The organism is Pseudomonas entomophila L48 (assembly GCF_000026105.1).
Taxonomy (GTDB): Bacteria; Pseudomonadota; Gammaproteobacteria; order Pseudomonadales; family Pseudomonadaceae; genus Aquipseudomonas; species Aquipseudomonas entomophila.
The window spans coordinates 5,390,433-5,447,753 of the sequence record NC_008027.1; the positions used below are offsets into that span (position 1 = coordinate 5,390,433).

The following is a 57,321-nucleotide window of genomic DNA, read 5'->3' on the forward strand; positions in this document are numbered from 1 at the left end:
GCGGCCTTGTGTCGCGAAAGGGCTGCACAGCAGCCCCCAGGGCCCGATAGACCGACACATATTTCTCAGGAGTACGAAATGGGCATTTTTGACTGGAAACACTGGATCGTCCTGCTGGTCGTCGTGGTGCTGGTGTTCGGCACCAAGAAACTGAAGAACTTCGGCAGCGACCTGGGCGAGTCGATCAAGGGCTTTCGCAAGGCCATGAACGAAGAAGAGAACAAGCCCGCCGAGCAGACCCCGCCACCGGTCCAACCGGTGCCGCCGGTACAGAACACCGCGCAGCAGGCCCAGGGCCACACTATCGAGGGCCAGGCCCAGCCGGTCCAAGAGCCGCAGCGGAAAGACTGACCCATGTTCGGCATCAGTTTCAGCGAGCTGCTGCTCGTCGGCCTGGTCGCCCTTCTGGTGCTCGGCCCCGAGCGCCTGCCGGGTGCCGCGCGCACTGCCGGGTTGTGGATCGGCCGGCTGAAGCGCAGCTTCAACGCCATCAAGATGGAAGTCGAGCGCGAGATCGGCGCCGACGACATCCGCCGCCAGCTGCACAACGAGCACATCCTGCAGATGGAACAGGAAGCCAAGCGCATCCTCAACCCTCTGGTGCCGCCCGCGCAGCCGCCAGCCACTCCTGAGACGCCCGTCACGCCTGCCACCACGGCCGCCCCCGCGCAGCCCGCCGCAGCGCCTTCCTCCGAGCCGCCACAACCGCCACGAGCCCCATGAGCGAAAATCCGGAACATGACCAGCCGATGCCGCTGGTCTCGCACCTGACCGAACTGCGCACCCGCCTGTTGCGCTGCGTCGCCGCCATCTTCCTGATCTTCGCCGGGCTGTTCTCCTTCGCCCAGCAGATCTACACCCTGGTCTCGGCGCCGCTGCGCGCCCACTTGCCGGCCAACGCGACGATGATCGCCACCGACGTGGCCTCGCCGTTCCTGACGCCGTTCAAGCTGACCATGATCGTCTCGATGTTCCTGGCGATCCCGTTCATCCTGCAGCAGATCTGGGGCTTCATCGCCCCAGGCCTGTACCGCCACGAAAAGCGCATTGCCATCCCGCTGCTGGTGTCGAGCATCCTGCTGTTCTACGCCGGCATGGCCTTCGCCTACTTCCTGGTGTTCCCGCTGATGTTCAGCTTCTTCGCCGCCGCCACGCCGGAAGGCGTGTCGATGATGACGGACATCGCCAGCTACCTCGACTTCGTCATGACCCTGTTCTTCGCCTTCGGCGTCGCCTTCGAGATCCCGGTGGCGGTGGTGCTGCTGGTGTGGATCGGCGTGGTCGACGTGCAGTACCTGAAGAAGATCCGCCCGTACGTGATCATCGGCTGTTTCGTGGTCGGCATGATCCTCACGCCGCCGGACATCTTCTCCCAGACCCTGCTAGCGGTGCCCATGTGGATGCTGTTCGAGGTCGGCGTGCTGTGCGGCGGCCTGATCCGCAAGCGCAGCCACGAACGCGACGAAGCCCCCAACGACCACAACGACCAACCGCCTGCGACCCAACCGTGAACCTGCTGCTTCTCGAAGAGGCCGACTTCGTGTCGGCCGACCGCGTCATCCTGGCTGACCGCCGCTTCACCCACATGCAGGAGATCCACCGCGTGGCGGTGGGCGACAGCCTGCGCGTCGGCCGTATCGGCGGCCTGATGGGCAAGGCCGAGGTGATCCGCCTCGAAGGCCATGAGGCTGAATTGCGAGTGGCTTTCGACCAGGCGCCGCCGGCCAAGCTGCCACTGACCCTGGTACTGGCAGTACCCCGCCCGAAGATGCTGCGCCGGCTGTTCCAGACGGTCGCCACCCTGGGTGTGCCGCGGCTGATCCTGGTCAACAGCTACAAGGTCGAGAAGAGCTTCTGGCAGACGCCGTTCCTGCAACCCGAGGCCATTCGCGAGAACCTCATCCTCGGCCTGGAACAGGCCCGTGACACCGTGCTGCCGGAAGTGATCATCGAGAAGCGCTTCAAGCCCTTCGTCGAGGACCGCCTGCCCGCCATCGCCGAAGGCACCCTGGGCCTGGTCGGCCACCCCGGCCCCTACCCGGCCTGCCCGCGCGCAGTGGAAGGCCCGGTCACCCTGGCGATCGGCCCGGAAGGCGGCTGGATCCCCTACGAAGTCGAGTTGCTGGGCAAGGCTGGCTTGGCCCCTGTGCAGCTGGGCGATCGCATCCTGCGCGTAGAAACGGCGGTCACCGCCCTGCTCTCGCGGATTTTCTGACGCGCCAGTCAAGTTTTCACCATCAAGTTTCCCCGCCCCCCGCCGATGGCCTGTGCAAGAGAACAATAATCCGCACTGCCACGCGCCGGGGAGTCGTCTATGTACCGTTGGTTTGCCCAGTCACTGGGGAATGTAAGCGTCAATCGCAAGTTGGGGGTCAGCTTCGGCCTGGTGCTGCTGCTCACCCTGGGCATCACCTTCACCGGGTGGATGGGCATCGACAGCGTGACCAGCCGGGGTGACAAGCTCGGCAACATCTCGGTGATCCACCAGTACACCCAGGACCTGCGCCTCGCCCGCCAGGACTACGAACGCAACCGTGATGACGCCGCCGTCGGCGCGCTGGAGAAGGCCCTGGCCAACCTCGAGCGCCAGGTGCAGTTCATGCTCGGGCAGATCGAGCTGCCCGGCGACCGCCAGCGCCTGGATCAGCAACAGGACGCCATCCGCCAGTACCAGCAGGCCTTCGCAGAGCTCAAGCAGGCCGGCCAGCGCCGCGAAGCCAGCCGCGGCATGCTCGGCGACAGCGCCGACAAAGCCGCCGATCTGATCGGCAAGGTGCAGCAGCGCCTGCTGCAGGGCGGCGATATCAGCCAGTACCAGCAGGTGGTGCAAGTCAGCGCCCTGCTGCAGCAGGCCCGCTTCCAGGTGCGTGGCTACACCTACAGCGGCAAGGCCGAGTTCCAGCAGACCGCACTCAACGCCATCGACCAGGCCCTGCCGGTGCTCAAGGCATTGCCGGCCAAGCTGCCCGCCGAGTTCGCCGCCAGCCTCGATGACGCCGCCACCGCGCTGGCCGCCTACCGTGACGCGGTCAACCAGTTCGGCACCGCCCAGGCCGCCAGCGAACAGGCGTTGCAGCGTATGTCTGCACAGGGCCAGGTGCTGTTGAGCACCAGCCAGGATATGACCGTCTCGCAGACCCAGGTCCGCGACCAGGGCACCCAGCAGGCCAAGTCCATGCTCGCCGGCGCCACCGTCCTGGCCTTGTTGCTGGGCGTCCTCGCCGCCTTCGCCATCACCCGGCAGATCATCGTGCCGCTGCGTCAGACCCTGGCCGCCGCCGAGCGCGTGGCCAACGGCGACCTGCGCCAGGACACCCTGGTCGCCCGCCGCGACGAGCTGGGCCAGTTGCAGGCCAGCATGCAGCGCATGACCCAGGGCCTGCGCGAACTGATCGGCGGTATCGGTGACGGCGTCACCCAGATCGCCAGCGCCGCCGAGGAGCTGTCGGCGGTGACCGAGCAGACCAGCAGCGGGGTCAACAACCAGAAGGTCGAGACCGACCAGGTGGCCACCGCCATGAACGAGATGGCGGCCACCGTGCAGGAAGTGGCGCGCAACGCCGAGCAGGCTTCGGAAGCAGCGCTGATGGCCGACCAGCAGGCCCGCGAAGGTGACAAGGTGGTCGGCGAGGCCATCGCCCAGATCGAGCGCCTGGCCAGCGAGGTGCAGAACTCCAGCGAGGCGATGAACCAGCTCAAGAGCGAAAGCGACAAGATCGGCAGCGTGCTCGATGTGATCAAGTCGGTGGCCCAGCAGACCAACCTGCTGGCGCTCAACGCGGCCATCGAAGCCGCCCGCGCAGGCGAAGCCGGGCGTGGTTTTGCCGTGGTCGCCGACGAAGTGCGCAGCCTCGCCCAGCGCACCCAGCAGTCCACCGAGGAGATCGAGGAACTGATCGCCGGCCTGCAGAGCGGCACCCAGCGCGTGGCCAGCGTAATGGACAGCAGCCGCGAGTTGACCGACAGCAGTGTCGAGCTGACCCGCCGCGCCGGCAGCTCGCTGGACACCATCACCCGCACCGTGTCTTCGATTCAGTCGATGAACCAGCAAATCGCCACCGCCGCCGAGCAGCAGAGCGCAGTGGCAGAAGAGATCAACCGCAGCGTGATGAACGTGCGCGACATCTCCGACCAGACCTCGGCCGCCAGCGAAGAGACCGCCAGTTCCAGCGTCGAGCTGGCGCGACTGGGCACCCACCTGCAAGGGTTGGTGGGTCGATTCAAGCTTTGATGGCCAATCCCCTGTAGGAGCGGCTTCAGCCGCGATCACCCGCGAAGCGGGTGCCAGATTCCGCGGTGCTTGCATCGCGGCTGAAGCCGCTCCTACAGAACCCATCCCACTCTTCACGATTTTTCTTATCTACCGCTAGGAATTTTCCCACCAAAATCTCAGGTCCAGTCCCACGCACTCCCGGCCGATGAGTCCCCTGAACCCATTCGCCGGAGACTCACCATGCTCGGACCTTTCAACCGCCTGCTCGGCCACCTCAGCGTGCGCCTCAAGCTGACCCTGGGCTTTGCCGTGGTCCTGCTGCTCACCTCATTGACCACCTTGACCGGCTGGCTCGCCCTCGACGGTGCCATTGACCGCTCGCAAAAGCTCACCCAGATCGCCCAGCTCAACGACTACAGTAAGGACCTGCGCGCCGAGCGCATCACCTTCCGGGTGCTTGGCGACGACGAGAGCCGCGCCCAGCTCACCCAGACGCTCAGCCAGGTCGAAAGCCTGCTGGCCAGCATGCGCCCGCGCTACAGTGCCCCGGAAGATGTGCGCCTGCTGACTGACAAGGGCCAAATCGTCGGCCGTTACCGAAGCGACTTCGACAAGCTCCAGCACGCCGTGCAAACCCGACAACAGCGGCGCGACGCGTTGCAAAGCCAAACCGGTGAACTGGAAAACGCTATCAGCGACCTGCAAGGCCAGCTCGTGAAGCGTCTGAACCAGAGCACCGCCCAGGGGGAAGCCCTCAATTTCATCGAAGCCCTTGAACGGCAGGTGGAAATCGCCAGCCAGCAGGCCTCTGTTCCGGCCTATTACAGCGAACCGCTGCAAGCCTTCGAACAGGTAGGCCAGAACGCCGCAACCAGAGCCGAGACCACCCTCGAGCAACTGCGCCAGTGGTTGCCGCGCGTGGATCTCGACAGCGCCCTGCCCGCCCCTGTAGCCAGCAACCTGGGCCGCTTTCGCGAACAGCTCAGCCAGTATGCCCAGGCAGCGATCATCGTCGAACAGCTGCAGAACGACATGGAGCAGCTGGGCAACCAGATCACCACCAGCAGCCAGGCACTGAGCAATCACCAGATCGAGCAGCGCGACGAGCAGGCCCTGGCCGCCCGCAGCCTGATGACCAGCGTTGCCCTGCTGGCCCTGCTGATCGGCGCCCTGGCCGCCTGGGTGATCAGCCAGCAGATCACCGTGCCGCTGAAACAGGCCCTGCGTCAGGCCGAACGTATCGCCCAAGGCGACCTTAGCCAAGTCGAAGAGGTACAGCGCCGTGACGAGCTGGGGCAACTGCAAGGCAGCATGCGCGCCATGACCTTGAGCCTGCGTGAGCTGCTGGGCGGTATCGACAACGGTGTGGCCAGGCTGTCCCAGGCCGTAGACGATCTGGCGACGGTCAGCGAACAGACCCAGCTCAGGGTCGGCCAGCAGAAAGAGGAAACCGACCAGGTGGCCACGGCGATGAACCAGATGAGCGCCACGGTCCAGGAAGTGGCGCAGAACGCCGAGCAGGCCTCGCGGGCGGCGACTGCGGCCGATGAGCAGGCGCAACGCGGCGACCAGGTGGTGGCCCAGGCAGTCGGGCGCATCGAGCAACTGGCCGGGCAGATGGAACACTGCCAGGCCGCCATGGGCCACCTGGCGGGTGAAAGCCAGCGGATCGGCTCGATCCTCGATGTGATCAAATCGGTGTCCGCGCAGACCAACCTGCTGGCGCTCAATGCCGCCATCGAGGCGGCGCGGGCCGGCGAGGCCGGACGCGGCTTCGCCGTGGTCGCCGACGAGGTGCGCGGCCTGGCCCAGCGCACCCAGCAGTCCACCGAGGAGATCGAGCAATTGATCGACAACCTGCACAGCGGCACCGACCAGGTAATGGGGCTGCTGGACGACAGCAGGCAGCTCACCGAGCAGAGCGTCGAACTCAGCCGCCAGGCGGGCGATGCACTGGGGCAGATCACCGAAACCGTATCGACCATCCAGGGCATGAACCAGCAGATCGCCACCGCCAGCGAACAGCAGAGCGTGGTTGCCGAGCAGATCAATCGCAGCGTGATGAATGTGCGGGATGTGTCCGATCAGACCCATGAAGCCAGTGAGCAGACGGCGGCTTCAAGCGGGGAGTTGGAACAGCTGGGGCGGGCGTTGCGGGGGATGGTGGGGCGGTTCAGCCTTTGAGGCCGGTTCGCCGGCAAGCCGGCTCCTACAAATTGCCTGTAGGAGCCGGTTTGCCGGCGAACAGGTGCTACAGCACCTGACGCAGGAACGCCTGCGCCCGCGGATCCTTCGGCGCGGCGAAGAACTCCCGCGGCGCCGAGTCTTCCAGCAGCTTGCCATGGTCGAAGAACAGCACCCGGTCGGCCACTTCTCGGGCAAAGCCCATTTCGTGGGTGACACAGACCATGGTCATGCCTTCCTGGGCCAGGGTCTTCATCACGTCAAGCACCTCGCCGACCATTTCCGGGTCAAGCGCCGAGGTCGGCTCGTCGAACAGCATCACCTTCGGGTCCATCGCCAGGGCGCGGGCGATGGCCACCCGCTGCTGCTGGCCACCCGAGAGCCGCGACGGGTACTCGTTGGCCTTCTGGGCGATGCCGACCTTCTCCAGCAGCGCCCGTGCCTTGGCCTCGCGCTCGGCCTTGCCGCGCTTGCGCACCACCTTCTGCGCCAGGCACAGGTTCTCCAGCACGGTCATGTGCGGGAACAGGTTGAAGTGCTGGAATACCATGCCGACTTCACGGCGATAGGCGTTGATATCGGTCTTCGGGTCGTCCAATTGCAGGCCGTCGATGGCCACATGGCCGTCGTCGAAATGCTCCAGGCCGTTCAGGCAGCGCAGGAAGGTCGACTTGCCCGAGCCCGAAGGCCCGAGCACCACCACCACCTCGCCCTTGGCGACGCGGGTGGTGACGTTGTCTACCGCGCGCACCACCATGCCGCGGGTGTCGAAGACTTTCAGCAGGTCACGAACTTCAATCACTTTGCGCAAGCCTCCGCTCGAGCCGGCTGGCGATGTGCGACAGCGGCAGGTTGATCAGCAGGTACAGGCCGGCCACGCAGAACCAGATCTCGAAGGTCGAGAACGACGTGGTGATGGCCTCGCGGCCGCTCTTGGTCAGCTCGGTGATGGCGATCACCGACACCAGCGAGGTGTCCTTCACCAGGCTGATGAACTGCCCGGCCAGCGGTGGCAGCACGCGCTTGAAGGCCTGGGGCAGGATCACATGGCGCATCGACTGGCTGCCGTTCAGGCCCAGCGAGCGCGCCGCTTCGTTCTGGCCCTTGGCGATCGACTGCACGCCGGCGCGGACGATCTCGGCCACGTAGGCGCCGGTGAACAGTGCCAGGGCCGCGACCCCGGCGAATTCACGGGACAGGTTGAGCACGGTGCCGATGAAGAAGTAGAAGATGAAGATCTGCACCAACAGCGGCGTGCCACGTACCAGTTCGACATAGACCGTGGACAGGTCGCGCAGGGTCGGGTTGTTCGACAGCCGGCACAGGCCAGCGAACAGGCCGATCACCAGGCCCAGGGCGCCGGAGATCACCGAGATCCACAGCGTGGTCCACAGGCCCCAGGCCAAGGGGCCAGCAGCCCAATGGCGAGTCACGCCGATGGCGTCGCCTTCGGCGACATCATCGCCACGGGCCAGCAGCAGGCTGTCGCTGGCCACTTCGATGACCTGGGTGTCACCGCCTTCATCTTTCAGGGTGACCCGGGCGTTGTCGCCGGACACCACGATTTCCTCGATCGTGCCTGGGTTGGCGGCACGCTGGGTTTCCTCGGCCTTGTAGGCGAAGTATTGCGGAACGCGGTTCCAGCGCCACTCGTAGGAAATCATCGAGGTGGCCAGGTACAGGCTGAACGCCAGGCCCACCAGGACCAGCGCGGTCAACCCATGCCAGGGCCACTGGGCTTTCTTGTGTTTGATCACTTGGGGTACTTCCGCAAAAAAAGAAACGCGCTGGGTGGAGCTTTGGCGGTGGCCTGCGAAGTGTGCGCTGTACTTGCTGGCCTCATCGCGGGTAAACCCGCTCCTACAGGGCTTGGCGACACCTGTGGGAGCGGTTTTACCCGCGAAGAGGCCAGCGAAAACATCCGCTGTCCTCGACCTGCCACCCTCAGCGCCACCTGCGCGTCAGGGTCAGAGCCTGGGCTTGTGGCCCGGGCCTTATTCCATTTCCTTCAGCCAGTCCTTGTTCTTGAACCACTTGTCGTGGATACGATCGTAGGTCCCGTCATGCTTGATCTGGTGCAGGAAGTTGTTGATGAAGTTGATGCTGTCGTAGTCGCCTTTCTTCAGGCCGAAGGCCAGCGGCTCGTAGGTGAAGGGTTCCTCCAGGAACGCCAGCTTGCCGGCACCGGCCTTCTCCACGGCCACCACGTTGTACGGCGCGTCGTAGACGAAGGCGTCGGCCTTGCCGTTGACCACGTCCATCACCGCTTCCTGCTCGTTGTCATAGCCGTGGTACTTGGCCTTGCCGATCAGCTTCTTGGAGACCATCTCGCCGGTGGTGCCCAGTTTGGAGGTGATGCGGTACTTCTCGTTGTTCAGGTCCTTGTACGACTTGATCTCGCCCACCAGCTCCTTGCGGATCAGCAGGGTCTGGCCGACGACGATGAAGGGTTCGCTGAAGTTCAGGCGCAGGTTGCGCTCCTGGGTGAGGGTCATGCCGCTGCCGATGAAGTCGAACTTGTCGGTCAGCAGGGCCGGGATGATGCCGTCGTAGGCGGTGGAGACTGTCTCCAGCTTGACGCCCATGGACTTGGCCATCGCCTTGAGAATGTCGACTTCGAAGCCGATGATCTCACCGCGCTTGTTGGTCATCTCGAACGGCATGTAGGTCGGGTCCATGCCCACACGCAGGGTGCCGCGCTTGACCGCATCGTCGATGGCGCCCGCCTGGGCGGCGGTTACCGCGATGAGGGCGGTCGCACCGACCAGCAGCCGCGACAGGTATTTCTTCATCATCACCAAGTCCCCTAGCAAGAAGTACACGATTTGTTCTTGTAAGCATGGCCTGACAGACCGATGCGTAATGTCGGGTGGGATGCTAACGCATGCGTGGGCTGGGACCTAGAGCCGGGGGGGACTTTGTTGGCCAAAAAAACAATAAGAAGGCGGGGGGTGTTGCCCCTGTTCGCCGGCAAGCCGGCTCCTACGAGGTCGAGGGTGAACCTGTAGGAGCCGGCTTGCCGGCGAATGGGGTGGATCAGACTCAAGCCAGGGCTGGCTGAGCCACGTTCTCCGGATGCAGCGGCAACAACGGCGAGTGCGGATCGTTGTCGATGGACGCACGCCACACATCGATCCAGGCTGTGTTGTGCTCGGCCCAGACCTGCTCGTGCAGGCGCGACAGCGCCACCGGGTCGCTCAGCAGGGCCAGACGGGTGTTGCCGTCCAGGCCTTTCGGGCCGACTTCCAGTGCCTTGGCAACGCGCTCCGCGCGCAGCGCTTCGATCGGTGCCGCCTGGCCATGACGCGCAGTGGCCATGGCACAGGCCAGGGCGTTCTGGCGCGGGTCGACCACGGCACGCACGAAGCCGTCATGCAGCGCATGCCAGCGGTTCTCGTGGGTGTACTGGTCGGTGGCCAGCAGCTCGGGCGGCGTGGCGTACTCCTCGGGAATCAGGAACAGCTTCTCGTCCCTGGCCGCCAGGCCCAGGCGCACGCGGCTGGAAATCACCGAAACGGGGATCGACAGCACCAGCGAACCGACGATCGGTGCCAGCCACCACAGGAAACTCGGGTTCAGCCAGGCCACCAGGCTCGCCCAGGCAATGCCCAGCAATGTCTGCGGACCATGGCGGCGCACCGCTTCGCTCCACGGGGTGGAGTCGTCGTCACGCTGCGGCGAGTTCCAGGTCGCCGCCCAGCCGAGGAACGCGGCCAGCACGAAGCGGGTGTGGAAGATCATCCGCACCGGCGCCAGCAGCATGGAGAACAGCATCTCCAGCAACATCGACAGGGTGACCTTGACGCGCCCGCCAAACTCGGTGGCGCCCTTGGCCCAGATCAGGATGACGCTGAGCAACTTGGGCAGGAACAGCAGCACGATGGTGGTGGAGAACAGCGCGATGGCCTTCTCCGGGTGCCACTGCGGCCACAGCGGGTAGAGCTGGAACGGCTCGATGAAGTACTGCGGCTCCATCAGCGTGTTGGTCGCCAGCAGCGCCGTCGACAGCACCAGGAACAGGAACCACAGCGGCGCCGACAGGTACGACATCACCCCGGTGAGGAACACGGCGCGGTGTACCGGGTGCATGCCCTTGACCAGGAACAGGCGGAAGTTCATCAGGTTGCCGTGGCACCAGCGACGGTCACGCTTGAGTTCGTCGAGCAGGTTGGGTGGCAGCTCTTCATAGCTGCCCGGCAGGTCGTAGGCGATCCACACGCCCCAGCCGGCACGGCGCATCAGCGCGGCTTCGACGAAGTCGTGGGAGAGGATCGCACCGGCAAAGGCGCCCTTGCCCGGCAACGGCGCCAGGGCGCAGTGCTCGATGAACGGCTTCATGCGGATGATCGCGTTGTGGCCCCAGTAGTGCGACTCGCCCAGCTGCCAGAAGTGCAGGCCGGCGGTGAACAGCGGGCCGTACACGCGGGTGGCGAACTGCTGCAGGCGCGCATACAGGGTGTCCATGCCCGAGGCCTTCGGCCCGGTCTGGATGATGCCGGCGTCCGGGTTGGCCTCCATCAGGCGCACCAGGCTGCTCAGGCACTCGCCGCTCATGACGCTGTCGGCGTCGAGCACGACCATGTACTTGTACTCGCCACCCCAGCGACGGCAGAAGTCGTCGAGGTTGCCGCTCTTGCGCTTCACGCGGCGGCGGCGGCGGCGGTAGAAGATGCGGCCGAAGCCTTTCGCCTCGCGGCACACGTCCAGCCATGCCTGCTGTTCGGCAACGGCGATGTCGGTGTCGTTGGTGTCGCTGAGCACGAAGAAGTCGAAACGGTCGAGGTTGCCGCTGGCGGCCACCGACTCGAACGTCGCGCGCAGGCCGGCGAACACGCGCGGCACGTCTTCGTTGCAGATCGGCATCACCAGCGCGGTGCGCGCTTCGGGGGCGATCGGCTCGTTGCCGGCGCTGCTGCCGGAAATCTTGTACTTGTCACGCCCGGTGAGCAGCTCGAGGAAGCCCATCAACGCGGTCCAGAAGCCCGCCGACACCCAGCAGAAGAGGATGCCGAAGAGCACCAGGATGGAGGTCTGCAAGGCATAGGGCCAGACCTGCACCACCGTGTCCCAGAGCGGCTGGTGGACGATTTCGTCGAAGTCGACGAACGACCAGCCCTGGTACGGCAGGATGCCCTTCATGTACCAGCCGGCGACGAGGGTCTGGCCGATCATCAGGGTGAGCAGGATGTAGCGGCGGATCGAACCGACCGTGCGCCAGCGCGCCGGCGGCAGCTCGCGCTTGGGCGGCTGCGGGGCGTTGGTGCGGCCGGTCATGCGCCGCCACATGCGGATCAGCACGTTGGTGCGCCACGGTTCGGGGACGACCTTGGTGCGCTTGATCGGCGGGGCGATCTTCAGGCACAGCCGCCCGCTGGCATCGACACCGAGCATCTCGGCTTCTTCCAGCTCGGCGGCGCTGCCGACGGTGAGACGGGGGCCCACCGAGGCCTGGGCGGCCTCGGTGGTGCTGGCGGCCGGTTGGGCCGCCAGGTGTTGGTGCAGCTCGCTGAACGAGGTGCAGCGGGCGAGTTCCGCACGCTGCTCGTCGCTCAGGGGGAGGTGGGCCAGGTACTCGCTCAGCGATTCCGGCCTTGCGCTTGAGTTACTCATCGGCAGGCAACTGATAGCTCCAGGTCTCGGTCAGCACTTTTTCGGTGGTGGCCGGGGTCCCGTTGGTGGATGCCGCGTCGGCGGCGGGTTGCTCGGCAGGCTGCTCGGCCTTGGCTTTTTCAGCCTTGGCGTGGGCATGCTTGGCCGCGGCCTTGTCCTGCTTGCTGTCCTTGGCGGGTTTCGGCGCCTCCACCGGTACGTCACGCAGCAACGCGGCACGCATCTCGGTGGCTTTCTTCGGGTCCTGCACCTTCAGGCGCAGGGTCAGGCGCCAGCCCTTGGTTTCCGGGTTGTAGCGCAGGTTGTTCTCGACCACTTCGGCGTTGTCGCCGACGCTGACCTGGCTGCGCACGGCGGTGTCCGCCGGCAGGGTGGCCAGGTTCGGGCCGATGAAGTCGACCAGGAAGGCGACGGTGCCATCGGCCTGACGGATCAGGTTGGACTGCTTGACGTCGCCGGTGGAACGCAGGGTCTGCTTGACCCAGCCCAGCTCAGGCGAGTGCAGCTGATCTTCCTTGATGGTCCAGCGCAGGCGGTAGTCGTACTCGAACGGCTTGCCCACTTCAGGCAGCTTTTCCGGGCTCCAGAACGCCACGATATTGTCGTTGGTCTCGTCGGCGGTCGGGATCTCGACCAGATCGACGGTACCCTTGCCCCAGTCGCCCTTCGGTTCGATCCAGGTGCTCGGACGCTTTTCGTATTCGTCGTCGAGGTCTTCGTAGTCGCTGAAGTCGCGCTGGCGCTGCAGCAGGCCAAAACCACGCGGGTTCTCCACGCTGAAGTTGCTCACGGCCAGGTGTTTCGGGTTGTTCAGCGGGCGCCACAGCCACTCGCCATTGCCGGCATGGATCGACAGGCCTTCGGAATCGTGCAGGGCCGGGCGGTAGTTCATGACTTTCGACGGCTGGTTGGGGCCGAACAGGTACATGCTGGTCAGCGGTGCGATACCCAGGCGGCTGACGTTGTCACGCAGGTAGACGCGCGACTTGACGTCGACCAAGGTGTCCTCGCCCGGACGTAGAGTGAGCTTGTAGGCGCCGGTGGAACGCGGCGAATCCAGCAGGGCGTAGATCACCAGGTGCTTGTCTTTCGGCTTGGGCTTCTCGATCCAGAACTCGCGGAAGCGCGGGAACTCTTCACCGGAAGGCAGCGCGGTGTCGATGGCCAGGCCACGGGCCGACAGGCCGTAGCGGTGGCCCTTGCCGACCACGCGGAAGTAGCTGGCGCCAAGCAGGGTCATGATCTCGTCCTGCTTGTCGGCCTTGTTGATGGGGTAGAGCACGCGGAAACCGGCGTAGCCGAGGTTCTTGGTGGCATCGGCGTCATGCGGCACGTCGCCAAACTCGAAGCGGCTCGGGTCGTACTTTATCTCTTCGACCTTGTTGGCGGTGATCTCGTTGATGGTCACCGGCGTATCGAAGTGCATGCCCTGGTGGTAGAACGAGAGCTTGAACGGCGTCTTGTCCTTGGCCCACTCGGCCTTTTCCTGCAGGAAGCGGATCTTCTGGTAGTCGGCGTACTTCATGTCGCGGAACACCGGAGGCAGGTTGCTCTTCGGTGCCTCGTACTTCTGGCCGGCCAGATCCTTTGCCTTGGCTGCAACATCGTCAAGATTGAATGCCCACAGCTGGCCCGCGCTCAACAGGCCGACCAGCGCCACGCCGGCCAGCATGGCCTTGCGCAGCCGGGTACCGGGGATTCTAGGTGCAATACAGGGGCTTACAATCACGAGCAATCCTCGCCGAAAACAGATCATGAAACCAACGGCCAGCGACCAATGCCGGGTTGGCGAGCACTGTTCGGACCCCGTGAGGGCGTAATGATTCCCCAAACGGATCCTGACAATGCTCGAGTCAAAGTGAAACGAACCTGCGAACGCAGGTTCATGCAGCGCGCGATTATCCAGCAGGACGCGTTACAACGCATCAGGCTGGACAAACTATTTATCGTACAAAACCCCTTGTTTTTCGACAAACAAAGGGTTTTTTGACCTCATATTTGTAACATAAATGTTACCGGGCCATCATTGACCAGATGCACCTGCATGTCTGCACCGAAGCGACCGCTGGCCACATCCGGGTGCTGGCCCTGCGCTCGCTGCAGCAGATAGTCGAACAGCTCGGCGCCGAGGGCCGGCGGTGCTGCCGTCGAGAAGCTCGGGCGCATGCCATTGCGGGTGTCGGCGGCCAGGGTGAACTGCGACACCAGCAGCAGGCCACCGCCGATGTCCTTGAGCGAGCGGTTCATCTTGCCCTGCTCGTCGCTGAACACCCGGTAGTTCAGCAGCTTGTGCAACAGTTTGTCGGCATGCTCGGGCGTATCTTCAGGCTCGACCGCCACCAGCGCCAGCAACCCGTTGTCGATGGCGCCGACGATCTCCCCCGCCACTTCCACCCGCGCGCCGCGTACGCGCTGGATCAACCCCTTCATGCTTCTTCCAGAGGCAGGTCGAGCAGGCGCCGAGCCATCTGGTCGGCAGCGCGCACCAGGGCGTCGGTGATGCCGGGCTCGGAGGCGGCGTGGCCAGCGTCGCGGATGACCTTCAATTCACTGTTCGGCCAGGCCTGATGCAGTTCCCAGGCGTTGTCCAGCGGGCAGATCACGTCGTAGCGACCATGCACGATCACTGCGGGCAGGTGGGCGATCTTCGGCATGTCGCGGATCAGCTGATCCTGCTCCAGGAAGGCGTTGTTGGTGAAGTAGTGGCATTCGATGCGGGCGATCGACAGGGCGCGTTGCGGCTCGGAGAAGCGGTCGACCACCAGCGGGTTCGGGCGCAGGGTGGCGGTACGGCCCTCCCACGTGGACCAGGCCTTGGCGGCGTGCATCTGGGCAATCTGGTCGTTGCCGGTCAGGCGCTTGTGGAAGGCCTTGACCAGGTCACCGCGCTCTTCCGGCGGGATCGGCGCGATGTAGTCCTGCCAGTAGTCGGGGAACAGGCGGCTGGCGCCTTCCTGGTAGAACCAGCTGATTTCCTGCGGGCGGCACAGGAAGATGCCACGCAGGATCAGGCCATGCACGCGCTCGGGGTGGGTCTGGGCGTAGGCCAGGGCCAGGGTGGAGCCCCACGAGCCACCGAACAGCACCCATTTTTCGATGCCCAGGTGCTCGCGAATGCGCTCCAGGTCCTCGACCAGGTGCCAGGTGGTGTTGTTCTCCAGGCTCGCGTGGGGCGTGGAGCGGCCACAACCGCGCTGGTCGAAGGTGATGATGCGGTACAGATTGGGGTCGAAGTAGCAACGGCTTTGCGCGTCGCAGCCGGCGCCCGGGCCGCCGTGGATGAACACCACGGGCAGACCTTCCGGCGAGCCGCTTTCATCGACATACAGCACATGCGGCGCTTCCACGGCCAGATCGTGCCGGGCGTAGGGTTTGATCTGCGGGTAGAGGGTCTGCATTGCGCACTCCGTGTGAGGTTTTTATCTGCCGTTGGGCATCATAAACCTGAATCGCGCGAAGAGCATGTGTCCGTGTGAATCGTCGGGGTTTTGGGCTTGCTGGCGATGGGAAGCACGGGTGGAGGGCATGGTTTGAGATTGCATCAGGGCTGGCAGGTGTGCGACGAGGACTCTTCAGCGCCCTCGAGATCGAGCGCCGCCCGCGCGGCGCATCGCGGATGAATCCGCTCCTACGTTTGTTTCGGGCCAGTTATGCCTGAAAGAACACCGGGACCGCCTTGTTTGTACGGCGCGCGTTTTTTCGGCTGGTGCTACCGCCGCCCCGCCCGACTCAAACCATGCGCCAAAGCTGGCAACCATGGCCTTGCAGGTGCGGCACGTTGCAACCGATGTAGGAGCGGATTCATCCGCGATGCGCCGCGCGGGCGGCGCTCGATCTCATAGGCGCCACAAACCCTGCGGCGAACACCTGTAAGCCCTGACGCGGCCGAACGCCCTACCCTCGCGAACCACCCCGGTACCGCTCCTCGCCCCACGCCAGCACAGTCTCCAACAAGCGCTTGAGCACCACCTGCGTTGGCTGTGCCAAATCTTCGCGATAGCCGAACGGCTCCACCTCATTCATGTAGGTGCACTGCCCCAGCTCCAGTTGCACCGCATGGATCTGGTTGGCCGGATCACCGTAATGACGGGTGATATGCCCACCCTTGAAACGCCCGTTGAGCACATGGCTGTAAGCCGGGAACTCGGCGCAAACACCCAGCAACCGCTCGGCCAGCTGCGGATCGCAACTTGCACCATTGAAAGTGCCCAGGTTGAAGTCCGGCAGCTTGCCGTCGAACAGGTGCGGGATCAGCGAGCGGATCGAGTGGGCATCCCACAACAACGCATAGCCGAACTCGTCGCGCAGGCGGTCCAGTTCACGACGAATCGTGTCGTGGTATGGCCGCCAGATCCCCTCCAGGTACGTTGCCCGTTCGTCGGCGGTCGGCACCTGGCCATCCTTGAACAACGGCTCGCCGTCAAACAAGGTCGCCGGGTACAAACCAGTGGTGGCGCCGACATAGAGCGGCTTGTCGTCATCCGGCCGGTTGAGATCGATGACGAACCGCGAGTACTCCGCCGCCACCACACTGGCACCCAGTTCACGGGCAAAGTCGTAAAGGCGCGGAATGTGCCAGTCGGTGTCCGGCAGGCTGCGTGCCGGCTCGACCAGCCCGTCGCGCACGGCGGCAGTCAGGTTCAACCCAGCGTGAGGCATGCTGATCAGCAGGGGCAGGCGGCCCTGGTGGAAAATCAAAACCTTGTCCATGTCGCCTCGCTCAATTGGATATTTCGTGGCCCAGGCGCACCACGCGCTTGGGCAGGTCGCCGCCGAGCCAGTAGCTGAGGTCGGCCGGGCGCTCGATCCGCCAGGCGACGAAGTCCGCCACCTTGCCCACTTCCAGCGAACCATGGCTGTGGCCCAGCCCCAGCGCGGTGGCGGCGTGCAGGGTGACACCCGCCAGGGCCTCTTCCGGGGTCATGCGGAAGCAGGTGCAGCCCATGTTCAGCATCAGGCGCAGCGACAGCCCTGGCGAGGTGCCGGGGTTGAGGTCGCTGGCCAGGGCAATCTTCACCCCATGGCGGCGCAAGGCATCCATCGGCGGCAGCTGGGTTTCACGCAGGAAGTAGAACGCACCCGGCAGCAGCACGGCGACCGTGCCGGCCTTGGCCATGGCGATGGCGTCCTCTTCGGTCATGAACTCCAGGTGGTCGGCCGACAGCGCCTGGTAGCGTGCCGCCAGGCTCGAACCGTGCAGCGACGACAACTGCTCGGCGTGCAGCTTGACCGGCAGCCCCAGCCCGCGCGCCTTGATGAACAGGCGCTCGACCTGGGCTGGCGAGAACGCCAGGTGTTCGCAGAAGGCATCCACCGCGTCCACCAGGCCCTCGGCGGCCAGTGCCGGGAGCATCTGCTCGCAGATATGGTCGATGTAGTCGTCCGCCCTGCCCGTGTATTCCGGTGGCAGGGCGTGGGCGGCCAGGCAGGTGCTGCGCACGGTCACTGGCAACTCCTCGCCCAGGCGCCGGGCAACGCGCAGCATCTTGCGTTCGTTCTCCAGATCCAGGCCGTAGCCGGACTTGATCTCGATCGTGGTCACGCCGTCGCGCATCAGCGCCTGGACCCGCTGGCGGGCACTGGCCAGCAGCGCGTCTTCGCTGGCCGCGCGGGTGGCCCGCACGGTGCTGGCGATGCCGCCACCCTGGGCGGCGATCTCGGCATAGCTGACGCCCTGCAGGCGCTGCTCGAACTCGCCGCTGCGATTGCCACCGAACACCGCGTGGGTGTGGCAGTCGATCAGCCCGGGCGTGACCCAGGCGCCGCCCAGGTCGACGACACGGTCGGCCGTGACCGGCGGCACGTCACCGCGGGGGCCGATCCACTCGATCAGCCCGGCGCTGGTGACGATCGCCGCGTCCTCGATGACCGAGTAACGGCCCTCGGTCATGGTCGCTGCGTGGCAGTGCTGCCAGAGGGTTCTCATCAGGATCTCCTTGTAAGCTTCAACGGTGCGCCTCGACAGGCTCCCGGGCCGGCTCGCCACGGCCCGCGCGCGGCTTGCACCACAGCAGGTAGGACGCCACCAGGAATACCACCCAGATCACGCCGACGATCAACGCTGCCTGGGTGTCGGGGAAGTAGCCGAGCACACCGAAGATGAACACCATGAAGGCGATGGCCATGGCCGGGCCATAGGGCCAGAACGGTACCGGGAACTTGAGTTGGGCAACCTCTTCGCGGCTCATGCTGCGGCGCATGGCCACCTGGGTAACCAGGATCATCAGCCACACCCACACCGTAGCGAAGGTGGCGATGGAGGCGATCAGCAGGAACACGTTCTCCGGGATCAGGTAGTTGAGCAGCACGCCGACCAGCAGCGCCGCGCCCATCACCACCACCGTCATCCACGGCACGCCGTGTTTCGACAGCTTGCCAAAGCCACGCGGCGCCTGGCCGTGCTGGGCCAGGCCGTACATCATGCGGCCGGCACCGAAGATGTCGCTGTTGATCGCCGAGATGGCCGCCGAAATCACCACGATATTGAGCACGGCCGCGGCGGAGCCGATGCCCAGGTTGCTGAAGATCTGCACGAACGGGCTGCCCTGGCTGCCGATCTGTGGCCAGGGGTACAGGCACATCAGCACGAACAGGGTGAGCACATAGAACAGCAGGATGCGCAGCGGCACGGCGTTGATCGCCTTGGGGATCACGCGCTGCGGGTCTTTCGCTTCACCGGCGGTGACGCCGATGATCTCGATGCCGCCGAAGGCGAACATCACCACCGCGAACGAAGCGATCAAGCCACTGAGACCATTGGGCATGAAGCCGCCATGCTCGAACAGGTTGCTTACCCCGACCGCGTGCCCGGTATTCACCTGGCTGAAGCCGAAGGCCATGATGCCGAGGCCGGCGAGGATCATCGCGACGATGGCGCCGACCTTGAGTAGCGACAGCCAGAACTCCATCTCACCGAACACCCGCACGTTGCACAGGTTCAGGCCGCCGATCAGGAAGACGATGCCCAGCACCCAGATCCAGCGGGCGACCTCGGGGAACCAGAAGCCCATGTAGATACCGAAGGCCGTCACGTCGGCGATGGCGACGATGACCATCTCGAAGGCGTAGGTCCAGCCGAGGATGAAGCCGGCCAAGGGGCCGAGGTAGGTGCTGGCGTAGTGGCCGAAGGAGCCGGCCACCGGGTTGTGCACGGCCATCTCGCCGAGGGCGCGCATCACCATGAATACTGCCGCACCACCGATCAGGTAGGCCAGCAGCACGGCCGGGCCGGCCATCTGGATGGCCGAGGCGGAGCCGTAGAACAGCCCGGTACCGATTGCCGAACCGAGCGCCATGAAACGGATATGCCGGGCCGATAGCCCGCGCTTGAGACCTTGAGCTTGTTGCATGTCACGTCCTTATTGTTGTTCTGGTCGTGAGTATGAGGGCCGTTCGCCGGCAAGCCGGCTCCTACAGAGAACCCCGTAGGAGCCGGCTTGCCGGCGAATGCGGTATCACAGGCTAGGCAGGACCCCAGCCGGAAGCAGGCCAGTCAAGGTGCCGTTGGCCAGCAGCGTGGAGGCCGCCTCGATGTCCGGCGCGAAGAAACGGTCGCGGTCATAGTGCGGCACTTCGCGGCGCAGCGCCTGGCGCGCCTGCTCCAGCTTGGCCGAAGTCTTCAGCCCCTTGCGCAGGTCCAGGCCCTGGCAAGCGCCCAGCCATTCGATGGCCAGCACGCCCCGGGTGTTCTCGGCCATTTCCCACAGACGCTTGCCGGCGGCCGGGGCCATCGACACGTGGTCTTCCTGGTTGGCCGAGGTCGGCAGGCTGTCGACACTGTGCGGGTGCGACAGCGCCTTGTTCTCGCTGGCCAGGGCGGCGGCGGTGACCTGGGCGATCATGAAGCCGGAGTTGACCCCACCGTTCTCCACCAGGAACGGTGGCAGCTGGGACATGTGCTTGTCCATCATCAGCGAGATGCGGCGTTCGCTCAGCGAGCCGATCTCGGCAATGGCCAGCGCGATGTTGTCAGCGGCCATGGCCACGGGTTCGGCGTGGAAGTTGCCACCGGAAATCACGTCACCCTCGGCGGCGAACACCAGCGGGTTGTCCGATACGGCGTTGGCTTCGATGCCCAGCACCTCGGCGGCCTGGCGGATCTGGGTCAGGCAGGCGCCCATGACCTGTGGCTGGCAGCGCAGGGAGTACGGATCCTGGACCTTGTCGCAGTTCTTGTGCGACAGCGACACTTCGCTGGAGTCACCCAGCAGGTCGCGGAAGCAGGCGGCGGTGTCGATCTGGCCGCGCTGGCCACGCACTTCGTGGATACGCGCATCGAACGGCGAGCGCGAACCCAGCGCCGCCTCGACGCTCAGGCCGCCACAGGCGATGGCCGCGGCGTACAGGTCTTCGGCCTGGAACAGGCCACGCAGGGCGTAGGCGGTGGATGCCTGGGTGCCGTTGAGCAGGGCCAGGCCCTCTTTGGCGGCCAGGGTCAGTGGCTCCAGGCCGGCAACGGCCAGGGCTTCGGTGGCCGACAGCCATTGGCCCTTGTAGCGAGCCTTGCCCTCGCCCAGCAGCACCAGCGACATGTGTGCCAGCGGCGCCAGGTCGCCGGAGGCGCCGACCGAGCCTTTGAGCGGGATGTGCGGGTAGACTTCGGCGTTGACCAGGGCGATCAGCGCGTCGATCACTTTGCGACGGATGCCGGAGAAGCCACGGCTGAGGCTGTTGATCTTGAGCACCATGATCAGGCGCACCAGGCTGTCGTCCAGCGGCGCGCCGATACCGGCGGCGTGGGACAGCACCAGTGAGCGTTGCAGGTTCTCGAGGTCATGGCTGGCGATGCGGGTCGAGGCCAGCAGGCCGAAACCGGTGTTGATGCCGTAGGCGGTACGGTCTTCGGCGATGATCTGCTCGACGCAGGCAACGCTGGCGTCGATGGCGGGCGCGGCGCTGGCATCCAGCTGCAGGCGCACAGGCGCGGCATGGATGGCACGCAGTTGGGCCAGGGTCAGGGTGCCGGGCTTGAGGGTCAGTTCGGTCACGTTGCTACTCCAATCGCGTGGGGCCTATCAAGGCCCCTTCTTGTTGTTCAAGTATCACCCCTGCGGGGGGCGATCCAAAGCGCGGCGATCAGCCGGTGATCATTGGCAGGTCCAGGCCCTGCTCCTTGGCGCAGTCGATAGCGATCTGGTAACCGGCATCGGCGTGGCGCATCACGCCGGTCCCTGGGTCGTTGGTCAGTACGCGGGCGATGCGCTCGGCGGCTTCGTCGGTACCGTCACAGACGATGACCATGCCCGAGTGCTGGGAGAAGCCCATGCCCACGCCACCGCCGTGGTGCAGCGAAACCCAGGTGGCGCCGCCCGCGGTGTTGAGCAGGGCGTTGAGCAGCGGCCAGTCGGAGACCGCGTCGGAGCCGTCGCGCATGGCTTCGGTTTCGCGGTTGGGGCTGGACACCGAGCCCGAGTCCAGGTGGTCACGGCCGATCACGACCGGCGCCGACAGCTCGCCGCTGCGCACCATTTCGTTGAACGCCAGGCCCAGCTTGGCGCGCAGGCCCAGGCCGACCCAGCAGATACGCGCCGGCAGGCCCTGGAAGCTGATGCGCTCGCGGGCCATGTCCAGCCAGCGGTGCAGGTGGGCGTCGTCCGGGATCAGTTCCTTGACCTTGGCGTCGGTCTTGTAGATGTCTTCTGCGTCGCCCGACAGCGCGGCCCAGCGGAACGGGCCGACACCGCGGCAGAACAGCGGGCGGATGTACGCCGGCACGAAGCCCGGGAAGTCGAAGGCGTTGGCCACGCCCTCTTCCTTGGCCATCTGGCGGATGTTGTTGCCGTAGTCGAAGGTCGGGATGCCCTGCTTCTGGAAGTCGAGCATGGCTTTGACGTGCACGGCCATCGATTGCTTGGCGGCCTTGACCACGGCAGCCGGGTCGGTCTGGGCGCGGTCACGGTACTGCTCCCAGGTCCAGCCGGCCGGCAGGTAGCCGTTGAGCGGGTCGTGGGCGCTGGTCTGGTCGGTGACCATATCCGGGCGCACGCCACGCTTGACCAGCTCCGGCAGGATCTCGGCGGCGTTGCCGTGCAGGGCGATGGAGATGGCCTTGCCTTCGGCAGTGTACTTGGCGATGCGCGCCAGGGCGTCGTCCAGGTCAGTGGCCTGTTCGTCGACGTAGCGGGTTTCCAGGCGGAAATCGATGCGGCTCTGCTGGCACTCGATGTTCAGCGAGCAGGCGCCAGCGAGGGTCGCGGCCAGAGGCTGGGCACCGCCCATGCCACCCAGGCCCGCGGTCAGTACCCACTTGCCTTTCAGGCTGCCGTTGTAGTGCTGGCGGCCGGCCTCGACGAAGGTTTCGTAGGTGCCCTGGACGATGCCCTGGCTGCCGATGTAGATCCAGCTGCCGGCGGTCATCTGGCCGTACATGGCCAGGCCCTTGGCGTCCAGCTCGTTGAAGTGTTCCCAGTTGGCCCAGTGCGGCACCAGGTTGGAGTTGGCGATCAGCACGCGCGGGGCGTTGCTGTGGGTCTTGAACACGCCGACCGGCTTGCCCGACTGCACCAGCAGGGTTTCGTCATCTTCCAGGCGGGTCAGGGTCTCGACGATCTTGTCGTAGCACTCCCAGTTGCGCGCGGCGCGGCCGATGCCGCCGTACACCACCAGCTCTTTGGGGTTCTCGGCGACCTGCGGGTCGAGGTTGTTCATCAGCATGCGCAGCGGGGCTTCGGTCAGCCAGCTCTTGGCGGTCAGCTTGTTGCCACGCGGGGCGCGGATTTCTACGTCACGGTATTTGTTGTTGTCAGTCACGGGAAAGGTCCTCTGCGGTCATCCGACGGCATGTGTGTGTCGTGGTGACTATACAAACACATCTTTACTTGTATGTACAAGCATAGGCAACCAAAAAAGGCCGACCGTTCCTCGGATGAAAACGAAAAGGGGCCGCTGCGCGACCCTTTCGCGGCACAAGGCCGCTCCTACAGGATTGCGCATGACCTGTAGGAGCGGCCTTGTGCCGCGAAAGGGCTGCGCAGCAGCCCCATTTCAAAGATTACGAATTCAGCGAGCCATCAGCTCGATCAGGCAGAACCGCCCCTGCACGTCCAGTTCCAGCAACCCTTCGTTGCCATCGATCCGCAGGCAGTCATACCGCCCAAGCTCCTGCGTGCCCTGCCCGGCCAGCGCCACCTCGACATGATTGCCGGCGGCGAACAGCAACACCGTCGACGCCGAACTGAACAACCGGCTGCTGCCATCCAGCCACTGCAAGCGCGCCCGATACCGCTGCGGCGCATAGATCAGGTTGAAATCACGGATCGCCCCGCCCAGCAGCTTGCAGCTGACCTGGCTCTCGCCACTGAAGGCGAACGCATCGAACGGCAGCAGCGGCCGACTGGCCTGGCCATCGACCAGCAGGCGCATGCCATCGCCCTGCAGCACGGTGATGATCCGCTGGTACCCGGCGAAGGTGGAAAAACCACCGGACTCCTCGATGTCGGCAATCGACAGCCGCCAGCCGAAACCGTCCAGGCTGTCGCCAGCGTCACGGGTGATCTCTTCGGTGAAACCACCACCGTTCTTCCAGGGCATGCGCGGGTAGTCGTGGGCGCGCAACAGCTGCAGCTGGCTCATTTGCTGAATCGTCCTTCAAGGCGATGACGGGAACCGGGGTGGATCAGGCGCGCGGCGGTCACCGGCTGGCGGCCCGACCAGGTGCGGCGGCGGATCAGCAGGCAGGGCTCGCCCCGCTCGATCTGCAACAGCTTGCATTCTTCAGGCTCGGCGAGGATGGCCTCGACCACGTGCTCGCCTTCGGTGAGCGGCGCGACCTGCGACAGGTAGGCGTAGGGCGTCTGCCGGGTGAAGTCCTGCTTGAGGTAGTCCGGGGCGATGGCCGCGTTGACGTAGCGGTCCTCGATCTGCACCGGCACGCCGTTCTCGTAATGCACGATCAGCGAGTGGAACACCCGCTGGCCTTCGCGCATGTCCAGGGCCAGGGCGCGCTCGGAGCCGGCGGCTTCCTCGGCGAGCTTGATCACCTGGCAGCTATGCTGGTGGCCACGGCCGGCGATCTCGTCGGCGATGTTGTTGACCTCGAACAGCGCCGAGCGGGTCTTGGGCTCGGCGACGAAGGTGCCGACGCCCTGCATGCGCACCAGCAGGCCCTCGGCGGTCAGCTCGCGCAGTGCGCGGTTGATGGTCATGCGGCTGAAACCCAGCTCGTTGACCAGCTCGCTCTCGGAAGGCACCCGATGATGAGGCGGCCAGCTGCCGCTCTCGATCTGCTGGATGATCATCTGTTTCACCCGGGCGTAGAGCGGCGCCGGCCCTTCGCCCATCTGGGCAACCAGCGCGGAGACAGGAAGTGTCGGCACGGCGTTGAGTCCTTGTACGGTTGGAGTGAACGGTAGCTTGCCGGAGTTTACCCGGCAGGCAAACGGCTGTATATGTATATACAAGTTGAACAATAACAGGATTTCACCGATGCCAGCCTATTTCGCCGAACGCGCCCTGCTCCCCACGGGCTGGGCCCGCAATGTCCGCCTGGAGGTCGCCGCCGATGGCCGGCTGGCCGCGATCATGGCCGATGCCGACGCCGAGGGCGCCGAGCGCCTGGCCGGCCCGTTGCTGCCGGGCATGCCCAACCTGCACTCGCACGCGTTCCAACGGGCCATGGCGGGGCTGGCGGAAGTGGCCGGCAACCCCAACGACAGTTTCTGGACCTGGCGCGACCTCATGTATCGCCTGGTCGGGCGCATCACCCCGGAGCAGTTGCAGGTCATCGCCCGCCAGCTCTATATCGAGATGCTCAAGGCCGGCTACACCTCGGTGGCGGAATTCCACTACGTACACCATGACCAGGCCGGCCAGCGCTACGCCGACCCGGCCGAGCTGTCACGGCGCATCAGCGCCGCCGCGGCGGCCAGCGGCATCGGCCTGACCTTGCTGCCGGTGCTTTACAGCCATTCGGGCTTTGGCGGGCAGGCGCCCAATGAGGGGCAGCGCCGCTTCATCAACTCGACCGAACAGTACCTGCAACTGCAGCACCAGCTTGCCCCGCTGCTGGCGCAACAGCCGGCGCAGCAACTGGGTTTGTGCTTCCACTCCTTGCGCGCCGTCACCCCAGGGCAGATCGCCGATGTGCTGGGTGCCAGCGACAAGGCTTGCCCGATCCATATCCACATCGCCGAGCAGCAGAAGGAAGTCGACGACTGCCTGGCCTGGAGCGGCCTTCGCCCACTGCAATGGCTGTACGAGCATGTCGAGGTGGATGAGCGCTGGTGCCTGGTGCATGCCACCCATGCCGAAGCCGACGAAGTCGCCGCCATGGCCCGCAGTGGTGCGGTGGCCGGGCTGTGCCTGACCACCGAGGCCAACCTCGGCGATGGCATCTTCCCGGCCGTGGATTTCCTGGCCCAGAACGGGCGGATGGGGATCGGCTCGGACAGCCACGTGTCGCTGAGCGTGGTCGAGGAACTGCGCTGGTTGGAATACGGCCAGCGCCTGCGCGACCAACGGCGCAACCGGCTGTATCGCGCGGACCAGCCGATGGTCGGGCGGACCTTGTACGACGCCGCGCTGGTGGGCGGCGCGCAGGCGCTGGGGCAGCCGATCGGTGAACTGGCGGTGGGCAAGCGAGCGGACTGGCTGGTGCTGGATGGGCAAGACCCGTACCTGGCGGTGGCCGATGGCGATGCCATCCTCAATCGCTGGCTGTTCGCCGGTGGCGACCGTCAGGTGCGCGATGTGATGGTCAACGGCCAGTGGGTGGTGCGCCAGGGGCGGCATGAGCAGGAAGAGGCGAGCGCGGTGGCGTTTGTCGAGGTACTGCGTCAGTTGCTGGCCTGAAGCGCCGGCGCTGTGGGAGCGGCCTTGTGTCGCGAAAGGGCCGCAAAGCGGCCCCAGCAACATCTGCATCGACATCGACATCCCGGGGGCGCTGTGCGCCCCTTTCGCGACACAAGGCCGTTCCCACAGGGGGCGTGGCTATCTCTAAATATTGAGCCGTCTCAATGCCGGGCGACGATATCCTTGTCCGGCGTGCGCCAGATCAACCGGCTGGTGTCGAAGCCCTGCTGCCGCGCCCTGGCAAGCAGGTTCTCCCGCTCCCAGGCCGGCAGCGAAGGCGTGCGCGAAAGTATCCACAGGTACTTGCGGTCCGGGCTGCCGACGATCGCCGTGCGATAGCGATCATCCACGTAGAGGATCCAGTAGGCGCCCTTGGCCACGCCAGGCACCAGCCGGGTGAACCAGTTATCGAACTCCACCCACAGCTTGTCGGTGTGCCCCGGCTGCTGCGGCGTAGCATGCCCTTCTGCGCGCAGCCACTCATCGCCCATCGTGCGGCAACGGTTGAGCACGCCCACGCTGCCGTCCGGCTTGAGGTTGTAGTGGGCCTCGGACTGGGCGCAGCCGTCCTGGTACTTCATCGGCAGGCGCGCCAGCTCGAACCATTTGCCCTGGTAACGCTTCAGATCGACCGCACCTGCGGTCTTCGGTGCCAGCGGGTCGGTGGCCGAGGTGGCGCAGCCACCGAGCAGCATCACCAGGCAAACCCCCAACAGCAGGTGCAGGCGCCTCATTTGAGCCCCTGACCGGAATACATCAGGACCTTGTCGGCAGCGTACTGCACGCTGATGAAGCTCTTCTCGTCACCCCAGGTGCAACTGCTCATGCCCAGCGCGCCGGAACACTCTTTCGGTGTGCCGAGCAGCTGCTCGACCTCAGCCTTGTTCATGCCGGCCTTGAGCTTGGAATAGTTTTCCTGGTTGATCTTGCTGCAAGCGGTCAGGACGACGCACAAGGACAACAGGGCGAGGGAACGCAACGACATGAAGGGACACTCCTGGAGATAGGTACACAGGTACGAGGGCCTGCAGGGAGCTTAGAAGGGAAAATGGCTGCTCGGTTCCCTGCCCGTCGAGGTTTCGTTGTGCGCCGTTGGTCGCCTGGTGCGCAAACGATTAATGTTTTATCCCGGCGTACCGACACAGAGCCGTGGTGTGGCCTTTTGCCGCACCCGCCCCTCCTTCGTGCCCGTGCGCAGACTTCAATAAAATGACCAAGAACCTCAAGTTCAGCCACAAGATCCTGCTGGCCGCCGCCCTGGTGGTCGCTGTTGCCTTCACCTGCTTCGTCCTGTTCAACGACTACCGACAGCGCCAGTCGCTACGCAGCGACACCGAGTCGACGTTGCAGTCACTGGGCAACCTCACCGCCGGCAACATCCGCACCTGGCTCGACAGCCGTATCCAGCTGGTGAACTCGGTGGCCCAGCAGGTTGCCGTCGACGGCCCGGGCAAGAGCAGCCTCGACCGCATCCTGGCGCTGCCGGTGTATGGCAGCAACTTCATCCTCACCTACTTCGGCGGCCAGGACGGCAGCATGCAGTCGGTGCCGGTGGGCAACCGTGCCGCCGACTACGATCCGCGCGTGCGCGGCTGGTACAAGGCGGCCAGCGCGGCGGGCCAGACCATCGTCACCGAGCCGTACATCTCGGTCTCGGCGGGCAAGCTGGTGATCACCCTCGCCACCCCGGTGCAGCAAGGCGGGCGCATGATCGGCGTCAGCGGCGTCGATACCGACCTGCAGACCATCAGCAACCTGATCAACACCCTGGACTTCGGCGGCCGCGGGCATGCCTTCATCGTCAACGGCGAAGGCAAGGTGCTCATCCACCCCAAAGCCGAACTGGCGCTCAAGGCACTGGCCGATGTCTACCCTGGCAGCGACCTGCGCATTGGCAGCGGCCTGAAAGAGGTCGAGGTCGACGGCCGCAAGCAATTCATCAGCTTCACCCATGTCGACGGTGTGCCGTCGGCTGACTGGTACGTGGCACTGGTGCTCGACCAGGACGCGGCCTTCGCCATGCTCGGCGAGCTGCGCACCTCGGCGGTGGTGGCGACGCTGATCGCGGTGGTGGTGATCATCGCCCTGCTGGGCCTGCTGATCCGCGTGCTGATGGAACCGCTGCACATCATGGGCCGTGCCATGCGCGACATCGCCGAGGGCGAAGGCGACCTGACCCGACGCCTGAACATCCATGCCCAGGACGAGTTCGGCAGCCTGGCGCAGTCGTTCAACCGTTTCGTCGAGCGAATCCACGAATCGATCCGTGAAGTGGCCTCGGCCACCGGCCAGGTGAATGCAGTGGCCGGCCAGGTGGTCAACGCCTCCAACGCCTCGATCCACAACGCCGACCAGCAATCGAGCCGCACCAGCAGCGTGGCCGCGGCGATCAACCAGCTGGGCGCCGCCGCCCAGGAAATCGCCCAGAACGCCGCCCTCGCCTCGCAGCACTCCAGCGCCGCCCGTGGCCTGGCCGAGGAAGGCCAGCAGGTGGTCGGCGAGACCATCGACGTGATGAACCAGCTGTCGGCGCGCATCAGCGATGCCAGCGGGAATATCGAGACCCTGAACAACCACACCGCGAACATCGGCCAGATTCTCGATGTGATCAGCGGCATCTCGCAGCAGACCAACCTGCTGGCGCTCAACGCCGCGATCGAGGCCGCCCGCGCCGGTGAGGCCGGCCGTGGCTTCGCCGTGGTGGCGGATGAGGTGCGCAACCTGGCCCACCGCACCCAGGATTCGGCGCAGCAGGTACAGCGCCTGATCGAGGAGCTGCAGGCCGGCGCCCAGGTGGCGGTCAGCACCATGAACCAGAGCCAGGCGCACAGCGACCGCAGCGTGGGCATCGCCAACCAGGCCGGCGAGCGCCTGGGCAGCGTCACCCAGCGCATCGGCGAGATCGACGGCATGAACCAGTCGGTGGCCACCGCCACCGAAGAGCAGACAGCCGTGGTCGAGTCGATCAATGTCGACATCAACGAGATCAATACGTTGAACCAGGAAGGGGTGCACAACCTGCAGAGCACCTTGCGTGCCTGCACCGACCTGGAACATCAGGTCGAGCGGTTGAAGCATCTGGTGGGCAGCTTCAGGATCTGATTTGAAAGCCCCGGGGGCCGCTCTGCGGTCCTTTCGCGACACAAGGCCGCTCCCACAGGGGAATGCTTATCTCTGTGGGAGCGGCCTTGTGTCGCGAAAGGCCTGCGCAGCAGGCCCGGCTATTCAGAACCTGGACCCAGGCTCCAGCAAGAAGTCCATCTCCTCACTGGTACTCGGCCGCCCCAGCACCAGGTTGCGGTGCGGGAAGCGCCCGAACCGGGCAATCACCCGCTGGTGCTGTTCGGCATAGTCGAGGAAGCCTTCGAACAACCGGCGGTTGGCCTCGGGTTGCTCAGCCAGCAGCGCCTGATAGCGCTCGACGCACAGGTTCTGCCAGTCCAGCACCTCGGCATGCTCCAGCACCAGCAACACGAACACCCGCTGGATGGGGAGCAGCTGGTGGTCCCAACCCTTCTGCAGGCCTTGCATGGCCACCACCTGCGCCCGTCGGTCACCTTCGAAGGCGAGCGGCGTGTCGCGGTGGAGCATGCGCGGCAGCTGATCGAGCAGCAGGATCAGGCCCAGCCAGCCCTGCGGGCTCTGCTGCCACTCATCGAGGCCACCCGCCAGGGCCTGCGCGCACAAGTCGCCGAAGCGCTCGCGCGCCTCGTCGTCGTGGTGCTTGCCGAACCACAGCGTGCTCTTCTCGTCAGCCACGGCCTGGGGACTGGCGCCCCAACCGAACCACCATTCCAGCAACGGCTGCCAAGGTGCGAGCATGACTTACTCCTTGTGGTAGGCGGTGACGCGCTCGACCTCTTCCTTCGAGCCGAGGATGACCGACACGCGCTGGTGCAGGCTCTCCGGCTTGATGTCGAGGATGCGATCGTAACCGTTGGTGGAGGCGCCGCCAGCCTGCTCGATGATGAAGGACATCGGGTTGGCCTCGTACATCAGGCGCAGCTTGCCCGGCTTGCTCGGTTCACGGGCGTCGCGCGGGTACATGAACAGGCCGCCACGGGTCAGGATGCGGTGCACGTCCGCCACCATCGAGGCGATCCAGCGCATGTTGTAGTTCTTCTTCAGCGGACCGGTCTCACCCGCCAGCAGCTCGCCCACGTAGCGCTGTACCGGAGCTTCCCAATGACGCTGGTTGGACATGTTGATGGCGAATTCGGCGGTGGTTTCCGGTACGCGGATGTTTTCGTGGGTGAGCACGAAGCTGCCCAGTTCACGGTCCAGGGTGAAGCCCTTGACGCCGTTGCCCAGGGTCAGGATCAGCATGGTCTGCGGGCCGTAGATGGCGTAGCCGGCGGCGACCTGCTCGGTGCCTGGCTGCAGGAAGGCTGCTTCGTTGAGGCTTTCGTTCTGGCTCAGGTACTGGTTAGGGCAACGCAGTACCGAGAAGATGGTACCGACCGAGACGTTGACGTCGATGTTCGACGAACCGTCCAGCGGGTCGAAGACCAGCAGGTACGCGCCTTTGGGGTACTTGCCGGGGATCTGGTAGGCGTTGTCCATCTCTTCGGACGCCATGCCGGCCAGGTGGCCGCCCCACTCGTTGGCTTCGAGCAGGATGTCGTTGGAGATCACGTCGAGCTTCTTCTGCACTTCGCCCTGCACGTTTTCGGTGCCCATGCTGCCCAGCACGCCGCCCAGGGCGCCCTTGGACACGTGGTGGCTGATCTCCTTGCACGCACGCGCCACCACTTCGATCAGGAAGCGCAGATCGGCAGGGGTATTGTTGCTGCGGGTCTGCTCAATCAGATAGCGACTCAGGGTAACGCGGGACATGTATGGCTCCGAAATGGAAAGGGGGAGAAAAACCCCCGCAGTTTACAGGGAGAGTGCAGCGCTAGCGAGCAAAGAGACTCGTCGGGCGGGGTTGAGTTCAGCCAGAGGCCGGTCAGTGGTCGGCTTGGGCCTTGTGTAGTGGCGGTTCGCCGGCTCAATCCAACGCCTTCCAGATCTCGGTCGCATACTCGCGAATGGTCCGGTCCGACGAGAACCAGCCCATCCGCGCCGTATTCAGCACCGCCATGCGCCACCAGTCCTGTGGCGCATGCCACAACTCCTCGACCCGGCGCTGGGCATCCCAGTAGGCGTCGAAGTCGGCGCACACCAGGAAGCGGTCATAGGCGATCAGCCCGTCGATCAAACCGGCATAGCGCGCCGGATCGTCCGGCGAGAACACCCCGCTGCGGATCGCCTGCAGCACATCCCCCAGCCGGCGCGAGGCGGCGATCGCCGCGGCGGCGCCGAAATCGCCGCTGCGCTTGCGTGCCTCCACCTGCTGGGCGGTCAGGCCGAAGATGAACATGTTCTCCGCGCCCACCTGCTCGCACATCTCAACGTTGGCGCCATCGAGGGTGCCGATGGTCAGCGCGCCATTAAGGCCGAACTTCATGTTGCTGGTGCCGGACGCCTCGTAGCCGGCGGTGGAAATCTGCTCGGACAGGTCCGCCGCCGGGATGATGCTTTCGGCCAGGCTGACGTTGTAGTTGGGCAGGAACACCACCTTGAGCAAGCCGCGCACGGTCGGGTCGTTGTTGACCACCCGGGCGATGTCGTTGGCCAGCTTGATGATCAGCTTGGCCTGGTGATAACTGGCCGCGGCCTTGCCGGCAAAGATTTTCACCCGCGGCACCCAGTCGATGCCGGGGTCGTTGCGGATGGCCTGGTACAGCGCCACGGTGTGCAGCAGGTTGAGCAACTGGCGCTTGTACTCGTGGATTCGCTTGACCTGCACGTCGAACAACGCCTCGGGGTTGACCGTCACCCCAAGACGATCCTGGATGATGCTGGCCAGCGCGCGCTTGCTGTGCAGGCGCTGGGCGGCGAACTGCGTGCGGAAGGTGGCCTTGTCGGCGAACGGCACCAGCGCCTTGAGCCTGCCTTCCGGGTCGTCCAGCACCTGCGGGCCCAGCGCTTCGATCAGCATGGCGGTAAGCGGCGGGTTGGCCTGGTACAGCCAACGGCGGAAGGTGATGCCGTTGGTCTTGTTGTTGATCCGCTGCGGGTAGAGCTTGTGCAGTTCGGCGAACACCGTGCTCTTCATCAGCTTGCTGTGCAGCGCCGACACACCGTTGACGCTGTGCGAACCCAGGAAGGCCAGGTTGCCCATGCGCACCCGCCGGCCATTGTCCTCCTCGATCAGCGACACCGCGCGCAGCACGTCGAAGTCGTGCAGGCCTTTGGCCCGCAGCGAATCGATGTGATAAGCGTTGATCAGGTAGATGATCTGCATGTGCCGCGGCAGCATGCGCTCCATCAACGCCACCGGCCAGGTTTCCAGGGCCTCGGGCAGCAGAGTGTGGTTGGTGTAGGCCAGGGTGCCGACAGTCAGCTCCCAGGCCTTGTCCCAGGGAATCTCATGCTGGTCGACCAGCAGCCGCATCAGCTCTGCAACGGCGATCGACGGGTGCGTGTCATTGAGCTGGATCGCGGCGGCATCCGGCAGGCTCAGCAGGGTTTCGTGCATGTTCAGGTGACGGCGCAGCAGATCCTGCAACGAGGCAGAGACGAAGAAATACTCCTGGCGCAGGCGCAGTTCCTGACCGGCCTCGGTACTGTCGGCCGGATACAGCACCCGCGAGATGCTTTCGGCCCGGGCCACTTCAGCCACCGCCCCCAGGTGATCGCCGGCGTTGAATCGCTCCAGGTGCAGCTCTTCCAGGGCCCGCGCACGCCACAGGCGCAGGGTGTTGACGCTGGCCCCACGCCAGCCGACCACCGGCGTGTCGTAGGCCACCGCCCGCACCGTCTCGCCTGGCCACCAGACCTGGCGTTGCTGGCCGCCCGCCTCAGTCACGGTCTCGACACTGCCACCAAAGCTGATCGGGTAGATCACCTCGGCCCGCTCGAACTCCCAGGGGTTGCCGAAATCCAGCCAGTTCTCGGTCTGCTCCTGCTGCCAGCCATCGACCACCGCCTGGCGGAACAGGCCGTGCTCGTAGCGGATCCCATAGCCGTGGGCAGCGATGCCCAGGGTCGACATGCTCTCCATGAAGCACGCCGCCAACCGACCCAGGCCGCCGTTGCCCAGCGCCGCGTCGGGCTCGAGCAGGCGGATGCGCTCAAGGTCCACGTCCAGCCCTTGCAGGGCCTCGCGGGCAATCTCCAGGTAGCCGAGGTTGCTCAGGCTGTCGTACAGCAAGCGGCCAATGAGAAATTCGAGGGAGAGGTAGTAGACGCGCTTCTGGCTGCGTCGGTAGGCCCGCCGGGTGTGGTCCATCCAGTGATCGACCATGTGATCGCGGGCCGCCAGGGCGATGGCTTCGAACCAGTCGTGGTCGAAGGCGTGCTCCGGGTCCTTGCCGACCGCGTAGGTCAGCTTGGCCAGCACGGCGGCGCGAAAGGCCGCCACCTCTGCACTATGGTCCTTTTCGTCACGGGCTTCGGTTTCCTGGGACATGGGGCATCCTCGGGCAAATGGGCGAAAGCGCAGGGAGAGTGTTCAGCCTAGACGCTCTGACACGGAGCGACAGCGACGGTTCGCGGTTTTCATCGACCGCAGGCAAACCCGGCAAAAGGTTGTTCACAAATTGAACAACTCCGGTATGATCGCGCGCCCCAAAACCGTGATTCCCTAGCAAGAATAAAACCGTAACCATGAAACCGACCCTGATCGCCGCCGCCGAAGTCGACCGCCTGGAGACCTGGCAGCGCTATGCCAGCCACATGTGCGGCGGCTGCCACTCGACCTGCTGCACCCTGCCGGTGGAGGTGAAGATCAAGGATCTGATCCGCATTGGCGTGGTGGACGAGTTCGAGAAAGACGAGCCACCGAAGAACATCGCCAAGCGCCTGCAGAAGGACGGCATCATCGAGCGCTTCAACCAGAAGTCGGGGATCTTCACCCTGACCCGGATGAGCAACGACGACTGCCTCTATCTGGACCGCAAGAGCCGCCTGTGCACCATTTATGACAAGCGCCCGGACACCTGCCGCAATCACCCGAAGATCGGGCCGCGGCCAGGCTACTGCGCATACAAGCCGAAGGTGGCCAGCCGCTGAGGCCGGCCTCGGCTCAACGCTTGGCGATGATGTACACCGCATGGACGATCCCTGGGATATAGCCCAGCAGGGTCAGCAGGATGTTCAGCCAGAACGCCCCACCGAACCCGACCTGGAGGAACACCCCCAGCGGCGGCAGGATGATGGCGATGATGATGCGGATGAAGTCCATGGGCTGCGCTCCTTGAAGGGTTTCAACACAGACCCGCCACCCAGCGCAGAGGTTCCACCGCCGCACGCCAGGCAAAAAAACGCCCCGGGCCAAATACTGCAGGCCAGGGGCGATGCGCAGAAACGCGAGACGGTTCGTTGAAATTCGGTTTGCCGGGGCGGACGTTCAGGCCGACACCTCGCGGCGGCCCTGCTGCCGGGCATGCAAGCGGGCGAAGGCGCGAGCCAGGCGTACCAACATCTCGTCGATGTTGCCCTTGCTAACGGTCAGCGCTGGCGAGAAACGCAGCACATCGGCCTGCGGGGCGTTGAGCAGCAAGCCTTCCTGCCGCGCCGCCTCGACCAGCTCAGCGGCCTCGGCCGCCTGCAACTGCATCGCCCACAACAGGCCCTGGCCACGCACCTCACCCTGGCCATAGCGCCCGGCCAGGCGGCTGAGGCCATCACGCAGATGACGACCGCTGTCCTGCACCTGCTCGAGGAAGCCGGGCTCCAGCACCGTGCGTAACACGGCCAGGCCGGCCGCGCTCATCAATGCGTTGCCGTGGTGGCTGCCCTCCAGTTCCCCCGGCTCGGCGCAGCAGGCACTACCCCGGGCCAGCAGCGCGGCCAAGGGCACGCCGCCACCCAGGCCCTTGCCCAAGGTGATGATGTCGGCGCGTACGCCGTAGGTTTCTTCCGCCAGCAGCGCGCCGCAGCGCCCGATACCGGTCTGCACCTCATCGAGGATCAGCAGGATGCCCAGCTCACGGCACAGCCGTTCGACACCCTGGAGGTAGTCGCGGGTCGCCGGGATCACCCCGGCCTCGCCCTGGATCGGCTCGAGCATGATCGCCACGGTGCGCGAATCGACCTCGGCATGCAGCGCCGCCAGGTCGTTGAACGGCACCTTGCTGAACCCTGGCATGCCGGGTTCGCAGCGGTTGCACGGCAGCGGATCGGAAGCCGACAACGCCCCCAGGCTACGGCCATGGCAGCCCTGGCTGGCGGTGATGATGTGGTAGGCACCATTACGGTGCAGCTGGCCCCATTTGCGCGCCAGCTTGATTGCCCCTTCGCAGGCCTCGGCGCCGCTGTTGAGCAGGTAGGCCTGGTCGCTGGCGGTGCTCTGGCACAGCCGGTCGACCAGGCTCAGCAGGCCACTGCTGTGCAAGCCCGTGCCAGGGTTGATCAACGCCTGGGCCTGGTCAGCCAGCGCCTTGACCAACACGCTCGGGCTGTGGCCAAGGCTGTTGACCGCGCAGCCTTGGGTGAAGTCCAGGTAGGCATGCCCTTCGCTGTCCCACAACCAGGAACCCTGACCACGCACGAACACCTGTGGCGCATGTTCGCTGCTGGGCATCAAGCGCTTGCGGGCGGTCTGCGCCGGGGCCGGCTCGGCGGCCGGTGCACGCGTTGGCTCTGCGGGCGCAGGGGCCGGGCGGCGCAGGTTGAACAGGTTCATCGGGGTTCCAGCCTTTCACGGTCGTGAGCAGTCAAGGCCCGGTCTGGCGCCGGGTAACGAATATTCTGCCTTGCCTATCAAAAGTGTTTTTCATCCGGGGTAACAATCTTCGCGATGATCGCTGTAACCCTCTGGAATACGGCGATAGACTAGGCGCCAAGGCACGCTGGGGCCATTCCGATTTTCCAGCTTTTTTGATAAGTGTTACTTATGGATTTCCGCCAACTGCGCTATTTCGTCGCGGTCTATGAAGAAGGCCATGTGGGCCGCGCCGCCGAGCGCCTCTCGTTGTCCCAACCGGCCCTTTCGCAGCAGATCCGCCAGCTCGAGCACAGCCTCGACCTGAACCTGTTCGAGCGCAGCAACAAACGCCTGCTACCCACCCTGGCCGCCCATACCCTGTATAACCATGCCCTGCCCTTGCTCGATGGCCTGCAACGGGCCCACGAAGCCATGCGCAACTTCAAGGGCCAGTCGCTGCGCACCCTGGCCATCGGCGTACTGCAGACCGTGAGGCCTAGCCTGGTGCCGCAATTGCTGGAGCGTGTGCGCCGGGCGCAGCCGCATCTGGTGGTGCAGATCTACGAACTGTCGGGGCTGGAGATCGAGCGGCGCCTGCTCAACGGAAGCCTGGACATCGGCATCAGCTACCTGCCGCCGCGTCAACCTGGTCTGCATGGTTTGCTGCTGTACGAGGACGAACTGCAGTTGGTCATCCCTAGCACCCACCCGTTGAAAGACTTCAAGAAAGTCTCGATCCGCCAGGCGGCGGAACTGCCGATGCTGATGCTGGGAGAGGAATTCCAGATCCGCCAGATCTGGAAGGCACAGCTGGCCAACCTGGGGCGCAGACCACAGGTGCAGGCGGAGATGAACAACATGGCGGGGATTCTCGACAGCCTGGCGCACACTGCGCTGGCAACCATCCTGCCCGGGCGGGCCAAGGATGCCGCGGAGGATGACCAGGCATTGCTGTGGAAACCGCTGAGCGAGCCGCGGGTTCCGCTGAAGGTCGGCCTGGTGTTTCGCGATGCCCAGCGCCAGCAGGCCTCGGTCGAGCTGCTGCGCACCCTGCTGGAGGAAGAGACCGACGCACGTCAGTTGGGCGTGTCGCCACTGGATGTGCTTGGCTGAAACACGCGCACAAAGAAAACCCCGCCGAAGCGGGGTTTTCCAGACTGTTTCCCTGTGACTTCCATTTCACCCCGCCATCCTGGCAGGAAATCCTACGGTGTCCCTGTTCTGTCCATTGCGCTTCCTGCGCTCCGTCCATGTAAGAAAGAGTAACCGTGGATCCAATCTTAGGAAAGAGGAGAAAAGTCACCACGTCGTGTAGGAGAATGCTTACACGAAATGACCTCTCCAAACGTAGGAAACGACAAGGGGCTGCATCGCAGCCCCTTCTATGGATTACACCCGTCTTTACATGAAGACCAGGCTACCGAGGTTCGCCGGCAAGGCCGGCTCCTACAGGTTCGGCACAGTCCCTGTAGGAGCCGGCTTTGCCGGCGAACGGGCCCGACTCAGAACTGCGCGGCATCCAGCAGGTAGAGCGATTCGCTCCCCGCCTTCACCGATGCCACAAGCGAATGAACCCGCGGCAGCAAGCGCGCGAAGTAGAAGCGCGCGGTCCCCAGCTTGGCGCCATAGAAATCGGTATCGCCCTCGCCCGCCTGGGCGGCACGCGCCATCAGTGCCCACATGTAGGCATAGGCGACATAACCGAACGCATGCAGGTACTCGACCGACGCGGCGCCGATCTCGTTGGGGTTGCCCTTGGCCTTGTCCAACACCCAGGCCGTCAGTTCGTCGAGCTGGTCGAGGGACGCCGCCAATGGTTTGGTGAACTCACCCAGTTCGCCACCCGCACTGGCGATGAACTGGCGGATTTCGTCGGCAAACAGCTGGTAGTAGGCACCACCGCTGGCCACCACCTTGCGGCCCATCAGGTCCAGTGCCTGGATGCCGTTGGTGCCTTCGTAGATCTGGGTGATGCGCACGTCGCGCACCAACTGCTCCTGGCCCCATTCACGGATATAACCATGGCCACCGAACACCTGCTGGCCGTGCACCGTGCACTCCAGGCCCAGGTCGGTGAGGAACGCCTTGGCCACCGGGGTCAGCAGTGCCACCAGCTCCTCGCTGCGCTTGCGGGTCGCGGCGTCTTCGCTGTACTTGGCGCTGTCGAGCTGCATCGCCACATAGGTGGAGAACGCGCGACCGCCTTCGGTCAGTGCCTTCATGGTCAGCAGCATGCGGCGAACGTCCGGGTGGACGATGATCGGATCGGCTACCTTGTCTTTGGCCTGCGGGCCGGTCGGGGCGCGGCTTTGCAGACGGTCGCGGGCGTACTCAACGGCGTTCTGGTAGGAGCGCTCGGCCGAAGCCAGGCCCTGGATGCCAACGCCAAGACGTTCGTAGTTCATCATGGTGAACATGGCCGCCAGGCCTTTGTTCGGCTCACCGACGATGTAGCCGACCGCTTCGTCGAAGTTCATCACGCAGGTGGCCGAGCCCTGGATGCCCATCTTGTGCTCGATCGAGCCGCACGTGGCCGGGTTGCGCGCGCCGAGACTGCCGTCTTCGTTGACCAGGAACTTGGGCACCAGGAACAGCGAGATGCCTTTCGGACCCGCCGGGGCGTCCGGCAACTTGGCCAGCACCAGGTGGATGATGTTCTCGGTGAGGTCGTGCTCGCCGCCGGTGATGAAGATCTTGGTGCCGCTGACCTTGTAGCTGCCATCGGCCTGCGGTTCGGCCTTGGTGCGGATGATCCCCAGGTCGGTGCCGGCATGGGGCTCGGTGAGGCACATGGAGCCCGCCCAGACACCCGCGTACATGTTCGGCAGGTACTGTTCCTTGAGCGCTTCGCTGGCGTGGGCGTTGATCGACAGGCAGGCGCCGGCGGTCAGCATCGGGTACAGGCCGAAGGCCAGGCTCGAGGCGTTGACCATCTCCTCGACCTGGGCCGAGATCACCTTGGGCATGCCCATACCACCCAACAGCGGATCGCCGCCAACACCGACCCAGCCGCCTTCGGCATAGGTCTTGTAGGCGTCAATGAAGCCTGCCGGGGTGCGTACCGCACCGTTGTCCCAATGGCAGCCCTCTTCATCGGCGGCGCGGCTCAGCGGAGCGATGGTCTTGCCAGTGACCTTGCCGGCTTCCTCAAGCACCGCCATGGCGGTGTCCGCGTCGACCACTTCGGCCAGGGCGGGCAGCTGCGACCAGAGCTCGGCCACGTTGAAAACTTCATTGAGGACGAAGCCCATGTCACGCAGGGGCGCTTTATATTCAGCCATGACAACCTCTCGCTATCGGGGTCGGGGCGGCCCGTCGGGGCCGCGGCACTGGGATGAACGCAGTGTAACCGAACAACTTTTACGAGACATAGGGTCATCATGCGACTGAATGGTCGACGATGGTCACGCCATGCGAACGGCACCACGCCGTGATTGCTGACCGAAGGTCATCACACAGTTGCGCCCCGCGCCCTTGGCGCTGTAGAGCGCCTGGTCGGCGGACTTGAGCACTTCGTCGGGGTTGCGGTGATCGGCCTGACGCTCGGCGACACCGATGCTGATGGTCACCGATACCGTGCTGCTGGCCCCGCCCCCTCGGCGCTGACGGCCGGCAGAGTCATCATTGGGGCGGCTGTTCTGGTCCCGTAGCTGGATAGCGTAGTTGGCGATCATCTCGCGTACCGCTTCCAGGTGAGGCAGGCATTCCTCGGCGGTCTTGCCGGCGAACACCAGGGCGAACTCTTCGCCGCCATAGCGGTAGGCGCGCCCACCTCCGGTGACCTTGGACAAACGGCTGGCGACCAACCGCAACACCTGGTCGCCGACATCGTGGCCGTGGGTGTCGTTGAATTTCTTGAAGTGGTCGACGTCGGTCATGGCGATCACATAGTTGCGCCCCAGCCGCTGCATGCGCTCGTTCAACGCACGGCGCCCCGGCAAGCCGGTCAGCTCGTCGCGGAAGGCCATCTGGTAGGCCTCGTGGGAAACCGCCGCGGCGATCATCAGCATCACCTGGCTGCACATGATGTTGAGGGTGAAGGGCAGGATGAAGGTCTTGGGCAGCATCCAGAAGATGCCGATCAAACCGATGACCTGCGCCGCGTGCAGCGGCCTGGGTTCACGCAGGTACTGCACCACCAGCAGGATGAACACTGCCAGGAACAGCGGGTAGGCCAGCTGGATCAGGCTCATCCACTGCCCGTGCAGCGATGGCCAGCGAATTTCCGCCAGCCAGCCCAGCAGCGCCTCGGGGAAACTCTGCTCCAGGGCAACCGCCACGCTGCCGACGGCGAACAGCACGGCAAAGCGGGCGAGCATGTCCTGGGCCAGGTGGGTGCGCTCCTGCCAGGCGGCGTACAGGCCGAACAACGCAGGCAACAGCAGGCAGACCAGGTGGAAGATCACCGCCGCGTCCTCGCGCACCCGGCCATTGTCACGGTAGTAGTCGGTCTGGGTGTCGAGCAGGAAGTAGGCGATATACACCGCGACCATCAAGAACAGCTCACGCTGGCGGCGGTACACGGCGCAGTAGGCGCCCCCCAACAGCAGCACCAAGGTTGGGAGAACGTTGAACAGCGATGTGAAGAAGACGCTGAGATCTCTCACATAAGCTGCCGCAAGCCCTGCCAGCAACAGAATCAGCGAAGGCAGGAAATGGCTCGCGCGTACAGCGGATAGACGAAACAAGGGTAATCTCCGACCCGGCAGATCAATAATGGCATTGTGCCCCTACTTCATCGGCAGTGCACATGAATAGATGAATACAGATGCCCGCTTTAACGGCAGATCAGTGGCGGAGCTTGAGACTTTCTCGTTACTGGATGCGACACCCGGTCGGATTCTTCATGTTTGCACGATCCCTGTAGGAGCGGATTCATCCGCGAATGCGTCGGTGAACCCAGCGCCATCATCGCGGCTGAAGCCGCTCCTACAGGGAGCAAAAAAAAACCGCCTGCCGGTGAGGGCAGGCGGTTTTTCGTACAACCGGCGGGCTTAGATGGACAGACCGAAGTCTTCTTCCTTCATCGCCATCAGGTTGTCGGCGCCGGACAGGATCGCCGCCACATGCGAGCGGGTGCGCGGCAGGATGCGCTGGAAGTAGAAGCGCGCAGTCTGCAGCTTGGCGGTGTAGAACGCCTCTTCGCTGGTGCCGGCAGCCAGTTTCTCGGCGGCCAGGCGGGCGATGTCGGCCCAGAAGTAGGCCAGGCACGCATAGCCGGAGTACATCAGGTAGTCCACCGAAGCGGCACCCACTTCCTCGCGGTCCTTCATGGCGGCCATGCCGATCTTCATGGTCAGTTCGCCCCACTCCTTGTTGATCGCCGCCAGAGGCTCGACGAACTCTTTGGTGGCGGCGTTGCCTTCCTGCCCCTGGCAGAACTTGTGGACGATCTTGGTGAAGCCCTTGAGCGCCTCGCCCTGGGTCATCAGCACTTTACGGCCGAGCAGGTCGAGGGCCTGGATACCGGTGGTGCCTTCGTACAACATCGAGATACGGCTGTCGCGTACGTTCTGCTCCATGCCCCACTCAGCGATGAAGCCGTGGCCACCGTAGATCTGCACGCCGTGGTTGGCGGCCTCGAAGCCAACTTCGGTCATGAACGCCTTGGCGATCGGGGTGAGGAAGGCCAGCAGGGCGTCGGCCTTCTTGCGCTCTTCCTCGTCCTGGCTGTACTTGACGATATCCACTTGCTTGGCGGTGAAGTAGACCATCGCGCGGTTGCCTTCGGCGAAGGCCTTCATGGTCAGCAGCATGCGACGCACGTCCGGGTGGACGATGATCGGGTCGGCGGCCTTTTCCGGCGCTTTCGGGCCAGTCAGGGAGCGCATCTGCAGGCGGTCACGGGCGTACTTCAAGCCACCCTGGAACGCCACTTCGGCGTGGGCCAGACCCTGCAGGGCAGTACCCAGGCGCGCAGTGTTCATGAAGGTGAACATGCAGTTCAGGCCCTTGTTGGCCGGGCCGATCAGGTAGCCGGTGGCAGCGTCGAAGTTCATCACGCAGGTGGCGTTGCCGTGGATGCCCATCTTGTGTTCGAGGGAGCCGCAGCTCACACCGTTGCGCTCGCCCACGCCGCCTTCGGCGTTTGGCAGGAACTTCGGCACGATGAACAGCGAGATACCCTTGGTACCGGCCGGTGCGTCGGGCAGGCGGGCCAGGACGATATGGACGATGTTGTCGGCCATGTCGTGCTCACCGGCCGAGATGAAGATCTTGGTGCCGGATACCTTGTAGCTGCCGTCGGCCTGGGGTTCGGCCTTGGTGCGCAGCATGCCGAGGTCGGTGCCGCAGTGCGGCTCGGTCAGGCACATGGTGCCGGTCCACTCGCCGGAGACCAGCTTGGTCAGGTAGGTCTCTTGCTGCTCGGGGGTGCCGTGCTCGGAGATGGTGTTCATCGCGCCATGGGACAGGCCTGGGTACATGCCCCACGACCAGTTCGACTCGCCGACCATTTCGCTGAGCGTAAGGCCCAGCGACTCGGGCAGGCCCTGGCCGCCATGGGCGACGTCATGGGCCAGGCTCGGCCAGCCACCTTCGACGAATTGCTCGTAGGCTTGCTTGAAGCCGGTCGGGGTCTTCACGCCCGATTCGCTCCAGGTGCAGCCTTCCAGGTCGCCGACGCGGTTCAGCGGTGCCAGCACCTGCTCACAGAATTTCGCGCCTTCTTCCAGGATCGCGTTGACCATGTCCGGCGTCGCGTCCTGGCAGCCCGGCAGGCTCTGATAGTGCGCCTCATAGCCGAGCAGCTCGTCGCGGACGAAGCGGATATCACGCAAGGGGGCTTTGTAATCAGGCATTGCGATGAACCTCTGTGATGAGTTCGGTGGGGAGACCGCGGATACCGACCAGCTCTTGGCGGCTTTCGGTCAAACAGTTGTTTGAAACTTACGTTTAGGTGGCCTCAATGTCAAGAAGGCACAATAGTGTCATTTCGGTCGCCGAACATGGCATTTATGCCACGCCCACCTGAAAGCATCGCGGGGCAAGCCCGCTCCCACGCAATCGCCGCAAGGCGGGGCATGGAAGCGGGCTTGCCCCGCGAGGGTGCAGCCGGAGGTGATTCAGCGTATCAGGCGTACGTATCGATGAAACGACCGAGCATTTCGTCCGAAGCCTTGGCGACTTTCACGCCCAGTTCGACCTCGTGCTTGCCCAGCGCCAGTTGCACGGTGCTGGTGGCCAGGTCCAACTGCTGGCTGCGATCGACGCCGCGCAGGCGTTCGGCCTGGAATTGGCTGGACTGGCCGCTTTCCTCGCCGCGCTCGACCGCGCCGCTGGCGATCTGCTGGGCGGCCTGGTCGACGCGGCTCTGCCCGGCCTGGATGGCACCAAGGCCCGCATAGAAGGCGGAGCTTGCATTGATTTCCATGTCAGGACTCCGTGACGCTGGATAGTGAACAGGCCTTATTAAAGCAGCACATCAGGCAAAAGGCCCGTTTAAATCACTAATAGCCTAGTGCCATCCAATAGAGCCCGGTGATTTTGACTTGTCTGTGCTGTCGAGCAGGGACCCGTAGGAGCGGCTTTAGCCGCGATGCAGGCGACGCGGTGCCTGGCACCCGCTTTGCGGGTGATCGCGGCTAAAGCCGCTCCTACAGAGGTCGCGCCAAATCAGGCCACACTAGTCCAGCAAGTCCAGTTGCAAGTGCTCGGCCACCGCATCCGCGCCCGCCTGCTTGAGCCAGGGGACACGCCCGAGGCACGGCGCCGGCAAGCGCTCGGCCAGGCTGGAGAGGTTCTCTTCCAGGCGCGATGTGCGCGGATCGACGATGTTCGCCACCCAACCGGCCAGCTGCAGCCCATCCCGGGCAATGGCCTCTGCACTGAGCAAAGCATGGTTGATACAACCAAGGCGCACGCCGACCACCAGGATCACCGGCAACTTCAAGGCAACGGCCAGGTCCGAAAGGTTGGCCGTATCGGAAAGCGGCACGCGCCATCCGCCCGCCCCCTCGATCAGCGTGAAGTCGGCCTCTTGGTCGAGCACATGCTGCATGGCTTCGCGCAAGGTCGCCACGCTCAATGCCACGCCCGCTTCACGTGCCGCCACGTGTGGGGCGATGGCCGGCTCGAACGCGAATGGGTTGACCCTTTCGTAAGGGAGCTTGATCGAACTCTCGTCGATCAACGCCAGGGCATCGCTGTTACGCAGCCCCTTGCCGGAAACCGTGCAGCCGGAAGCCACGGGCTTGGCCGCCAGCGTGCTCATGCCCAATTGCCGCGCCGCGTGCAGCAGGCCGGCGGCGATGGTGGTCTTGCCCACGTCGGTGTCGGTGCCGGCGATGAAATAGGCCTGGCTCATGCTACTGCTCCTGCGCCATGGGTTTGCGCAACACACCATAGACCACCTGGTAGGTGGCCGGCAGGCCCTGCGGCTGACGGAACTGTTCGTAGGCCTGCAACAGGCCCTGCATCCGCGCCCGGCCGGTGAGCCCGGAAGGGCGCCCCGGGTTGAGGTTGTGGGCGCCCAGCGCCTTGAGTTCATGGGTCAGGCTGCGTACGTCGGGGTAGTGAAGGACATGGGCACGCCGCTCCAGGTCGAGCATCTGCATGTCGCTTTCTGCGCACAGCCGCTGGTAGTCCTCGAAACGACGGAAGCGGTTGACGTGAACCATGCCGTCCACGGCCTGCCAGCTGGCGCGCAACTCTTCCAGCGTGCCCACGCACAGGCTGCTGAATGCCAGGACACCACCTGGACGCAGTACCCGCCGCGCCTCATCCAGCACGCTGGCGAACTGGCCGCACCACTGCACCGCCAGGCTGCTGAACAGCAGGTCGACACTGGCGTCACGCAACGGCAGGCGTTCGGCATCGCCGGCCACATGGTGGCGCGCGCCACCCTGCTCGCGGGCATGGCGCAGCATGCCCTCGGCGATGTCCAGGGCCACACCGTTCGCGCTTTTGAAACGCTCGGCCAGCACCCGGCTGAAATGCCCGGTGCCACTGCCCATGTCGAGCCAGCGCGCAGGCGCCAGGCCGTCGGGCAGCTTGTCCAGCAAGGCAACACCGACCGCGCGCTGCAGGGCCGCGACACTGTCGTAGCTGGCCGCCGCGCGGGAGAACGAAGCCGCCACCTGGCGCTTGTCCGGCAGGGCGCCGGGCAGGGTTGGGTGGGAAAGGTCAGTCATCGCCACTCTCATGCAGGAAACTCTTGATGCCCGCCGCCAGCTCCTGTGGATATTCCAGCAGGAAGGCGTGGGAACTGTCTTCGACCAGGCCGACTTCCACGTCCGGCAACAGGTCGCTCAGGGCCTTGGCCGCATCGGCCGGCACCAATGCGTCGCTGCCGGCGAACAGATGAAGCTGCGGGCCGCCGTATTGCTCCAGCGCGGCGCGGGTGTCCAGCTTGGCCAGTACTTCGAGGCCGGTAGCCAGGTACAACGGGTCGGTGTCCGGCACCCCCACGCCGAGCTGGCGCAACAAGGTGCGCGGCTGCAGGGCGCCGTCGCTGCACAGGGTGCGAAAGCGCTTCAGGGTGACTTGGGTGTGGCTGCGGCAGCCATCGAGGAAGGTACCGAAGGTATCCGGCGCCATGCCGTGGGGCCAATCGGGACGGGCCACGAAGCAAGGATTGCTGGCCAGGGTCAGCAAGCCGCAGCAGTGATCGCCACGCTTGTGCGCCAGCAGGCTGGCGAGCATGCCGCCCAGTGACCAGCCGCCCAGCCACACATCGGTGGGCAATTTGCGGTCGAGATGATCGACCCAGGCCTGTACATCGCTGTCGGCCAGCTCCGGCAGCGGCATCAGCTCGACCTGCAGGCGTGAATCCTGGGCTCGCAGGCTGGCGGCCAACGGCTCCAGGGATGCGGTGCCCAGCCCCCAGCCGGGCAGGAGGATCAGTCGGTTACGCATCGGCAGACTCCAGCTGTGGATAACACTCGGCCAATGCATTCAACAATAGCTGGACCTGGGCCTCGCTGTGAGCCGCGCTCAGGGTTACACGCAAGCGTGCGCTACCAACAGGCACGGTAGGTGGACGGATCGCGGTAACCAGCAAGCCGCGCTCGCGCAGTTTGCGCGACAGCGCCATGGCGCGCCCGGCATCGCCGATCAGAATCGGCTGGATCGCCGTGTGACTGTCCATCAGGGTCAGGCCGATCTGCCGTGCGCCCTCGCGGAACTGGCGAATCAACGCAGCCAGATGCTCCCGTCGCCAGGTGTCCTTGCGCAGCAGCTCCAGCGCCTTGAGCGTCGCGCAGGCCAGCGCAGGCGGCTGGCTGGTGGTGTAAATATAGGGCCGTGCGAATTGCACCAGCGCTTCGATCAACTCCTCGCTGCCGACGACGAAGGCACCGGAAGTGCCACAGGCCTTGCCCAGGGTGCCAATCAGCACCGGCACGTCGTCGACGCCCAGGCCAAACTGCTCCAGCAAACCGCCGCCGTTGGCGCCCAGCGTGCCCAGGCCATGGGCGTCGTCGACCATCAGCCAGGCGCCACGGGCCCGCGCCACGTCAGCCAGCGCGGGCAGGTTGGCGCAATCACCATCCATGCTGAACACGCCATCGGTGACCACCAATGTATTGCCGGTGGCCTTTTCCAGGCGGCTGGCGAGGCTCGCGGGATCGTTGTGCAGGTAACGGCTGAAGCGGGCGCCGCTGAGCAGGCCACCGTCCAGCAGCGAAGCATGGTTGAGGCGGTCCTGCAGCACCGTGTCGCCCTGCCCCACCAGCGCAGTGATGGCACCCAGGTTGGCCATGTAGCCGGTGGAGAACAGCAGCGCACGCGGGCGCCCGGTGAGCTCGGCAAGCGCCTCCTCGACCTGGTGGTGCGGGGTGCTGTGGCCGATCACCAGGTGCGAGGCACCGCCGCCGACGCCCCAGCGCTCGGCGCCAGCGCGCCAGGCCTGGATCACATCGGGGTGGTTGGCCAGCCCCAGGTAGTCGTTGCTGCAGAACGCCAGCAGCGGCTGGCCATCGACCACCACCTGCGGCCCCTGCGGGCTTTGCAGCAGTGGCCGTTGCCGGTAAAGGTCGGCGGCGCGCCGTTCGGCCAGCCGCGCGGCAAGGTCGAACGCCATGCTCAGGCCGAGGCTGCGTCGTAGAACAGCTCGCTGTTGCGCTGCTCGACCAGCGCCTGCTCGATGGCCGCCTGGTGCACTTCGTCGGCGTGTTCTTCACGGGCTTCGGGCTTGATACCAAGGCGCGCGAACAACTGCATGTCCTTGTCGGCCTGCGGGTTGGCGGTGGTCAGCAGCTTCTCGCCGTAGAAGATCGAGTTGGCGCCGGCCATGAAGGCCAGGGCCTGCATCTGCTCGTTCATCTGCTCGCGGCCGGCCGACAGGCGCACGTGGGACTTGGGCATGAGGATACGGGCCACGGCCAGCATGCGAATGAAGTCGAACGGGTCGACGTCTTCTTCCTCGGCCAGCGGCGTGCCGGCGACCTTGACCAACATGTTGATCGGCACCGACTCCGGGTGCTCGGGCAGGTTGGCCAGTTGGATCAGCAGGCCTGCGCGGTCGTCCAGCGACTCGCCCATGCCGAGAATGCCGCCGGAGCAGATCTTCATCCCGGCATCACGTACATAGGCCAGCGTCTGCAGGCGCTCGCTGTAGGTGCGGGTGGTGATGATGCTGCCGTAGAACTCCGGCGAGGTGTCGAGGTTGTGGTTGTAGTAGTCCAGGCCGGCCTGGGCCAGGGCCAACGTTTGCTCCTGGTCGAGCTTGCCGAGGGTCATGCAGGTTTCCAGGCCCATGGCCTTGACCCCTTTGACCATCTCCAGCACGTAGGGCATGTCCTTGGCCGACGGGTGCTTCCAGGCCGCGCCCATGCAGAAGCGGGTCGAACCGATGGCCTTGGCCCGGGCGGCTTCTTCCAGCACCTTCTGCACTTCCATCAGCTTCTGTTTTTCCAGCCCGGTGTTGTAGTGGCCGGACTGCGGACAATATTTGCAATCTTCCGGGCAGGCGCCGGTCTTGATCGACAGCAGCGTGGAAACCTGCACGCGGTTGGGGTCGAAATACGCGCGGTGCATGGTCTGGGCCTGGAACAGCAAGTCGTTGAATGGCTGCTGGAACAGCGCCTTGACCTCGGCCAGGGACCAGTCGTGACGGGTTGTTGCAATTGCGCTGGCGCTCATCGGCGTTTCCTTATCTAGGGTCTGACTGACGCCGGAACAGGAAAACCCACCAGCGCATCACGGATAGCTCGCATAGTCATGGAAGGCCTATGAACTGTCAACCAAACATAAAATCACTGGCTTACAAGTGTTCAAATATTAATCAAACATGCTTGCTTTGCGATGAACCTGCCAGGCAGCCTTATCCACTGTGCCCAGCCTGTGAAAGCGAGCTGCCCTGGCTGGTTGAACAATGCATCCGCTGCGCCTTGCCACTGTCGCTGGAGGGGCTCACCTGTGCCAGTTGCAGCCGTCGCCGACCGGCGTTCAGCCGGGTCGTCGCCGCCTGGCACTACGGTTTTCCGGTCGACACCCTGATCAGCCGTTTCAAGCACAACAGCCAATGGCCCCTCGGGCGGCTGATGGCACAGTTGCTCGGGCATGCCGTGGAGCATCGGCATGGCATGGGCTTGCCGAGACCCGACCGGCTGTTGCCTGTTCCTTTGGCCAGGCGTCGACTGCGCCAGCGCGGCTTCAACCAGGCAGCCATGCTTTGCCGCTGGCTGTCCGGGCAGCTTGAACTGCCCTGGGATGAACACCTGCTGGAGCGCACGCGCGACACTCGCGCCCAGCAGGCGTTGGGCGCCAGCGCCCGGCACCGCAATCTGCGCCATGCCTTCGCCCTGGCGCCAGGTACCGAGGTCAAGGACCTGCACCTGGCCGTGGTCGACGACGTCATGACCACCGGCGCGACCGCCCAGGCGATCGCCGCGCTGCTGCGCAAGGCCGGCGCCCGGCGCGTCGACATCTACTGCCTGGCGCGCACCCCTCGCCCCGGCCAGGCTTGACTTGACCGGGTACGAGCGGCAACGTCGCGGGATATTCACCACATTCGATACCCGCCCATGTCCCTGCCCGCCCTGCTCACCCAGCACATCGCCCGCCGCCCACAGCGCATCGCCCTGTTGCAGCACGTGGCCGAACAAGGCTCGATCACTCGCGCGGCAAAAGCCGCCGGCATCAGCTACAAGGCGGCCTGGGACGCCATCGACGAGCTCAACAACCTGGCGGCGCAACCCTTGGTGGAGCGCAGCACCGGAGGGCGCGGCGGCGGTGGCGCACGGTTGTCCGTCGAAGGTGAACGGGTGCTGCGCCTCTATCAGCGCCTGCAGGCCTTGCAAGCGCAGATACTCGAAGCCGCCGAGGAGACCAGCGACCTCGACCTGCTCGGGCGCCTGATGTTGCGCACCAGTGCACGCAACCAGCTGCAAGGGCGGATCAGCGGGCTGCGCCGCGAAGGGCGGCATGACCGTATCAGCCTGGACTTGGGCGGCGGGCTGGAAATCGAAGCGTTGATTACGCGCGGCAGCACCGAACGGCTGGAACTGGCGTTGGGCGCGACTGTAGTGGCACTGCTCAAGGCGGGCTGGGTGCAGTTGCTTGGCGCGGATGAGGCGCCGGAACCCGGCAGCAACTGTCTGGAGGCAAAGGTCGAGGAAGTGCTGGCCGATTCCGATGGGCCGAGTGAGGTGCGCCTGGCGCTGGGTAACGGCCAGACACTGTGTGCCATTGCCGAGGACCAGTGGGTGACGCAGCACAGGGTAGGAGTGGGAAGCACGTTGCGGGTGCAGTTCCATCCGTCGTATGTGTTGCTTGGCGTTCCAGTCTGATGCACACAGGGCTCTGAACCGGGGCTGCTGCGCAGCCCATCGCCGGCAAGCCGGCTCCTACAGGCAAGGCGTGAACCTGCCGAACACATTCACGCACAGGCCAATGCGCTACCATGCGCCCACGCAGCCCCCGCGCTTGGAGCCTTTCATGTCCCACCCCTTCGATACCCTCACCCCCGACCTCGTACTGGACGCCGTGGAAAGCCTGGACTTTCTCAGCGACGCGCGAGTGCTGGCGCTCAACAGCTACGAGAACCGCGTCTACCAGGTGGGCATCGAGGGGGAACAGCCGCTGATCGCCAAGTTCTACCGCCCAGGGCGCTGGAACGATGCGGCAATCCTTGAAGAACATGCCTTCACCGCCGAGCTGGCCGAGTGCGAAGTGCCAGTGGTGGCCCCGCTGCTGCACGAAGGTCGCTCCCTGTTCGAGCACCAGGGTTTTCGCTTCACCCTGTTCCCACGCCGTGGCGGCCATGCCCCGGAGCCTGGCAACCTCGACCAGCTCTACCGCCTTGGGCAACTGCTCGGGCGCCTGCACGCGGTGGGCGCCACCAAGCCTTTCGCTCACCGCGAATCCCTGGCTGTGGACAACTTCGGCCACGCCTCGCTCAAGACCCTGCTCGACGGCGACTTTGTGCCCCGCGAGCTGCTGCCGGCCTACGAATCGGTGGCCCGCGACCTGCTCAAGCGGGTCGAGGACATCTACGCCCGCACCCCGCACCAGACAATCCGCCTGCACGGTGACCTGCACCCCGGCAACCTGATGCACCGCGACGAGGTCTACCACGTCGTCGACCTCGACGATTGCCGCATGGGGCCGGCCGTCCAGGACCTGTGGATGATGCTCGCCGGCAGCCGCGAAGAACGCCTGGGCCAGTTGGCCGAGCTGATCGACGGCTACAACGAGTTCCACGACTTCGACCCGCGCGAACTGGCCCTGATCGAGCCACTGCGTGCCCTGCGCCAGCTGCATTACAGCGCCTGGCTGGCGCGACGCTGGGACGATCCGGCGTTCCCGCCGAGCTTCCCCTGGTTCGGCCAGCCGCGCTACTGGGGCGACCAGATCCTCGCCCTGCGCGAGCAGATCGCCGCACTGGATGAAGAACCGCTGAAATTGTTCTAGAACCGCGTCGCGGTCTGTCTACAATAGGCGTCGCTTTATTTAGCTACCTAAGCAAGGATTTTTCATGCACGCCGCCAACCCGCGCCGCGGGTACCTCCTGGGCCTCGGCGCCTACATCATCTGGGGCCTTTTCCCCCTGTACTTCAAAGCCATCCAGAGCGTCCCGGCGGTGGAGATCATCGTCCACCGGGTGCTCTGGTCGGCGCTGTTCGGCTCGCTCCTGCTACTGGTGTGGAAACACCCCGGCTGGTGGCGCGAGCTGCGCGATAACCCGCGACGCCTGGCGATCCTGGCCCTGAGCGGTGCACTGATCGCCGGCAACTGGTTGACCTATGTGTGGGCGGTGAACAACGGGCGCATGCTCGAAGCCAGCCTGGGCTACTACATCAACCCGCTGATCAACGTGTTGCTGGGCATGCTGCTGCTCGGCGAGCGCCTGCGCCGCCTACAATGGCTGGCGGTAGGGCTGGCGGCACTGGGGGTGGTGCAACAGGTGTGGCAGGTCGGCAGCCTGCCTTGGGTGTCGCTGGCGCTGGCACTGTCGTTTGGTTTCTATGGGTTGATTCGCAAGCAGGCGCCCGTGGCCGCGCTGCCTGGGCTGGTGGTCGAGACGTGGATGCTGGTGCCCATCGCCATCGGCTGGTTGTTGCTGCACCCTGCTGCCAGCAGCGCCAGCCCTGAGTTTTTCAGCAGTAGCGAAGCGATGTGGTTGATCGCGGCCGGCCCAGTGACGCTGGTGCCGCTGGTCTGTTTCAACGCCGCCGCCCGTCACCTGCCCTACACCACGCTGGGCTTCTTGCAGTACCTGGCACCGACCCTGGTGCTGCTGCAGGCGGTGCTGTTGTTCGACGAGCACCTGACGGCGAGCAACCTGCTGGCGTTCGCCTGCATCTGGGCCGGCCTGGCGGTTTATAGCGTCGATGCCTGGATCAGCTTGCGCAAGCGCGCCTGATCAAATAATGATCACCTTGCTACAGGCCACGAATGGCGTGGCCTGCAGCAAATGTTCCAAAGGTTATCCACACCCTCGTCCCCGCCGTTTGTGCACAAGCCATTGATTGCTGGACGTTTTTTGCTCAAATCGCGCCAGGCAGCGCCGTTATTGGCCTGCAGCGGGACGCCCCCAGGTTATCCACAGAGACGTCCCTCTGAAATCGGGGATAACCTTGTTCGCCGGCAAGCCGGCTCCTACAGGGGGAACGCTGCGCATTCACTTCATTCTTCCGGCCGCAACTTCAATTCAACCATCAGGTCATCGGCCAGGCTCTCCAGCCGCCGCTGCAGGTCTTCCAGCGACAAGGTCAACGGCAGTGCCAGCAAGGCATCGGCGCGGAACAACGGTTCGCTGCTCATTGGCGCGGGGCGAACCTCGGTGCTCAGGCGCTCCACGTTCACCCCTTGCTCGGCCAGCAAGCGGGTGATATCACGGACGATGCCTGGCCGGTCGTTGCCCACCAGTTCCATGGCGATCGGTTTCCAGGTGCAGGACGGCTCGATGCCGCTTTCGGCGATCAGCACGCGAATGTCGTACTGGGCCAGCTTGTGCAGTGACTCGACGAGCTCGTCGTAGTTTTCCGCCGGCACGGCCACCCGCAGGATCCCGGCGAACTGCCCGGCCATGCGCGACATGCGGCTTTCCAACCAGTTGCCGTTGTGATTGGCGATGCACTCGGCGATGCGTTCGACCTGCCCGGCCTTGTCGGGGGCGATCACGGTGAGTACGAGATGGTCCACAGGCCACTCCTCTTGGTTCGGTCAGGGCCGCGACGGACGGCCGAAAAACGGGGATCGCATCAGTATAGGCAAGGCGCGGCAACCTGCCGCAGGACAGCCCAGCCAACCAATCGTGTACTGTTTCAAGATTTATCTGGAACAATCCACCTGTTTTTTGCGAACATGTCATCTCCCAGCGTGACCCTATGCGACCAACCGGTCGCGGAGCGACGCTTTTAGTCTGATGTTTACCTGCCTGCTGCTTCATGTAGTATGCGTCGACGCGGACTACAAAACGTCGTTTCGATGTCTGCCAAGGCGCCTGTGAAAATACGCCACCCGCTCGCCGACCCGTCTGGCGAGCCGCACCCAGCCGCCCTCGTGAGTCATCGGGGCATGCACTGGTGCCGTGTTTAGAGAAGCGCTACAGGCTTAATACAGAAGAGCGAAAGCGAAATAGCTGAGCAGAGGTGAGGCAAGCAATGACTGGATACGTTCAAGTCGGTGGCCTTCAGGTCGCCAAGGTCCTGTTCGACTTCGTCAACAACGAAGCCATTCCGGGGACCGGCATCAACGCCGAGCAGTTCTGGGCCGGTGCCGAGAAGATCATCAACGACCTCGCTCCCAAGAACAAAGCCCTGCTCGCCAAGCGCGACGAGCTGCAAGCGAAGATCGACGCCTGGCACCAGGCACACAAGGGCCAGGCCCACGACGCCGTGGCATACAAGGTCTTCCTCCAGGAAATCGGCTACCTGCTGCCGCAGGCCGAAGACTTCCAGGCCACCACCCAGAACGTCGACGAAGAAATCGCCCACATGGCCGGCCCGCAGCTGGTGGTGCCGGTGATGAACGCCCGCTTCGCTTTGAACGCCGCCAACGCCCGCTGGGGTTCGCTGTACGATGCCCTGTACGGCACCGACGCCATCAGCGATGAAGGCGGCGCCGAAAAAGGCCAGGGGTACAACAAGCTGCGCGGCGACAAGGTCATCGCCTTCGCCCGTGCCTTCCTCGACCAAGCCGCGCCACTGGCCGCCGGCTCCCACGTCGACTCCACCGCCTACCGCATCGAAGGCGGCAAGCTGGTGGTCGCCCTCAAGGGCGGCAGCAACAGCGGCCTGCGCGACGACGCCCAGTTGATCGGCTTCCATGGCGATGCCAAGGCCCCGACCGCCGTGCTGCTCAAGCACAACGGCCTGCACTTCGAGATCCAGGTCGACGCCACCACCCCGGTCGGCAGCACCGACGCCGCGGGCGTGAAAGACATCCTGATGGAATCGGCACTGACCACCATCATGGACTGCGAAGACTCGGTCGCCGCCGTCGACGCCGACGACAAAGTGGTCGTCTACCGCAACTGGCTGGGCCTGATGAAAGGCGACCTGGCCGAGAGCGTGAGCAAGGGCGGCAAGACCTTCACCCGCACCATGAACCCGGACCGCGAGTACGCCGCCCCTAACGGCGGCAGCGTCACCCTGCACGGTCGTTCACTGCTGTTCGTACGCAACGTCGGTCACCTGATGACCAACCCGGCGATCCTCGACGCCCAGGGTAACGAGATTCCGGAGGGTATCCAGGATGGTCTGTTCACCAACCTGATCGCCCTGCACAACCTCAACGGCAACACCAGCCGCAAGAACACCCGCAGCGGCAGCGTGTACATCGTCAAACCGAAAATGCACGGCCCTGAAGAGGTGGCCTTCGCCGCCGAGATCTTCAGCCGCGTCGAAGACCTGCTGGGCATGAAGCGCAACACCGTCAAGGTCGGCATCATGGATGAGGAACGCCGCACCACGGTCAACCTCAAGGCCTGCATCAAGTCGGCCGCCGAGCGCGTGGTGTTCATCAACACCGGCTTCCTCGACCGTACCGGTGACGAGATCCACACCTCCATGGAAGCCGGCGCCGTGGTGCGCAAGGGCGCCATGAAGAACGAGAAGTGGATCGGCGCCTACGAGAACAACAACGTCGACATCGGCCTGGCCACCGGCCTGCAAGGCCGCGCGCAGATCGGCAAGGGCATGTGGGCCATGCCGGACCTGATGGCCGCCATGCTTGAACAGAAGATCGCCCACCCGCTGGCCGGCGCCAACACCGCCTGGGTGCCATCGCCGACCGCCGCCACCCTGCACGCCCTGCACTACCACAAGGTCGACGTGCAGGCGCGCCAGCGCGAGCTGGCTTCGCGTACCCCGGCGTCGGTCGACGACATCCTGACCATCCCGCTGGCTGCCGACACCAACTGGTCCGCAGAAGAGATCCGCAACGAACTGGACAACAACGCCCAGGGCATCCTCGGTTACGTGGTGCGCTGGATCGACCAGGGCGTGGGCTGCTCGAAGGTGCCGGACATCAACGATGTCGGCCTGATGGAAGACCGCGCCACCCTGCGGATCTCGGCACAGTTGCTGGCCAACTGGCTGCGCCATGGCGTGGTCACCCAGGAACAGGTGCTGGAAAGCCTCAAGCGCATGGCCGCGGTGGTGGACAAGCAGAACGCCGGTGACATCCAGTATCGCCCGATGGCGCCGAACTTCGATGACAACATCGCGTTCCAGGCCGCTATCGAGTTGGTGGTCGAGGGCGCCAAGCAACCAAACGGCTATACCGAGCCGGTGCTGCACCGTCGTCGTCGCGAGTTCAAGGCGCGTAACGGGTTGTAATCCGTGAGGGGCCGCCATGCGGCCCGTTCGCTGTGCTGCCGCGCAGGGAACAGCGTCCTTTGTAGGAGCGGCTTTAGCCGCGATGCGGGCAACGCGGTGCCTGGCACCCGCTTCGCAGGTGATCGCGGCTTAAGCCGCTCCTACAGAGCGAATGCTCTCAATCGATCTTCAATTCCTTTTTCACCAGCTCCATCAACCTGTCCAGGTCCACCGGCTTGAGCAGGAAGTCCACCACCCCCAGGTGCATCACGTCCACCGCTTCTTTCACATCGGTGTCGCCAGACACCACGATGATCGACAGCGCCGCTCGCTCCGACTCGCGAATCAACCGGATCAACTCCAGGCCATCCTTGGGCTCCATGCGCAGGTCAGTGATCATCAGGCCGATCAGTGGTTCCCGCTTCAGCCGACTCAACGCCGCCTGGGCACCATCGGCGGTCACGCTCTCAATGCCTTTGGCCTGCAGATAAAGGCTCAGCGCCTGGCTGTTCACCGGATTGTCATCCACCACCAGCACCAGCGGTTCCTGCGCGGGAGGGGCAGTCACCATGGCCAACGCCTCACGCTCGGCGTCACTCAGGATATCGTCATGCTCGGCCATGGCCATCTCGTCAAAAAAACCCCGTTATCCAAGTTCAGACTGCAAAGCCTGCGTATGCAAACTGCCTTTCGTCGGCAATTTGACACCCCAGGACAAGCAGCGAACCCTGCCTCTTGCCTCATAGACTTACGTCCAATGGGCAGCGCAGTGCCGTCGTCCGACCATGGAGGCCTAGAACAACAAGGTCTGCGCCTCTCCATGCAGACATTTTTAACGCGGTTGGTTCCATGAGCAAAAAGGACGCCTACACCCAAGCAGGCAGGACAGCAGTGCTGCAGAACATCCAGGGCACCCTGCAGTTCCTGCAGCGCTTCCCGCCGTTCAACCAGATGGAGCAGAGCCACCTGGCCTACCTGGTGGAACAGTGCCAGTTGCGTTTCTACGCGGCCGGTGAAAGCATCATCAAGCCCGCCGACGGCCCCGTCGAGCACTTCTATATCGTCAAGCAAGGGCGCGTGGTCGGCGAGCGCCAGCATGTCACCCGGCCAGGCACCGAAACCACCTTCGAGATCGCCAGTGGCGAATGCTTCCCGCTGGCCGCGCTGCTGGGTGAGCGAGCCACCCGCACCGAACACCTGGCCGGCGAGGATACGTTCTGCCTGCAATTGAACAAGGCCGCGTTCATCCGCGTGTTCTCCATGTCCGAGGCGTTCCGCGACTTCGCCCTACGCGGCGTGAGCAGCCTGCTCGACCAGGTCAACCAACAGGTGCGCCAGCGGGCGGTGGAAACCCTCGGCACCCAGTATTCGCTGAACACGCCACTGGGCGAACTGGCCTTGCGTCATCCGGTGGTCTGCACGGCAGGCACGCCACTGCGCGAAGCGGTGCGGCTGATGCACGAGCAGCAGGTGGGCAGCATCGTCATCGTCGATGACCAGCGCCACCCCACCGGCATCTTCACCCTGCGTGACCTGCGCCAGGTGGTGGCGGACGCCAGCGCCGAGCTGACCGCGCCGATCGAGCGCTACATGACCGCCCGGCCGTTCTCGCTCAGCCCCCAGGCCAGCGCCTTCGACGCGGCCATGGCCATGACCGAGCGGCACATCGCCCATGTCTGCCTGGTGGAGAACCAGCGCCTGTGCGGGGTGATCTCCGAGCGCGACCTGTTCTCGCTGCAACGGGTCGACCTGGTGCACCTGGCGCGGACCATCCGCCATGCCCCACGCCTGGACACCCTGGTGTCGCTGCGCGGCGAGATCGGCCAACTGGTCGAGCGCATGCTCGCCCATGGCGCCTCCTCGACCCAGATCACCCAGATCATCACCCTGCTCAACGACCACACTGTTTGCCGAGTGATCGAACTCGCTATCGCCGAGCGCGGCGACCCCGGTGTGCCGTTCAGCTGGCTGTGCTTTGGCAGCGAAGGGCGTCGCGAACAGACCCTGCACACCGACCAGGACAACGGGATTCTCTTCGAGGTGCGCGACGCCGCCGAGGCCGATACGATCCGCAGCAAACTGCTGCCACTGGCCCAGCTCATCAACCATAACCTCGCCCAGTGCGGCTTCACCCTGTGCCAGGGCAATGTCATGGCCGGCAACCCCGAGCTGTGCCTGTCGCGCGGCGAATGGGCGCGGCGCTTCGCCGGTTTCGTGCGCGAAGCCAGCCCCGAGAACCTGCTGGGGTCGAGCATCTATTTCGACCTGCGTGTGGTCTGGGGCGATGACCAAGGCTGCGAACAACTGCGCCGGGGCCTGCTGGAGCAGGTGGCGGACAACCGCATCTTCCAGCGCATGCTGGCCGACAACGCCCTGCGTCAGCGCCCGCCGGTCGGGCGCCTGCGCGAGTTCGTGCTGACCCGCCAGGGCGACGACAAGGCCGCGACCCTCGACCTCAAGGTGCAAGGCCTGACACCGTTCGTCGATGGTGCCCGGCTGCTGGCCCTGGCCAATGGCATCGGTGCCTGCAATACCCTCGAGCGGCTGCGCCAGCTGGTGGACAAGGGCGTCATCGCGCCGCTGGATGGTGCTGCGTATGAAGAGGCGTACCACTTCATCCAGCAGAC

The 57,321-nt window shown here is 64.8% G+C and carries 48 protein-coding genes and 3 pseudogenes (1 of these 51 cut by a window edge); 19 read left to right on the forward strand and 32 right to left on the reverse strand.

What is annotated here, in order from left to right; all coding sequences use genetic code 11:
* Window positions 1-78: 78 nt before the first annotated feature.
* The 8 genes and pseudogenes from PSEEN_RS23485 (at window position 79) to PSEEN_RS27440 (ending at window position 6,397) form a co-directional block, all read left to right on the forward strand.
* The gene (locus PSEEN_RS23485; protein ID WP_011536071.1) at window positions 79-351 is read left to right on the forward strand and encodes a twin-arginine translocase TatA/TatE family subunit; all 273 of its coding nucleotides are present in this window, start codon (window positions 79-81) and stop codon (window positions 349-351) included.
* 3 nt (window positions 352-354) lie between these two features.
* Window positions 355-723, forward strand: a complete 369-nt coding sequence (gene tatB, locus PSEEN_RS23490) for a Sec-independent protein translocase protein TatB (protein ID WP_011536072.1) — start codon at window positions 355-357, stop codon at window positions 721-723.
* Window positions 720-1,511: a twin-arginine translocase subunit TatC gene (gene tatC, locus PSEEN_RS23495; protein ID WP_011536073.1), complete on the forward strand. Its 792-nt coding sequence runs from the start codon at window positions 720-722 to the stop codon at window positions 1,509-1,511. Before tatB ends, tatC begins: the two co-directional genes overlap by 4 nt.
* Entirely contained in the window at window positions 1,508-2,215 is a 708-nt protein-coding gene (locus PSEEN_RS23500) for a 16S rRNA (uracil(1498)-N(3))-methyltransferase (RefSeq protein WP_011536074.1), read from the forward strand. The genes tatC and PSEEN_RS23500 overlap by 4 nt, the downstream gene beginning before the upstream one ends.
* Before the next feature lie 210 nt (window positions 2,216-2,425).
* Window positions 2,426-3,376, forward strand: a pseudogene (locus PSEEN_RS27425) (methyl-accepting chemotaxis protein); the annotation flags it as partial.
* A 141-nt stretch (window positions 3,377-3,517) separates the two neighbouring features.
* Window positions 3,518-4,231 carry a methyl-accepting chemotaxis protein gene (locus PSEEN_RS27430; protein WP_420806632.1) on the forward strand — a complete coding sequence of 238 codons (714 nt, stop codon included), beginning with the start codon at window positions 3,518-3,520 and terminating at the stop codon, window positions 4,229-4,231.
* A 222-nt stretch (window positions 4,232-4,453) separates the two neighbouring features.
* Window positions 4,454-5,542 (forward strand): annotated as a pseudogene (locus PSEEN_RS27435) (methyl-accepting chemotaxis protein); the annotation flags it as partial.
* 141 nt (window positions 5,543-5,683) lie between these two features.
* Window positions 5,684-6,397, forward strand: coding sequence for a methyl-accepting chemotaxis protein (locus tag PSEEN_RS27440; RefSeq protein ID WP_420806633.1), 714 nt, complete (start codon window positions 5,684-5,686; stop codon window positions 6,395-6,397).
* Window positions 6,398-6,464: 67 nt separating this feature from the next.
* On the opposite strand, the gene PSEEN_RS23515 is transcribed toward PSEEN_RS27440, so the two are convergent.
* The 14 genes from PSEEN_RS23515 to hutC form a co-directional block, all read right to left on the reverse strand.
* Window positions 6,465-7,199, reverse strand: a complete 735-nt coding sequence (locus PSEEN_RS23515; RefSeq protein ID WP_011536077.1) for an amino acid ABC transporter ATP-binding protein — start codon at window positions 7,197-7,199, stop codon at window positions 6,465-6,467.
* Window positions 7,192-8,154 (reverse strand): amino acid ABC transporter permease, encoded by a 963-nt coding sequence (locus tag PSEEN_RS23520; protein WP_011536078.1) that lies wholly within the window; start codon window positions 8,152-8,154, stop codon window positions 7,192-7,194. Before PSEEN_RS23520 ends, PSEEN_RS23515 begins: the two co-directional genes overlap by 8 nt.
* Window positions 8,155-8,391: 237 nt before the next feature.
* Entirely contained in the window at window positions 8,392-9,189 is a 798-nt protein-coding gene (locus PSEEN_RS23525; RefSeq protein ID WP_044488904.1) for a transporter substrate-binding domain-containing protein, read from the reverse strand.
* 250 nt (window positions 9,190-9,439) lie between these two features.
* A complete protein-coding gene (gene mdoH / locus PSEEN_RS23530; protein ID WP_011536080.1) occupies window positions 9,440-12,007 on the reverse strand; it encodes a glucans biosynthesis glucosyltransferase MdoH in 2,568 nt (855 codons plus the stop codon).
* Window positions 12,000-13,736: a glucan biosynthesis protein G gene (locus PSEEN_RS23535; protein ID WP_011536081.1), complete on the reverse strand. Its 1,737-nt coding sequence runs from the start codon at window positions 13,734-13,736 to the stop codon at window positions 12,000-12,002. The genes mdoH and PSEEN_RS23535 overlap by 8 nt, the downstream gene beginning before the upstream one ends.
* Before the next feature lie 263 nt (window positions 13,737-13,999).
* Window positions 14,000-14,437, reverse strand: a complete 438-nt coding sequence (gene dtd, locus PSEEN_RS23540) for a D-aminoacyl-tRNA deacylase (RefSeq protein ID WP_011536082.1) — start codon at window positions 14,435-14,437, stop codon at window positions 14,000-14,002.
* Window positions 14,434-15,405 carry a prolyl aminopeptidase gene (gene pip / locus PSEEN_RS23545; protein ID WP_011536083.1) on the reverse strand — a complete coding sequence of 324 codons (972 nt, stop codon included), beginning with the start codon at window positions 15,403-15,405 and terminating at the stop codon, window positions 14,434-14,436. The genes dtd and pip overlap by 4 nt, the downstream gene beginning before the upstream one ends.
* Before the next feature lie 496 nt (window positions 15,406-15,901).
* Complete coding sequence (gene hutG / locus PSEEN_RS23550) at window positions 15,902-16,717, reverse strand: N-formylglutamate deformylase (protein WP_011536084.1); 816 nt, start codon at window positions 16,715-16,717, stop codon at window positions 15,902-15,904.
* A gap of 10 nt (window positions 16,718-16,727) precedes the next feature.
* Window positions 16,728-17,933, reverse strand: a complete 1,206-nt coding sequence (gene hutI / locus PSEEN_RS23555; RefSeq protein WP_011536085.1) for an imidazolonepropionase — start codon at window positions 17,931-17,933, stop codon at window positions 16,728-16,730.
* 19 nt (window positions 17,934-17,952) lie between these two features.
* Window positions 17,953-19,356, reverse strand: coding sequence for an amino acid permease (locus PSEEN_RS23560; RefSeq protein WP_011536086.1), 1,404 nt, complete (start codon window positions 19,354-19,356; stop codon window positions 17,953-17,955).
* A 105-nt stretch (window positions 19,357-19,461) separates the two neighbouring features.
* Window positions 19,462-20,994 (reverse strand): histidine ammonia-lyase, encoded by a 1,533-nt coding sequence (hutH, locus tag PSEEN_RS23565; protein ID WP_011536087.1) that lies wholly within the window; start codon window positions 20,992-20,994, stop codon window positions 19,462-19,464.
* Window positions 20,995-21,082: 88 nt separating this feature from the next.
* Window positions 21,083-22,756: a urocanate hydratase gene (hutU, locus tag PSEEN_RS23570; protein ID WP_011536088.1), complete on the reverse strand. Its 1,674-nt coding sequence runs from the start codon at window positions 22,754-22,756 to the stop codon at window positions 21,083-21,085.
* A gap of 249 nt (window positions 22,757-23,005) precedes the next feature.
* Complete coding sequence (locus PSEEN_RS23575; protein ID WP_011536089.1) at window positions 23,006-23,578, reverse strand: HutD/Ves family protein; 573 nt, start codon at window positions 23,576-23,578, stop codon at window positions 23,006-23,008.
* Entirely contained in the window at window positions 23,575-24,285 is a 711-nt protein-coding gene (hutC, locus tag PSEEN_RS23580) for a histidine utilization repressor (protein WP_162042970.1), read from the reverse strand. Before hutC ends, PSEEN_RS23575 begins: the two co-directional genes overlap by 4 nt.
* Before the next feature lie 145 nt (window positions 24,286-24,430).
* On the opposite strand from hutC, the gene PSEEN_RS23585 reads away from it, so the two are divergent.
* The gene (locus PSEEN_RS23585; RefSeq protein WP_011536091.1) at window positions 24,431-25,795 is read left to right on the forward strand and encodes a formimidoylglutamate deiminase; all 1,365 of its coding nucleotides are present in this window, start codon (window positions 24,431-24,433) and stop codon (window positions 25,793-25,795) included.
* 161 nt (window positions 25,796-25,956) lie between these two features.
* On the opposite strand, the gene PSEEN_RS23590 is transcribed toward PSEEN_RS23585, so the two are convergent.
* The gene (locus PSEEN_RS23590) at window positions 25,957-26,529 is read right to left on the reverse strand and encodes a lipocalin family protein (protein WP_044488521.1); all 573 of its coding nucleotides are present in this window, start codon (window positions 26,527-26,529) and stop codon (window positions 25,957-25,959) included.
* Window positions 26,526-26,780: an outer membrane protein assembly factor BamE domain-containing protein gene (gene bamE / locus PSEEN_RS23595; RefSeq protein WP_011536093.1), complete on the reverse strand. Its 255-nt coding sequence runs from the start codon at window positions 26,778-26,780 to the stop codon at window positions 26,526-26,528. The genes PSEEN_RS23590 and bamE overlap by 4 nt, the downstream gene beginning before the upstream one ends.
* 224 nt (window positions 26,781-27,004) lie before the next feature.
* On the opposite strand from bamE, the pseudogene PSEEN_RS27445 reads away from it, so the two are divergent.
* Together PSEEN_RS27445 and PSEEN_RS27450 are read left to right on the forward strand one after the other, a co-directional pair.
* A pseudogene (locus tag PSEEN_RS27445) lies at window positions 27,005-28,042 on the forward strand (HAMP domain-containing protein); the annotation flags it as partial.
* Window positions 28,043-28,171: 129 nt separating this feature from the next.
* A complete protein-coding gene (locus tag PSEEN_RS27450; RefSeq protein WP_420806634.1) occupies window positions 28,172-28,897 on the forward strand; it encodes a methyl-accepting chemotaxis protein in 726 nt (241 codons plus the stop codon).
* A 123-nt stretch (window positions 28,898-29,020) separates the two neighbouring features.
* Here the strand turns inward: PSEEN_RS27450 and PSEEN_RS23605 are convergent, their stop codons facing one another.
* The 3 genes from PSEEN_RS23605 to PSEEN_RS23615 all read right to left on the reverse strand — a co-directional run bounded on the left by PSEEN_RS23605 (window position 29,021) and on the right by PSEEN_RS23615 (window position 33,251).
* A complete protein-coding gene (locus tag PSEEN_RS23605; protein ID WP_011536095.1) occupies window positions 29,021-29,617 on the reverse strand; it encodes a DUF924 family protein in 597 nt (198 codons plus the stop codon).
* A gap of 3 nt (window positions 29,618-29,620) precedes the next feature.
* Window positions 29,621-30,631, reverse strand: coding sequence for a class 1 fructose-bisphosphatase (locus tag PSEEN_RS23610; RefSeq protein WP_011536096.1), 1,011 nt, complete (start codon window positions 30,629-30,631; stop codon window positions 29,621-29,623).
* A gap of 154 nt (window positions 30,632-30,785) precedes the next feature.
* The gene (locus tag PSEEN_RS23615; protein ID WP_011536097.1) at window positions 30,786-33,251 is read right to left on the reverse strand and encodes a glycogen/starch/alpha-glucan phosphorylase; all 2,466 of its coding nucleotides are present in this window, start codon (window positions 33,249-33,251) and stop codon (window positions 30,786-30,788) included.
* 197 nt (window positions 33,252-33,448) lie between these two features.
* Between PSEEN_RS23615 and PSEEN_RS23620 the strand changes: the two genes are divergently transcribed.
* Complete coding sequence (locus tag PSEEN_RS23620) at window positions 33,449-33,853, forward strand: YkgJ family cysteine cluster protein (protein ID WP_011536098.1); 405 nt, start codon at window positions 33,449-33,451, stop codon at window positions 33,851-33,853.
* Between the two features lie 13 nt (window positions 33,854-33,866).
* Here the strand turns inward: PSEEN_RS23620 and PSEEN_RS26400 are convergent, their stop codons facing one another.
* Together PSEEN_RS26400 and PSEEN_RS23630 are read right to left on the reverse strand one after the other, a co-directional pair.
* Window positions 33,867-34,025 carry a YqaE/Pmp3 family membrane protein gene (locus PSEEN_RS26400; protein ID WP_009681539.1) on the reverse strand — a complete coding sequence of 53 codons (159 nt, stop codon included), beginning with the start codon at window positions 34,023-34,025 and terminating at the stop codon, window positions 33,867-33,869.
* Between the two features lie 165 nt (window positions 34,026-34,190).
* Complete coding sequence (locus tag PSEEN_RS23630) at window positions 34,191-35,468, reverse strand: aspartate aminotransferase family protein (RefSeq protein WP_011536099.1); 1,278 nt, start codon at window positions 35,466-35,468, stop codon at window positions 34,191-34,193.
* A 210-nt stretch (window positions 35,469-35,678) separates the two neighbouring features.
* On the opposite strand from PSEEN_RS23630, the gene PSEEN_RS23635 reads away from it, so the two are divergent.
* On the forward strand, window positions 35,679-36,602 hold the full coding sequence (locus tag PSEEN_RS23635; RefSeq protein WP_011536100.1) for a LysR family transcriptional regulator: 924 nt from the start codon (window positions 35,679-35,681) through the stop codon (window positions 36,600-36,602).
* A gap of 389 nt (window positions 36,603-36,991) precedes the next feature.
* On the opposite strand, the gene PSEEN_RS23640 is transcribed toward PSEEN_RS23635, so the two are convergent.
* From PSEEN_RS23640 to bioB, 9 genes are all read right to left on the reverse strand, one after another.
* A complete protein-coding gene (locus tag PSEEN_RS23640) occupies window positions 36,992-38,770 on the reverse strand; it encodes an acyl-CoA dehydrogenase C-terminal domain-containing protein (RefSeq protein ID WP_011536101.1) in 1,779 nt (592 codons plus the stop codon).
* Between the two features lie 123 nt (window positions 38,771-38,893).
* Window positions 38,894-40,177 (reverse strand): GGDEF domain-containing protein, encoded by a 1,284-nt coding sequence (locus PSEEN_RS23645; protein ID WP_044488527.1) that lies wholly within the window; start codon window positions 40,175-40,177, stop codon window positions 38,894-38,896.
* Between the two features lie 306 nt (window positions 40,178-40,483).
* Complete coding sequence (locus PSEEN_RS23650; protein ID WP_011536103.1) at window positions 40,484-42,289, reverse strand: phenylacyl-CoA dehydrogenase; 1,806 nt, start codon at window positions 42,287-42,289, stop codon at window positions 40,484-40,486.
* A 272-nt stretch (window positions 42,290-42,561) separates the two neighbouring features.
* Window positions 42,562-42,861: a hypothetical protein gene (locus PSEEN_RS23655; protein ID WP_011536104.1), complete on the reverse strand. Its 300-nt coding sequence runs from the start codon at window positions 42,859-42,861 to the stop codon at window positions 42,562-42,564.
* A gap of 252 nt (window positions 42,862-43,113) precedes the next feature.
* Window positions 43,114-43,794 carry a dethiobiotin synthase gene (gene bioD / locus PSEEN_RS23660; protein WP_011536105.1) on the reverse strand — a complete coding sequence of 227 codons (681 nt, stop codon included), beginning with the start codon at window positions 43,792-43,794 and terminating at the stop codon, window positions 43,114-43,116.
* 1 nt (window position 43,795) lies between these two features.
* Complete coding sequence (bioC, locus tag PSEEN_RS23665; protein WP_044488531.1) at window positions 43,796-44,620, reverse strand: malonyl-ACP O-methyltransferase BioC; 825 nt, start codon at window positions 44,618-44,620, stop codon at window positions 43,796-43,798.
* Complete coding sequence (locus tag PSEEN_RS23670) at window positions 44,613-45,344, reverse strand: alpha/beta fold hydrolase (RefSeq protein WP_011536107.1); 732 nt, start codon at window positions 45,342-45,344, stop codon at window positions 44,613-44,615. The genes bioC and PSEEN_RS23670 overlap by 8 nt, the downstream gene beginning before the upstream one ends.
* Window positions 45,337-46,509 carry an 8-amino-7-oxononanoate synthase gene (gene bioF / locus PSEEN_RS23675; RefSeq protein WP_011536108.1) on the reverse strand — a complete coding sequence of 391 codons (1,173 nt, stop codon included), beginning with the start codon at window positions 46,507-46,509 and terminating at the stop codon, window positions 45,337-45,339. Before bioF ends, PSEEN_RS23670 begins: the two co-directional genes overlap by 8 nt.
* Window positions 46,510-46,511: 2 nt before the next feature.
* The gene (bioB, locus tag PSEEN_RS23680) at window positions 46,512-47,570 is read right to left on the reverse strand and encodes a biotin synthase BioB (protein WP_011536109.1); all 1,059 of its coding nucleotides are present in this window, start codon (window positions 47,568-47,570) and stop codon (window positions 46,512-46,514) included.
* 89 nt (window positions 47,571-47,659) lie between these two features.
* Between bioB and PSEEN_RS23685 the strand changes: the two genes are divergently transcribed.
* From PSEEN_RS23685 to rarD, 4 genes are all read left to right on the forward strand, one after another.
* A complete protein-coding gene (locus PSEEN_RS23685; RefSeq protein ID WP_011536110.1) occupies window positions 47,660-48,397 on the forward strand; it encodes a ComF family protein in 738 nt (245 codons plus the stop codon).
* Window positions 48,398-48,454: 57 nt separating this feature from the next.
* A complete protein-coding gene (locus PSEEN_RS23690) occupies window positions 48,455-49,219 on the forward strand; it encodes a TOBE domain-containing protein (RefSeq protein WP_011536111.1) in 765 nt (254 codons plus the stop codon).
* A 148-nt stretch (window positions 49,220-49,367) separates the two neighbouring features.
* On the forward strand, window positions 49,368-50,342 hold the full coding sequence (locus PSEEN_RS23695; protein ID WP_011536112.1) for a serine/threonine protein kinase: 975 nt from the start codon (window positions 49,368-49,370) through the stop codon (window positions 50,340-50,342).
* A gap of 64 nt (window positions 50,343-50,406) precedes the next feature.
* A complete protein-coding gene (gene rarD / locus PSEEN_RS23700) occupies window positions 50,407-51,294 on the forward strand; it encodes an EamA family transporter RarD (protein WP_011536113.1) in 888 nt (295 codons plus the stop codon).
* A 263-nt stretch (window positions 51,295-51,557) separates the two neighbouring features.
* Here the strand turns inward: rarD and PSEEN_RS23705 are convergent, their stop codons facing one another.
* Window positions 51,558-52,076, reverse strand: coding sequence for a glycine cleavage system transcriptional repressor (locus PSEEN_RS23705; RefSeq protein ID WP_011536114.1), 519 nt, complete (start codon window positions 52,074-52,076; stop codon window positions 51,558-51,560).
* Between the two features lie 461 nt (window positions 52,077-52,537).
* Between PSEEN_RS23705 and PSEEN_RS23710 the strand changes: the two genes are divergently transcribed.
* The gene (locus PSEEN_RS23710; protein ID WP_011536115.1) at window positions 52,538-54,715 is read left to right on the forward strand and encodes a malate synthase G; all 2,178 of its coding nucleotides are present in this window, start codon (window positions 52,538-52,540) and stop codon (window positions 54,713-54,715) included.
* A 157-nt stretch (window positions 54,716-54,872) separates the two neighbouring features.
* On the opposite strand, the gene PSEEN_RS23715 is transcribed toward PSEEN_RS23710, so the two are convergent.
* A complete protein-coding gene (locus PSEEN_RS23715; RefSeq protein WP_011536116.1) occupies window positions 54,873-55,316 on the reverse strand; it encodes a response regulator in 444 nt (147 codons plus the stop codon).
* A 227-nt stretch (window positions 55,317-55,543) separates the two neighbouring features.
* Between PSEEN_RS23715 and PSEEN_RS23720 the strand changes: the two genes are divergently transcribed.
* Window positions 55,544-57,321, forward strand: partial view of a putative nucleotidyltransferase substrate binding domain-containing protein gene (locus PSEEN_RS23720; RefSeq protein ID WP_011536117.1) — the 5' portion only. The gene runs 160 nt beyond the window's last position; 1,778 of the gene's 1,938 nt are visible here — the first part of the coding sequence; it begins with the start codon at window positions 55,544-55,546; its stop codon lies off the right edge, out of view.

Bases quoted from the DNA above. Each gene is read 5' to 3' on its own strand.
- PSEEN_RS23620 (WP_011536098.1), top strand. From the start codon at position 33,449: ATGAAACCGACCCTGATCGCCGCCGCCGAAGTCGACCGCCTGGAGACC.
- bamE (WP_011536093.1), bottom strand. From the start codon at position 26,780: ATGTCGTTGCGTTCCCTCGCCCTGTTGTCCTTGTGCGTCGTCCTGACC.
- PSEEN_RS23690 (WP_011536111.1), top strand. From the start codon at position 48,455: ATGTCCCTGCCCGCCCTGCTCACCCAGCACATCGCCCGCCGCCCACAG.
- pip (WP_011536083.1), bottom strand. From the start codon at position 15,405: ATGCAGACCCTCTACCCGCAGATCAAACCCTACGCCCGGCACGATCTG.
- PSEEN_RS23485 (WP_011536071.1), top strand. From the start codon at position 79: ATGGGCATTTTTGACTGGAAACACTGGATCGTCCTGCTGGTCGTCGTG.
- bioD (WP_011536105.1), bottom strand. From the start codon at position 43,794: ATGAGCCAGGCCTATTTCATCGCCGGCACCGACACCGACGTGGGCAAG.
- PSEEN_RS23635 (WP_011536100.1), top strand. From the start codon at position 35,679: ATGGATTTCCGCCAACTGCGCTATTTCGTCGCGGTCTATGAAGAAGGC.
- tatB (WP_011536072.1), top strand. From the start codon at position 355: ATGTTCGGCATCAGTTTCAGCGAGCTGCTGCTCGTCGGCCTGGTCGCC.
- hutG (WP_011536084.1), bottom strand. From the start codon at position 16,717: ATGGACAAGGTTTTGATTTTCCACCAGGGCCGCCTGCCCCTGCTGATC.
- PSEEN_RS23695 (WP_011536112.1), top strand. From the start codon at position 49,368: ATGTCCCACCCCTTCGATACCCTCACCCCCGACCTCGTACTGGACGCC.
- dtd (WP_011536082.1), bottom strand. From the start codon at position 14,437: ATGAAGGGGTTGATCCAGCGCGTACGCGGCGCGCGGGTGGAAGTGGCG.
- hutC (WP_162042970.1), bottom strand. From the start codon at position 24,285: ATGGGCGAAGGGCCGGCGCCGCTCTACGCCCGGGTGAAACAGATGATC.
- PSEEN_RS23575 (WP_011536089.1), bottom strand. From the start codon at position 23,578: ATGAGCCAGCTGCAGCTGTTGCGCGCCCACGACTACCCGCGCATGCCC.
- PSEEN_RS23525 (WP_044488904.1), bottom strand. From the start codon at position 9,189: ATGAAGAAATACCTGTCGCGGCTGCTGGTCGGTGCGACCGCCCTCATC.
- mdoH (WP_011536080.1), bottom strand. From the start codon at position 12,007: ATGAGTAACTCAAGCGCAAGGCCGGAATCGCTGAGCGAGTACCTGGCC.
- hutI (WP_011536085.1), bottom strand. From the start codon at position 17,933: ATGAGAACCCTCTGGCAGCACTGCCACGCAGCGACCATGACCGAGGGC.
- PSEEN_RS23670 (WP_011536107.1), bottom strand. From the start codon at position 45,344: ATGCGTAACCGACTGATCCTCCTGCCCGGCTGGGGGCTGGGCACCGCA.
- PSEEN_RS23610 (WP_011536096.1), bottom strand. From the start codon at position 30,631: ATGTCCCGCGTTACCCTGAGTCGCTATCTGATTGAGCAGACCCGCAGC.
- bioC (WP_044488531.1), bottom strand. From the start codon at position 44,620: ATGACTGACCTTTCCCACCCAACCCTGCCCGGCGCCCTGCCGGACAAG.
- tatC (WP_011536073.1), top strand. From the start codon at position 720: ATGAGCGAAAATCCGGAACATGACCAGCCGATGCCGCTGGTCTCGCAC.
- PSEEN_RS23685 (WP_011536110.1), top strand. From the start codon at position 47,660: ATGAACTGTCAACCAAACATAAAATCACTGGCTTACAAGTGTTCAAAT.
- bioF (WP_011536108.1), bottom strand. From the start codon at position 46,509: ATGGCGTTCGACCTTGCCGCGCGGCTGGCCGAACGGCGCGCCGCCGAC.
- PSEEN_RS23710 (WP_011536115.1), top strand. From the start codon at position 52,538: ATGACTGGATACGTTCAAGTCGGTGGCCTTCAGGTCGCCAAGGTCCTG.
- PSEEN_RS23650 (WP_011536103.1), bottom strand. From the start codon at position 42,289: ATGCCTGATTACAAAGCCCCCTTGCGTGATATCCGCTTCGTCCGCGAC.
- PSEEN_RS23630 (WP_011536099.1), bottom strand. From the start codon at position 35,468: ATGAACCTGTTCAACCTGCGCCGCCCGGCCCCTGCGCCCGCAGAGCCA.
- bioB (WP_011536109.1), bottom strand. From the start codon at position 47,570: ATGAGCGCCAGCGCAATTGCAACAACCCGTCACGACTGGTCCCTGGCC.
- PSEEN_RS23640 (WP_011536101.1), bottom strand. From the start codon at position 38,770: ATGGCTGAATATAAAGCGCCCCTGCGTGACATGGGCTTCGTCCTCAAT.
- PSEEN_RS23715 (WP_011536116.1), bottom strand. From the start codon at position 55,316: ATGGCCGAGCATGACGATATCCTGAGTGACGCCGAGCGTGAGGCGTTG.
- PSEEN_RS23560 (WP_011536086.1), bottom strand. From the start codon at position 19,356: ATGCAACAAGCTCAAGGTCTCAAGCGCGGGCTATCGGCCCGGCATATC.
- rarD (WP_011536113.1), top strand. From the start codon at position 50,407: ATGCACGCCGCCAACCCGCGCCGCGGGTACCTCCTGGGCCTCGGCGCC.
- PSEEN_RS26400 (WP_009681539.1), bottom strand. From the start codon at position 34,025: ATGGACTTCATCCGCATCATCATCGCCATCATCCTGCCGCCGCTGGGG.
- PSEEN_RS27430 (WP_420806632.1), top strand. From the start codon at position 3,518: ATGAACGAGATGGCGGCCACCGTGCAGGAAGTGGCGCGCAACGCCGAG.
- PSEEN_RS27440 (WP_420806633.1), top strand. From the start codon at position 5,684: ATGAACCAGATGAGCGCCACGGTCCAGGAAGTGGCGCAGAACGCCGAG.
- PSEEN_RS23615 (WP_011536097.1), bottom strand. From the start codon at position 33,251: ATGTCCCAGGAAACCGAAGCCCGTGACGAAAAGGACCATAGTGCAGAG.
- PSEEN_RS23585 (WP_011536091.1), top strand. From the start codon at position 24,431: ATGCCAGCCTATTTCGCCGAACGCGCCCTGCTCCCCACGGGCTGGGCC.
- PSEEN_RS23655 (WP_011536104.1), bottom strand. From the start codon at position 42,861: ATGGAAATCAATGCAAGCTCCGCCTTCTATGCGGGCCTTGGTGCCATC.
- PSEEN_RS23605 (WP_011536095.1), bottom strand. From the start codon at position 29,617: ATGCTCGCACCTTGGCAGCCGTTGCTGGAATGGTGGTTCGGTTGGGGC.
- PSEEN_RS23590 (WP_044488521.1), bottom strand. From the start codon at position 26,529: ATGAGGCGCCTGCACCTGCTGTTGGGGGTTTGCCTGGTGATGCTGCTC.